Origin of the sequence: Tritonibacter aquimaris, from assembly GCF_009617595.1 — a bacterium.
In the GTDB taxonomy this organism is placed as follows: Bacteria; Pseudomonadota; Alphaproteobacteria; order Rhodobacterales; family Rhodobacteraceae; genus Epibacterium; species Epibacterium aquimaris.
This window is the reverse complement of the sequence record NZ_WIXK01000010.1, coordinates 57,672-105,360: the sequence shown is the minus strand read 5'-3', so window position 1 is coordinate 105,360 and position 47,689 is coordinate 57,672. Positions and strand designations below refer to the sequence as shown.

Below are 47,689 nucleotides of genomic sequence, written 5' to 3'. Positions count from 1 at the left end.
TTGCGATCCGCGAAGGCGGCCGCACCGTTGGCGCGGGCGTTGTGTCCAAAATCACTGAGTAATCACTCGTTGATATGACTACGGAAAGGGCGTCCCTCGGGACGCCCTTTTTGTATGTGCGAAAAGATGAAGGCAGAAGCTGCGGTTGCCTGAGCGGCGGGGGCTTTTGCCTGCACCAGAAGCCGAGGGGGATGGTGCAGGCTGAGGGCGCTTACGCTGCGGAGGCTGAGCGCTGTGCCGGGTCGGCGGTTTTGGTGATGTCAATGTGATCTGGCAGCAGCCCATGGCGCCACCGTGCGTGGATGAGATCAAACCCTGCCTCTAGGTCACGGGTGAACCCTCGCGTGTCAAACAAGGGGGCGACGGGGCGGTTTTGCTGAAGGCGGGATCTGAAACGCTCCAGCATGGCAGGGTTTTGCGCCAGTTCTAGCGCTAGTGTTTCGTATTCAGCCTCAGTCGTGCTGATCAGCTCAGGCAGTCCGACAGAGGACAGCAGGCTGGCACCAACACGGGCTGCGAACTGTTTTCCAGCCAGGGTCAGCATCGGAAGCCCTGCCCAGAGTGCGTCGCTCGCGGTTGTGTGGGCGTTTACAACAAATGTGTCGAGGAACAGATCAGCCAGTGTATGACGTGCCAGATGCTGCGGCTGGTCTATGCGAGGCGCGAAAACCAAGCGCGTGGCGTCAACTCCACGTGCCTGCGCTTCCCGGCGCAGGTTGGCCATAGAGGCCGAGCTGGTCTCCAGCAGCCAGAGGACGCTGCCCGGCACCTGTGTCAGCAACCGCATCCAGATATCAAATTCAGCGGGGGTAATCTTGTAGCTGTTATTGAAGCAGCAGAAGACAAAACCCTCTTCGGGAAGGCCGTTTTCCCGGCGACTTATGGCGTGCTCTGAGATCGGGCGTTTGTTGTCGTTGACCTGATAGGAATGTGGCATCCGGATCAGGTGTTCATCAAAATACCGTTCACTGCCCGCAGGGCAGACCTGCCAGTCGCCAATAAGATAGTCAAACACCTGGGAACCCATCGTGCCAGGGTAGCCTAAGTATGACACTTGCAGCGGGGCGAGTTGGGCTGAGAACAAACCACAGCGATTGCCACCGGTATAGCCCTTCAGGTCGATGGCGATATCAAGTTTGTCGCGATGGGCGCGCTGGATAAGTGCATCGTCACTCATCGCGGAGGCCTCGATGAAATGATCAACGTGGTTGCGAACCTGCGCGCGGCTGTCGTCCGCGATATTGGGGCCATAGGAGTAGGCAAACACCTCAAAGCGATGTTTGTCATGGGCTGCAAAAAGCCCTCCCATCAGGTGCATTGTCGCATGGCTGTGGAAATCCGAGGAGAAATACCCAATCCGCAACCGTTGGGGGCGTTTCGTCGGCGGGGTGCGTGTTGGCGCGGGGTGCGGTGTGAAAGTGTCTGTTGCGTTTGCTTGTGTGCGCACGCGCAGAAGGTCGGGGTTATCTTCCATAGATAAGAGCTGGAAGGGCTGGCAAGACGTGCCTTGCAAGCCGATCTGACGCTTGTTCTTCTGGTATTCCTCGATCCAGCTCCAGTCGTTCAGATGGGCCTGGGCATGTAGTTTTGCCGATAGGGACCGATCGCAGGCCTGACCGATTTTATTAGCGTTTTCAAAGCACTGGACCGCCGAGGTATTCTCGCCGTCAAGTACATATAGTTGGCCCAGGTTATAGTGCGCTGGCTTTAGGTCAGGCTGTTGCTCAATCGCGCGCTGATACATTTGTTTGGCTGTTGCGATCTGCCCGGTTTCGCGCAGCGCAGCCGCATAGTTGTAAAGGACAATGGCATTCTCTGGTGCGACCTCTGCCGCGCGTTGCAGATAGTCCAGCGCCTCTCCGGTTTGGCCATCGGCGAGGAGGCGATTGCCCAGATCATTCAGGCCACGAAGGTGTTTCGCATCCAGCTGGAGCGCTTTGCGAAGCAGGGCAATGGCATTGCTACGCTGATCCAATTTCGCAAACACATTGCCGAGCAAAACATAGGTGTCTGCATCCTGTGAATTGAGCTCAAGTGCCTTGTTCAGGCAGGTCGCGGCCTCGTTCAACGAGTCGCGTAAAAGGTGGCACTCGCCCAGTGTCTGCCACAGGAAATGGGATTTGCGATAGGAATTCAGCTGCGCCGCGCAGGTTGAAGCGGCGCGGGTCAGATTGCCGCTTTGAAGGTCCGCGCGAATCTTTTTGACCATGTCCGCAGGGGGTTCATCAATGTTTTTAAGCCGATTGCGCAAAGTCTGCAGCGCTTCGCGGGCTTTGACGTTTTGCGGGTAACGAGACAGGATATCGCTGTAGGCTTTGGCTGCTTCCTCCAGCTTTTCATCCTTCTCCAGGCGTTTGGCTTTGTTGATAAACGTTGCGACAGTCATGGAAATCCTATCTCACTGGCTTAGCGCGAAATGCGGTGGGTCGGCTTCTGCGCCCGTGGGTCCGCTTTCACATGAGGCTAGGCAGAGAAAATTAAGATAGAATTGCTTGGAGCTCGCTATTTGTGGTGATTTAAGGTCATCATTGTGGTCGCTGCCCCAATTGAATGGGTCATAGGGCTGCCCAAAGGGGGGCTGCATAGAGTTGAATACTCTGACGTGGCCCTATCCCCTCTTGAATTTCGCCACGGCTCCGGTTACATCCGCTCAGATCACAAATTAGGAAAGAGACGCAGCCACATGGCCAGCATCAATCCCGTACAGTTCATTCAGCAGGTTCGCGCCGAAGTCGCCAAAGTGGTTTGGCCAACACGCCGTGAGGTTTTGTTGACGACCGTCATGGTCTTTGTTATGGCCGCGCTGACAGCTGTGTTCTTTGCGCTGGTGGATCTGGCCATCCGTTCCGGTCTTTCCTGGGTGCTGAGCGCGTTTTAACACAGTGCTCTGGTGGGCAGTATTGCCTGCATCGCTTTCGCTTGATCTCGGGCCTAAGTCAGAGTAATTGAGCCTTTAATCCTGACATGGCGTGTGGCGATTCGGTTGCACGCCGATTTTTGTTGGGGCGTGTCGCCCATAGGTGGTGGCGCATTAGTAGATAAACGACAGCGTGGCCCAAGTGCCCGCTTGGCAGGACAAGGACGATCAGTTCATGGCGAAACGGTGGTATTCAGTCAGCGTTCTTTCGAACTTCGAAAAGAAAATCGCAGAACAGATCCGTGCCGAAGTGATCGAAAAGGGTCTCGAGGACGATATCGACGAAGTTCTGGTCCCGACCGAAGAGGTGATCGAGGTTCGTCGCGGCAAGAAAGTGACCACTGAGCGTCGTTTCATGCCCGGTTACGTTCTGGTCCATATGGAAATGTCAGATCAGGGCTATCACCTGATTTCCTCGATCAACCGCGTGACTGGTTTCTTGGGGCCGCAGGGCCGTCCGATGCCCATGCGTGATTCCGAAGTGAACGGTATCCTGAACCGCGTTTCGGAAAACGAAGAAGCGCCGCGCACGCTCATCACCTTTGAGGTTGGTGAGAAGGTCAAGGTCAACGACGGTCCGTTCGAAGATTTCGATGGCATGGTCGAAGAGGTCGACGACGACAACCAGAAGCTCAAGGTTACCGTGTCGATCTTTGGCCGGGAAACCCCGGTCGAATTGGATTTCACTCAGGTCACCAAACAGGCCTGATGAAAACAAGCCGCGCCCTGGTTGCGCGGCTTTGAGCGTGGGAGGCTAGGGCATCGCGATGTCTGGGTCGGACCACACAACATGAGTAGCCCAAAGGACGCGTCCTGCGGGTGTTGAAAAGGAGATAACCAGATGGCAAAGAAGCTTGCTGGTACAATGAAGCTGCAGATTCCTGCAGGTCAAGCAAACCCATCCCCGCCGGTTGGCCCGGCGCTGGGTCAGCGCGGCATCAACATCATGGAATTCTGCAAGGCGTTCAACGCCAAAACGCAGGAGATGGAAGCCGGTGCACCGTGCCCAACCGTGATCAGCTACTATCAGGACAAGTCCTTCACCATGGACATCAAGACGCCTCCAGCGTCTTATTACCTGAAAAAAGCTGCTGGCCTGAAGCCGGTTGGTAAGCGTAACCGTCCCCGTGGTGCCGAAGCGCCTGGTCGTGAGATTGTTGCGTCTGTGACTGCTGCTCAGGTTCGTGAAATCGCCGAAGCGAAGATGAAAGATCTCTCCGCAAATGACGTTGAAGCGGCAATGCAGATCATCCTGGGCTCCGCCCGTTCTATGGGTATCGAGGTGAAAGGCTAAATCATGGCAAAGCTCGGTAAACGTACCCGCGCAGCGCGCGAAGCCTTCGCAGGCAAAGAAAATGTCACCGTTGAAGAAGCAGTTGCACTGGTAAAAGCCAACGCAACTTCGAAATTCGACGAGACCGTTGAAATCGCTCTGAACCTCGGCGTTGACACCCGTCACGCAGACCAGATGGTACGCGGCGTAATCGGCCTGCCGAACGGCACCGGTAAAGCAATGCGTGTTGCAGTTTTTGCACGTGGCCCCAAGGCTGACGAAGCAAAAGAAGCAGGTGCAGACGTTGTTGGCGCAGAAGACCTGATGGAAGCCATTCAGGGCGGCAACCTGGACTTTGATCGTTGCATTGCAACCCCAGACATGATGCCCATCGTTGGCCGTCTGGGCAAAATCCTCGGCCCGCGCAACCTGATGCCGAACCCCAAAGTTGGCACCGTGACCATGGATGTGAAAGCAGCCGTGGAAGCAGCCAAAGGTGGTGAAGTTCAGTTTAAGGCGGAAAAAGGCGGCGTTGTACACGCTGGCGTTGGCAAAGCATCCTTTGATGAAGCCAAGCTGGTTGAAAACGTACGTGCCTTCATCTCTGCTGTTGCAAAGGCGAAGCCGTCGGGTGCCAAAGGCGCATACATGAAGAAGATTGCACTGTCTTCCACCATGGGCCCAGGCGTTACCGTTGACGTAGACAACGCGGTTTCCGAATAATATTTTCCCATTCGGGAAGTCTGGGGGCGGGTCCATTTGGATCCGCCCTTTTGCATGGGTGGGAATGTGGATTTACCACTTGGAAAATTCTCGATTTGGGATTAGTAACAACCTCGAAATGAAGCGTGCGATTCGTCGTGCGCTTCATTTCGTTTCGTCCAAGATGGTGGGTGGCCTTTCGATCGGGCCTTAATTTCCCTCCTGAGACGGGTAAAGACCAAAAAGATCGAGGGATTTCTAACCCTCGGGCAGATTTTGGCTCATCCCGTAAAACGGACCCGAACGCTGAATCCCTTGTGGGTTTGGCAAATTATGAGCCGGGGTGTTTTGCACCCCAAAACTTGGAGAGAACTGTGGATAGAGCCCAGAAAGAGAAAGTGGTCGAGGAACTCGGCCAGATCTTCGAAAGCTCTGGCGTTGTGGTCGTAGCCCACTATGCCGGTCTGACAGTTGCCGAGATGCAAGACCTTCGCGCACGTGCTCGTGACGCGGAGTGCTCTGTGCGTGTTGCCAAGAACAGGCTCGCCAAAATCGCCCTCGAGGGTAAGCCGTGTGAAAGCATGACTGACCTGCTGACAGGGATGACCGTACTCACCTATTCCGAGGATCCTGTGGCAGCTGCCAAGGTTGCCGAGGGCTTTGCCAAAGATAACGACAAGTTCGAAATTCTTGGCGGCGCAATGGGTGAAAACGCTCTGGATCGTGCTGGCGTTTCTGCCGTGTCCAAGATGCCTTCCCGCGAGGAGCTCATTGCTTCTATCGCTGGCTGCATCGGCGCACCGGCATCCAATATCGCTGGCGCAATTGGCGCACCTGCAAGCAACATCGCAAGCATCCTTTCGACCATCGAAGAGAAGGCGGAAGCTGCGTAAGCGGTTGGAACTGAATGGCTGGCGTAGGGTGAACCCTTACGTTGGAACACACATACTTTTATACGGAAAGAGCTAAGAAAATGGCTGATCTGAAAGCACTCGCGGAAAGCATCGTTGGTCTGACCCTGCTGGAAGCACAAGAACTGAAAACCATCCTCAAAGACGAGTATGGCATCGAGCCCGCAGCAGGCGGCGCAGTTGTAATGGCTGGCGGCGCAGACGCCGGTGGCGCAGCTGAAGAAGAAAAAACCGAGTTCGACGTTGTTCTGAAGAACGCCGGCGCCTCCAAAATCAACGTGATCAAAGAAGTTCGCGGCATCACCGGTCTTGGCCTGAAAGAAGCCAAAGAGCTGGTCGAAAAAGGCGGCAAGATCAAAGAAGGCGTAGACAAAGCGGAAGCAGAAGACGTCAAAGCGAAGCTGGAAGCAGCTGGCGCAGAAGTCGAGCTGGCCTAAGCGCCGCTTTGGGAGAGAAAAGAGTAGCAATTTCCCAGTGAAGTTGCTTTCAATACTCCCAAGTTTCAGGCTGGGTTCGGGGTTCCCCGAGCCCAGCCGTACCTGTCTTAGCAAGGGTCTCATCTCTGGGGCGTTTTCTAAGGCGAGGTTCAAGGGATCGGGAAGGCCGTCATACGGGACGACGGCCATGAATAGATCCGAACACGCTGTCTCGTATGGGCAAGGCGCCGGAGCCCGGCGGCGCTCTTGTTTCCGTGAGAATATCGAAAGGTGACATCTGACATGGCTCAAACGTTCCTTGGCCAGAAACGTCTTCGGAAATACTACGGCAAAATCCGCGAAGTGCTGGATATGCCGAACCTTATTGAGGTTCAGAAATCTTCTTATGACCTTTTCCTGCGCTCAGGTGATGCAGATCTGCCGTCTGACGGCGAAGGCATCATGGGTGTGTTTCAATCTGTTTTTCCCATCAAGGATTTCAACGAAACCTCCGTTCTGGAGTTTGTGAAATACGAGCTGGAACAGCCGAAGTACGACGTTGAAGAATGTATGCAGCGCGACATGACCTACAGCGCGCCGCTGAAGGTTACTCTGCGTCTGATCGTCTTTGATGTGGACGAAGACACCGGTGCAAAATCGGTGAAAGACATCAAAGAGCAGGACGTCTTCATGGGCGATATGCCTTTGATGACCCCGAACGGCACATTTGTTGTCAATGGCACCGAGCGTGTGATCGTATCGCAGATGCACCGCTCGCCGGGCGTGTTCTTTGACCACGACAAGGGTAAAACCCACTCTTCGGGTAAACTGCTTTTTGCATGCCGTATCATCCCGTACCGCGGTTCCTGGCTCGACTTTGAGTTCGACGCAAAAGACATCGTGTTTGCGCGTATCGACCGTCGCCGCAAATTGCCTGTGACCACCCTGCTGTATGCGCTGGGTCTGGACCAGGAAGGTATCTGTGACGCGTATTTCAATACCGTCAACTACAAGCTGGAAAAAACACGCGGCTGGGTAACCCCGTTCTTCCCTGAGCGCGTACGCGGCACCCGTCCGAGCTATGATCTGGTTGACGCGGCCACCGGCGAAATCATCTGCGAAGCAGGCAAGAAGGTTACCCCTCGTGCCGTGAAGAAGATGATCGACGAAGGCACCATCACCGAGCTGCTGGTTCCGTTTGATCACATCGTTGGTAAATTTGTCTCCAAAGACATCATCAACGAAGAAAACGGTGCAATCTACGTTGAAGCTGGTGATGAGCTGACCCTTGAGTATGACAAGGGTGGCGATCTGATTGGCGGCTCGCTGAAAGAACTGATGGATGCGGGTATCACCGACATTCCGGTTCTTGACATCGATAACGTCAACTATGGCCCCTATATCCGCAACACCATGGCGCAGGACAAGAACATGTCCCGTGAAACTGCGCTTATGGACATCTATCGCGTGATGCGCCCGGGTGAGCCGCCCACCGTTGAAGCAGCCTCGGCGCTGTTTGACACCCTGTTCTTCGACAGCGAGCGCTATGACCTTTCGGCCGTTGGTCGTGTGAAGATGAACATGCGTCTGGCATTGGATGCGGAAGACACCATGCGCACCCTGCGCAAGGAAGACATCATCGCATGTATCAAAGCGCTGGTTGACCTGCGCGATGGCCGTGGTGACATCGACGACATTGACCACCTTGGCAACCGTCGTGTGCGTTCCGTTGGCGAGCTGATGGAAAACCAGTACCGTGTTGGCCTGTTGCGCATGGAGCGCGCAATCAAGGAACGCATGTCGTCGGTTGAAATCGACACCATCATGCCGCAAGACCTGATCAACGCGAAACCAGCTGCCGCAGCTGTGCGTGAATTCTTCGGTTCTTCGCAGCTCAGCCAGTTCATGGACCAAACCAACCCGCTTTCTGAGGTGACGCACAAACGTCGTCTCTCGGCGCTTGGCCCTGGCGGTTTGACCCGTGAGCGTGCGGGCTTTGAGGTGCGCGACGTTCACCCGACCCACTATGGTCGGATGTGTCCGATTGAAACACCGGAAGGCCCGAACATTGGTCTGATCAACTCGCTGGCAACCTTTGCCCGCGTGAACAAATACGGCTTTATCGAAACGCCTTACCGCAAGGTTGTGGATTCTAAAGTTACCGACGAAGTACATTACATGTCGGCAACCGAAGAAATGCGCCACACCGTTGCGCAGGCAAACGCGAGCCTCGACGAAGACGGCAAGTTCGTTAACGACCTGGTCAACACCCGTCAGTCCGGCGACTACACTATGGCGCCAAGCGACGCGGTTGATCTGATCGACGTTTCACCAAAACAGTTGGTCTCGGTTGCGGCATCGCTGATCCCGTTCCTCGAAAACGACGATGCGAACCGGGCCCTGATGGGTTCGAACATGCAACGTCAGGCGGTTCCATTGCTGCGCGCAGAAGCGCCGCTGGTGGGCACCGGTATCGAAGAAAAAGTTGCGATCGACTCGGGCGCTGCGATCCAGGCACGCCGTGCCGGTATCATCGACCAGGTTGATGCTCAGCGTATCGTTATCCGCGCGACTTCGGATCTCGAACTGGGTGATGCGGGCGTTGATATCTACCGCATGCGCAAGTTCCAGCGTTCGAACCAGAACACCTGCATCAACCAGCGTCCGCTGGTGAAAGTAGGCGACACGGTTCAAAAAGGTGAAGTCATTGCCGACGGTCCATCCACTGATATGGGTGAGCTGGCTCTGGGTAAAAACGTGGTCGTCGCGTTTATGCCTTGGAACGGCTACAACTACGAAGACTCCATCCTGATCTCTGAGCGTATCGCGCGTGACGACGTCTTCACCTCGGTTCACATCGAGGAATTTGAAGTCGCCGCACGTGACACCAAGCTTGGCCCAGAAGAAATCACCCGCGACATTCCAAACGTTGGTGAAGAAGCGCTGCGCAACCTCGACGAGGCGGGCATCGTATACATTGGTGCCGACGTAGAGCCGGGCGACATTCTGGTTGGTAAGATCACCCCCAAAGGTGAATCGCCAATGACACCAGAAGAGAAACTGCTGCGTGCGATCTTTGGTGAAAAAGCCTCTGATGTGCGTGACACCTCGCTGCGTGTGAAACCAGGTGACTACGGTACTGTTGTCGAAGTGCGCGTCTTTAACCGCCATGGTGTGGAAAAAGACGAACGTGCGCTGCAGATCGAACGTGAGGAAGTTGAACGCCTCGCCCGTGACCGCGACGACGAACTGGTAATCCTGGATCGCAACATCTACGCGCGTCTGCGTGGCATGCTGAACGGTAAGGTTGCTGTTAAGGGGCCAAAAGGCATTCGCACCGGCACCGAAATCACCGAAGAGCTGCTGGATTCCATGCCGCGCGGCCAATGGTGGATGCTGGCGCTCGAAGATGAGCAGTCCGCACAGGTGGTTGAAGCTCTGAACGAGCAGTACGAAGCACAAAAACGTGCTCTGGACGCCCGTTTTGAAGATAAGGTCGAAAAAGTCCGCCGTGGCGACGATCTGCCGCCGGGTGTGATGAAGATGGTAAAAGTCTTCATCGCCGTTAAGCGTAAGCTGCAGCCGGGTGATAAAATGGCCGGTCGTCACGGGAACAAGGGTGTTATCTCCCGCGTTGTTCCCATGGAAGACATGCCGTTCCTTGCTGATGGTACCCCGGTTGACTTCTGTCTGAACCCACTTGGTGTTCCATCGCGTATGAACGTTGGTCAGATCCTTGAAACCCACATGGGTTGGGCCGCACGTGGCCTTGGTATCAAGGTTGACGACGCGATGCAGGAATACCGTCGTTCTGGCGACCTGACTCCGGTGCGCGAAGCTATGCGCCTGGCCTATGGTGAAGACGTCTATGACGAAGGCATCACCGGCATGGAAGAAGACCAACTGTTGGAAGCGGCAGGCAATGTTGCCCGCGGTGTTCCGATCGCAACCCCGGTCTTTGATGGTGCAAAAGAAGGCGATGTGAACGACGCGCTGGTGCGTGCAGGCTTTGACAGCTCCGGTCAGTCGGTTCTGTTTGATGGCCGCACCGGTGAACAGTTTGCCCGTCCGGTAACAGTGGGTGTCAAATACCTGCTGAAACTGCACCACCTGGTTGATGACAAGATCCACGCACGTTCCACTGGTCCATACTCCCTCGTTACCCAGCAGCCGCTGGGTGGTAAGGCGCAGTTCGGTGGTCAGCGTTTCGGGGAAATGGAAGTCTGGGCGCTGGAAGCTTATGGCGCTGCCTACACCCTGCAGGAAATGCTCACCGTTAAATCGGATGACGTGGCGGGCCGGACCAAGGTCTATGAAAGCATCGTCAAGGGCGAGGATAACTTTGAAGCGGGTATCCCAGAATCGTTCAACGTTCTGGTGAAAGAAGTCCGCGGCCTCGGCCTGAATATGGAACTCCTGGATGCGGAGGCAGAAGAGTAAGGGCTTCGGCCCTTACCCCGCTCCCCCCTTCCGCGAAATTTGAGGTATCAAAATGAACCAGGAAATCACCAACAACCCGTTCAACCCGCTGACGCCGCCCAAAGTCTTTGACGAAATCAAAGTCTCGCTGGCGTCGCCGGAACGGATCCTGTCTTGGTCCTATGGCGAGATCAAAAAGCCAGAAACCATCAACTACCGTACGTTCAAACCCGAACGCGACGGCCTGTTCTGCGCGCGTATCTTTGGCCCGATCAAAGACTATGAATGTCTCTGCGGCAAATATAAGCGCATGAAATATCGCGGCGTTGTCTGCGAAAAATGTGGTGTTGAAGTTACCCTTCAAAAAGTACGCCGTGAGCGTATGGGCCACATTGAACTGGCAGCTCCGGTTGCGCACATCTGGTTCCTGAAATCGCTGCCAAGCCGCATCGGTCTCATGCTGGATATGACCCTGCGTGATCTGGAACGTGTTCTGTACTTTGAAAACTACGTTGTCATCGAGCCGGGTCTGACCGACCTGCAATACGGCCAGATGATGACCGAAGAAGAGTACATGGACGCGCAAGACCAGTTCGGCATGGACGCGTTCACTGCCAACATCGGTGCGGAAGCAATCCGTGACATGCTGGCCCAGATCGATCTGGAGTCTGAGGCAGAGCAGCTGCGCGCTGAACTGGCCGAAGCCACCGGTGAGCTGAAGCCCAAGAAGATCATCAAACGCCTGAAAGTGGTTGAGAGCTTCCTGGAATCCGGCAACCGTCCGGAATGGATGATCATGACCGTTGTGCCGGTTATCCCGCCAGAGCTGCGCCCGCTGGTGCCGCTGGATGGGGGCCGTTTCGCAACCTCTGACCTCAACGATCTGTATCGTCGTGTGATCAACCGGAACAACCGTCTGAAGCGTCTGATTGAACTGCGCGCACCTGACATCATCGTGCGCAACGAAAAGCGGATGCTGCAGGAATCTGTGGATGCGCTGTTTGACAACGGCCGCCGCGGTCGTGTGATCACTGGCGCCAACAAGCGTCCGCTGAAATCGCTTTCGGACATGCTGAAAGGTAAGCAGGGTCGTTTCCGTCAAAACCTTTTGGGTAAGCGCGTCGACTTCTCTGGCCGTTCGGTGATTGTGACCGGTCCTGAGCTGAAGCTGCATCAATGTGGCCTGCCCAAGAAGATGGCGTTGGAACTCTTCAAGCCGTTCATCTATTCGCGTCTGGAAGCCAAAGGTCTGTCTTCCACCGTGAAACAGGCGAAAAAGCTTGTTGAAAAAGAGCGTCCCGAAGTGTGGGATATCCTCGATGAGGTGATCCGCGAACACCCGGTCATGCTGAACCGTGCGCCCACGCTGCACCGTTTGGGGATCCAGGCGTTTGAACCCACTCTGATCGAAGGTAAAGCGATCCAGCTGCACCCGCTCGTATGTTCGGCGTTTAACGCTGACTTTGACGGTGACCAGATGGCGGTTCACGTTCCGCTGAGCCTTGAGGCCCAGCTGGAAGCGCGTGTTCTGATGATGTCGACCAACAACGTTCTGTCACCTGCAAACGGTGCACCGATCATCGTTCCCTCGCAGGATATGATCTTGGGTCTCTACTATCTGACCCTGGAACGCGAAGGCATGATCGGCGAAGGCAAAGTGTTTGGTACACTGGAAGAAGTGCATCACGCGCTTGACGCCGGTGAAGTGCACCTGCACTCCAAAATCACTGCCCGCATTCTGCAGATCGACGAAGAAGGCAACGAGGTCTACCAGCGTTTTGAAACCACGCCGGGCCGCGTCCGTCTGGGCTCGCTCCTGCCGAAAAACGCCAAGGCGCCGTTTGAACTGGTGAACCGTCTTCTGCGGAAGAAAGAAGTTCAGCAGGTCATTGACACCGTCTATCGCTACTGCGGTCAGAAAGAGTCCGTCATCTTCTGTGACCAGATCATGACTATGGGCTTCCGCGAAGCGTTTAAGGCGGGCATCTCGTTCGGCAAAGACGACATGGTAATCCCTGAAAACAAATGGACCATCGTTGATGGCACCCGTGATCAGGTGAAAGACTTTGAACAGCAGTATATGGACGGCCTGATTACTCAGGGCGAAAAATACAACAAAGTTGTTGATGCCTGGTCGAAGTGTAACGACAAGCTCACCGACGCGATGATGTCCACCATCTCGGACGAAAAGCGTGACGAGAACGGCGCGGTTATGGAACCGAACTCGGTTTACATGATGGCCCACTCCGGTGCGCGTGGCTCGGTTACTCAGATGCGTCAGCTGGGCGGTATGCGCGGCCTGATGGCAAAGCCGAACGGCGACATCATCGAAACGCCGGTTATCTCGAACTTTAAAGAAGGTCTGACCGTTCTGGAGTACTTCAACTCCACCCACGGTGCCCGTAAGGGTCTGTCAGATACCGCTTTGAAGACCGCGAACTCCGGTTACCTGACCCGTCGTCTGGTGGACGTTGCACAGGATTGTATCGTTCGCGAACACGACTGTGGCACCGAAAACTCGATCACCGCCGAAGCGGCTGTGAACGACGGTGAGGTTGTTGCAACCCTTGGTGAACGTGTTCTGGGCCGTGTTGTTGCAGAAGACGTGAAACGTCCGGGTGGCGAAGAGATCCTTGCAGCCGCTGGTCAGATCATCGACGAGCGTATGGCTGACGCCATCGAAACTGCGGGTGTTCAATCCATGCGCATCCGCTCGCCGCTGACCTGTGAAAGCGAAGAGGGCGTCTGTGTTCAGTGTTACGGTCGTGACCTTGCACGTGGTACCAAGGTGAACATCGGCGAAGCGGTGGGTATCATCGCGGCACAGTCGATTGGTGAACCTGGTACACAGCTGACCATGCGTACCTTCCACATCGGCGGCGTTGCGCAGGGTGGTCAACAGTCCTTCCAGGAAGCAAGCCAGGAAGGTAAGATCGTATTCGAGAACCCGAACATCCTGGAAAACGCCAATGGCGAGATCCTGGTTGTTGGCCGCAACATGAAGCTGATCATCGAAGACGAGCACGGCGAAGAGCGTGCCAGCCACAAGCTGGGTTATGGCTCCAAACTGTTTGTCAAAGAAGGCCAGCAGATTGCCCGTGGCGACAAGCTGTTCGAATGGGATCCTTACACCCTGCCGATCATCGCGGAAAAAGGCGGTACTGCAAAATACGTCGACCTGGTTTCTGGTCTGGCGGTGCGCGAAGAGACCGACGAAGCCACAGGTATGACCCAGAAGATCGTGATCGACTGGCGTGCAGCACCTAAGGGTTCCGACATGAAGCCGGAGATCATCCTGATCGACAGCGACGGTGAGCCGATCCGCAACGATCTGGGCAATCCGGTGACCTACCCGATGTCTGTGGACGCGATCTTGTCGTGCGAAGATGGTCAAGCCATGAAAGCCGGTGACATCGTTGCGCGTATCCCGCGTGAAGGTGCCAAGACCAAGGACATCACCGGTGGTCTGCCGCGCGTTGCGGAACTGTTCGAAGCTCGTCGTCCAAAAGACCACGCGATCATCGCCGAAATCGATGGTTACGTGCGCTTTGGCCGCGACTACAAGAACAAGCGTCGCATCTCGATCGAGCCAGCAGATGAGACACTGGAAACCGTCGAATACATGGTTCCCAAGGGCAAGCACATTCCTGTTCAGGAAGGCGACTTTGTCCAGAAGGGTGACTACATCATGGATGGTAACCCAGCACCGCACGACATCCTGTCCATCATGGGTGTTGAAGCACTGGCGAACTACATGATCGACGAAGTTCAGGACGTTTATCGTCTGCAGGGCGTGAAGATCAACGACAAGCACATCGAGGTGATCGTTCGCCAGATGCTGCAAAAGTGGGAGATCTCCGACTCTGGTGAGACCACACTGCTCAAAGGTGAGCACGTGGACAAACAAGAGTTCGACCATGCCAATGAAAAGGCAATTGCCCGTGGCAAGCGCACTGCCAAAGGTGAGCCGATCCTCTTGGGTATCACCAAAGCGTCCTTGCAGACCCGCTCCTTTATCTCTGCGGCTTCCTTCCAGGAGACCACCCGTGTCCTGACAGAAGCATCCGTTCAGGGCAAAAGAGACAAGCTGGTTGGCCTCAAGGAAAACGTAATCGTGGGTCGTCTGATCCCGGCGGGTACTGGTGGGGCAACCCAGCGTATGCGTCAGGTCGCACAGGCACGCGACAGCGTTGTGCTCGAAGCGCGTCGCGAAGAAGCTGCTGCAGCTGCTGCTCTGGCCGCTCCGGTGGTCGAAGACGATCTTGGCGACAACCTGGACATCCTGGTGGAAACACCAGAAAGCCGCGAATAAGAGTGACCCCCAGTGCCTTTGGGCGCTGGGACACGCTAGAACAAGAAAAGGCCCGCAAATTTGCGGGCCTTTTCATTGGTAGCCAGCCTGTAACGGGGCGCAGGTTTCGCGCCAGGCTAGTGATGCAAGTGCGCCCAAAGGCGGATCTGTGCCCAGACAGGTCGAATGGCTGGTTGCTGCGCGTTATTTTCGCTACGTCGGTCCACAGGCTGCCTCCCTTTTGAAAAAAGGGCACGTATGTGTGTTCACCGGCAGGCAACAAAGTAATTTTATGTGTCATCTGTCGCTCGATCGCGGCATCCTGCAAAAGCCTTTTGATAGCGTTGCCAGATCATTGGAGAATTGACCCGTGGTGGATTTGAACCTCTCCCGCATTGTGGACATCCCGGATAGGCTGCGGGTAGCGCGCGCCAAAAGCTTTCCTAATCTTGGCCCGCGCATTTTGTTTTTCAGCGGCGGCAGCGCGCTCAACGATATCGCGCGCAGTCTCAAACATTACACTCATAATTCCATGCATCTGATCACGCCCTTCGACAGCGGCGGCAGCTCGCAGGTGTTGCGCGAGGCGTTCGATATGCCCGCTGTTGGGGATCTTCGCAGCCGATTGATGGCCTTGGCGGATGAAACAGTGCTGGGGCAGCCTGATATCTATCGGCTGTTTACCTACCGTTTCGCCGTCAAGGCAGAGCCTATGGCGCTGCAAGAAGAATTTTGCAGCCTGCTCTCTGGGCGGCACGCAATGATACGGGCGGTGTCGCAACCAATGCGCGGTCTGATCCTGTCGCAGCTGAAAGTCTTTGATCAGCATCGCGCCCCGGATTTCAGCTTTGCAGGGGCGAGCGTTGGCAATCTTATTCTGGCAGGCGGCTATCTCGCCAATGAGCGCGCGCTGGAGCCCGTGTTGTTTTTGATGTCAAAGATGGTGGCAGTCAAAGGCACGGTGCGCTCAATTGTGGATCGCAATCTGGACCTTGGCGCCCTGTTGATGGATGGCAGCACTGTGATTGGTCAACGCCAGATCTCCGGCAAAGAAGTGGCCCCCATCACCGCGCCGATCAAAGAGCTGTTTCTGGTTGAAAACGGCGCTGCGATAGAGGCTGAGCGGGTCAAACTGCCAGAACGAAACCGCGATGCCATCGCCGACGCCGATCTGATTTGTTATGCGCCCGGCAGTCTCTATAGCAGTGTGATCGCCAATTTGCTGCCAGCTGAGACTGGGCGTACCATTGCCGGGCGCGCGGTGCCGAAGGTCTATCTGCCAAGTCTCGGGAGTGACCCTGAATGTATTGGTATGACTTTGGTGGATCAGGTAGCGGCAATTTTGCAGGCGCTGCGTCAGGATGTGGGCGACAACTGTGCAAATAGCGCACTGATGGATGTGGTGCTTTGTGACAGCAAATCATTTGACCCGTCACAGGCCGAGCTGCTGCAGCATCGCTTTGGAATTGCCTGTGTCGCGGTCCCGCTTGCACAACAAGACCGCGCTGATCGTTATGATCCGGATCGCGTCTCAGAAGCACTGATTTCCATGACCTGACAAGGCGTTAACCTGAAACCTGACCCGGAGGCAATAATCTGCTATAGTGGCCCTATTGCGGAAGGGAGGGGAGGATGCGACATCATCGACGCCTGACACTCATCTGCCATGGCAAAACCGAATCGAATTGGCCCGGCGATGATTTTTCACGACCATTGCGCAGTTCAGGCAAACGCCTGGCGCAGAAGTTTGGCTCATATCTTGCGGAACATGGCATTGACGACCCGATGCTGGCTTCACCGGCCCATCGTACCCGGACCAGTGCGGAAAAAGCTGCCAAGGTTTGCGGCCGTCCCACCAGTAGGGTTCGCTATGAACGCTGGCTTTATCGACCAGCTTTGGCAGAGCAGCTCTCTATTCTCACGCCCTATCTCATGCGTAACAATCTGATCTATTTTGGCCATCCCGCGGCCATGCAGGAACTGATGCTGCATTTGTTGGGACCAGAGGCGATGCCTGCACAATTTGGGCTTGGTCATCTTGCGCAGCTTGAAGTCGAGCTGGATGGCAGCACCGGCCGCACGATTGAAGCAGAACTGTCTCAGCTTCTCAGTGATCTGAATCTTCCCAGGGGGTTTCCCGATCCCAATGGTTCTGCCCGGCGATCGCGGCCTGCGTATTACTATCGTCAATCCGGGGTGCTGCCGTACCGCTGGGTGTCGCAGGGGCCGCAGATTCTGTTGATTTCCACCCGCAGTGGCCGTCATTGGGGGGTGCCAAAAGGCATCTGCGAGCCGGGCTTGTCACCGCAGGTTTCTGCAGCCAAGGAAGCGCTGGAAGAAGCAGGCGTGTCCGGGCCAGTTTCAGATCATGCGTTTGGCGAATATACCGTAGGAAAATGGGGTGGGGTGTGTCACGTGCAGCTCCATGCGATGCGGGTTGAGGATGAACATTGCCCCGCCGCGCATTCAAATGGTCTGCGCGCGCGCAGCTGGCAATCCCCGCAACAGGCCGCGGAACGGGTGCGCAATCCCGAACTGGCGTCACTGATCCGCGGATTTTCTGAAACCCTGACGCGCAATCTTCATTAAGGCCTAGACTGCCTCGATCTCAATTGCAGCGGCCGCATGGCGGCTATACGGCTGCGGGCCTATCTCAGCCGAACAGTGGCACCTATATCGCGGTGCAAGGGGAGGATATCGAAACTCTAGGAGAGATATCCAATGGCACTTGCACAGACGGTCAAACCAAGCTTTGGCTGGAACATTATGACCCGCCCATTTGTGGCGCTAGGTAATTTTCTGGTTGCGATCGGAGAAGCCAACAGCCGGGTTCGCGCCACGCGCGTCCTGATGGCGATGAGCGATGAAGAACTGGCAGAACGTGGCCTGAAACGTGATCAGATCGTTCAGCACGTTTTTTCTGAAAGCTTCTATATCTGATCTTCAGATCAGCAATCACCCCAAAGGGACGGGCCGGGTCTGGCCCGTCCCTTTGTCTATGGCTCACATGGCTTGTAAAAAGACCGCGTCCTGCTGGGTTTCGGCGGGGTTTGCACTGACTTGAAACCGGTCAATGGCGGCCTGCATGGCGCGCGCTTCTTTTGAAAGCCCCGCGCTGGATTGGGTCACCCCCTGCAGCAGCTGGTCGTTCATCTTGGTGGTATTGTCGAGAGCGATCATCGCGTGATTGATCGATTGCAGATCCTGTGATTGTGCTCCGGCTGCATTGGATATTTCGCTCATTTGTTTGGCGGCATGGGCCACCGTGTTGGAAATCTCGCTCATGGCTTTGCCGGTGCGCCCAACCAGATCCGAGCCCAATTCAACTTGGGCGTTGCTTTCTTTCACCAGCTGGGTGATTTGGTCCGCGGCTGTTTTGGATTTACTGGCCAACTCGCGCACTTCCGAGGCCACAACAGCAAAGCCTTTGCCAACGCTGCCAGCGCGCGCGGCCTCGACGCCTGCATTCAGCGCCAGCAGGTTGGTTTGCTGGGCAATGCCGTCAATGGTGCCGATGATTTCTGCGATTTTTTGTGAACTCACCTGAAGGTCGCGCATGGCAGCGATGGTTTCATCTACCACTTCAATGCTGGCGGTTGCCGTGTTTTGCGCATCCTGAACTGACACGGACACCGCGTTTGATGCCTCTGCCGTGCCGGAAATCGATTTCGACAGGCGGCTGAGCGATGAAGTGGTCTCCGCCAGCGTATCCGCTGTTTCACCAGATTTCTGCGACAGATCCTGGGTAACGCCAGAGATTCCGCCGCTGTTATTCACAATCGAACGTCCGCTGCCTGAAACGGTTAGCACCGAAGCCTCCAGGCGTTCGACTGCGGTATTGAAATCATCGCGCAGCTTTTTGTAGCCACCTTCCAGCTCAACAGTGACGCGCGCAGTCAGATCGCCACCTGAAAGCCGTTCGAGCCCATTGCCAAGCGCGTTGACCGCCAGTTTCTGCTGGGCCTGGCGGGCCTCGCGTTCTTCTTTTGCGCACCGCTCCACCTGATCCTTTTCCACGAGCCCATTGCGGAACACGGTAAGCGCGCGGGCAATGCGGGCAATCTCAGTGCTGGAGCGATCAAACCCTTCAACCGGGCTCATATCACCTGCCGCCAGGTGCTCGGTTGTTTCGCTCAACCGGGCCAGCGGACGTAGGATAAAAAGATGCGTGAGCCAGATGCCCAAAACCACAACAATGGCAGAGCTGATCAAAATCGCGTTGAGCCGTTCCCGCGCAAGCGCCACATCACGTGCGATGGCTTCGGCGCTTTGGGCCATGCCATCGCGACTGCTATAGGCCAGATCTGTGGTCATCTGGGTGATTTTGCCCATCGCGGCAGCAGCCGTCAGCGAGGCGGCGCGCGCCGTGTCTCGGGCGTTGAGTGCGTTTAGTTTGGTGCCGCGAAGACCATCCGTGCCAACAAGCGCATCAAGCGAGAGTTGTGTTGCCTCATCCAGCGTGACGTTTGCGCTCGCCATTTCGCGCAGCAGGTCGTGATACAGTTCGGGCAGCCGCTCACCAATTGCAACGACACTGCGCTGATCATTGGCCACCACAAGCTCAAGCGCGGTGGCGCGAAACAGGGCCAGCCGATTGTTGATATCCAAGATCTGCAACAGATTGCGGACCTCATTGCCAAACAGATCATCGGTAGAGGCCAGGTTGCTCGCGCCGACATCCTCAGAGGCAAACTGGAGCATCATCATCATGGTTTCACTATGCCCGGCCAGCTCACTGTCGGCCTGAAGCTGCTGCATCTCGGCGCGACGCACCAGCGATGTATGCGGCGTTTGAGGTGCGTTGATGATCCGGTTCCAGCCCGAAAGGGCCTGTTTCGTCAGGGTAAGGTTGGCGCGAATGGCGGGATTGTCGAGCGCAGCGTTCAAGGAATTCTTAGCGGTCGTATGTGCGTTGCGTGCGGCTTCTGTGCGTTTTTGTCTTTCCTGCAGATCCGCCGCCGTGCTGATCATCAGCGCCTTTACCGCCAGCACAGCAACATCGGTGCGTAGCTGCATGATCTGGTTGATTGCCGGGAATTCCCGCCCAACAAGGTTTTTCAGCGCGCTGTCCATGATCGTAACAATTTTGGCGCTGCTCTTGCGCATGCGCGCTTCCGCCTCTTGTGCGGATTGGGCCAGTTGGCTTTGTGCGGTGATGGTAGCCTGTGACAGAGCCTGCACCTGGGCCGACATATCCTTGGCCGCAGAAAATTCAACGGTGCGGTTTGTGGTCAGCGTTCCAAGCGCGCGACGGGCAACTGTGAGCTCCGCTTCAAGCGCCGTTTTCTGCTCCGGTGCCAGATCGGGTAACTGCGCTAATATGCGGTTCAACGTGGCCTCTTCGCGATCATGGGCCGTGGCCAGTGCCGCGCTGTCAGAGGCCAGCAGTAGGGTGATCAGTTCGGTTTGCGCCTTGCTGACCGTCTCGCCCACATCGGCGGTTTGCGCCAATGTGGGCAGCCGATCTTGCGTCATGTCATCAACATTTGTGGTGATCCGCTCAAAGGATGTGTTGATCATCAAACTGCCCACCGCAGAGGTGACGGCCATTGCCAGAAGTATCAGGATAATCTTTGCACCCACACTGCCGAGACTGCGCCTGATCCAGCTTTCACGGGTCAAATGTTTGGATGCCATTAGATTGTGTCCATTCTACCGGATGCGCCAGTGTCCAGCCTGTCAGAATTAAAAATTCGGCGTCTGGAATTGGTCGCGGAAATTTGTAAATTTTCCCTCTAAAAAGCAGGCTTAGCGATTTTGTGATCGTACAAAAATAAAACCGGCAAGCCTGGGGCCTGCCGGTCGTACATAATCCGATGGATTTTCTATGGCGGGTTACGCTGCGCCCAAGGTGCTTGCATCCGCTGCGAGGGCGGTGATCTCATCCCATTGACCTGCCTGAACCATCGCTTTTGGCGCGACCCAGCTGCCGCCGGCGCAGACAACGTTTGGCAGGCTCAGATAGGTGTTTGCGTTTTCCGGGCTCACACCACCGGTGGGACAGAAGGTGATCTGCGGCAATGGGGCACCAATGGCTTTGAGCGCAGGCGCGCCGCCTGACGCTTCGGCAGGGAAGAACTTCAGCATATCATAGCCGCGCGACAACAGGCGCATCGCTTCGCTTGCGGTGGCGGCACCTGGTAGCAAGGGCAGGCCAAGCGCTTCGCAGGTTTCCAAAAGCTCATCTGTGGCACCGGGAGACACCCCAAACAGCGCACCCGCACGGGAGGCTGCAATGGCGTCTTCGGGCGTGACCAACGTGCCAGCACCAACAACGCCACCTTCGACCTGTGACATTTCACGGATCACATCCAGCGCGGCGGGCGTGCGCAGGGTCACTTCCAGCGCGGGCAGGCCACCATTGACCAGAGCCTGTGCCAAAGGTTTTGCGGTTGCCGCATCCTCTACCACCAGAACCGGGACAATTGGGGCCAGGCTACAGATGGATTTGGCCTTTTCGCTGGCCTGTTGCGGGGTCAGGGACATGTCTTACACTCCAAATACGCTGGCACCTTCATCGGCGGCAGCCACATTGCGCCGGAAGGCTTGAAACAGATCACGGCCAGTGCCGTGTTCATTGGCCGAAAGATCAGCCGTTACAACCGGGCGCTCGAGCACGCCTTCGGTCAGGATTTCCAGAACACCCGAGGGCGCGTCCAGGCGCACAATGTCACCATCGCGCAATTTTGCAATAGGGCCGCCATCCAGCGCCTCAGGCACCACATGGATTGCCGCGGGAACTTTGCCCGAAGCACCCGACATACGGCCGTCGGTCACCAGTGCCACCTGTTTGCCCTGTCCCTGCAGGATCGACAAGATCGGAGTCAATGAATGCAGTTCCGGCATGCCGTTGGCTTTGGGACCCTGAAAGCGCACCACCACGATCACATCGTCGGTCAGCTCACCTGCTTTAAACGCGGCTTTGGCCTCGTCTTGGTCATGAAACACCCGTACGGGGGCTTCCACCACGCGGTGCTCTTCGGCCACGGCAGAGATTTTGATCACCCCGGTGCCCAATTTACCAGACACGCGTTTCAGACCGCCGGTGGCTTGGAACGCATCTTTGGTCGGGCGCAGGATGGCTTCGTTCAGGCTTTTGCCCGCACCTTGGCGCCAGGTCAGACCATCTTCCGACAGGAAGGGCTCCATCATATAGTTTTCCAGACCTTCGCCCGCCACGGTTTTGGTATCCGGGTGCAAGAAGCCTGAATTCAGAAGCTCCCCGATCATAAAGCCCAATCCACCTGCGGCATGGAAATGATTCACATCCGCAAGCCCGTTCGGATAGACCCGTGCGAGCAGCGGCACATTGTCAGAAAGATCCGAGAAATCCTGCCAATCAAGAATGATGCCACCAGCGCGCGCCATCGCAATCAGGTGGATCAGCAGGTTGGTAGAGCCGCCCGTGGCCATCAGACCCACGATGCCGTTCACATAGGCTTTCTCATCCAGCACGTCACAGACCGGGGTGTAATTATTGCCCAAAGCCGAAAGCGACAGCGCCTTTCGCGCGCCTTCTTCGGTCAGCGCATCCCGCAGCTCGGTGCCCGGATTGACAAAGGATGAACCCGGCAAGTGCAGCCCCATGAATTCCATCAGCATCTGATTGGTATTGGCAGTGCCATAAAACGTGCAGGTGCCGGGGCTGTGATAAGAGGCCATCTCTGATTTCAGCAGCTCTTCACGGCCCACTTCCCCTTTGGCAAAGGCCTGTCGTGTCTTGGCTTTCTGGTCGTTGGAAATGCCCGAAACCATTGGGCCAGCGGGCAAAAACACCGCGGGCACATGGCCAAAGGACTGCGCCCCGATCACCAAACCTGGCACGATCTTGTCGCAAACCCCAAGATAGACAGAGGAATCAAACACATTGTGCGACATCGCCACACCGGTCGCCATCGCAATCACATCGCGTGAAAACAGCGAAAGCTCCATCCCGGCTTCGCCCTGGGTGACGCCGTCGCACATGGCCGGCACGCCGCCCGCGACCTGCGCGGTGCCCCCGATTGCACGCACCGCTTTGCGAATGCGTTCCGGGTAGATCTCAAACGGCTGATGCGCCGAAAGCATGTCATTATAGGCGGTGATAATGCCCAGATGGCCTGCGGATGTGGTGGCCAGTTGGCCCTGATCTTCACCAGCGGCCGCATAGGCATGCGCCTGTCCCGAACAGCTGAGATGCGCGCGTGCGGGGCCTTTTTTCTGCGCCGCCTCCATGCGTTTCATATAGGCGCTGCGGGTGGCTTCGCTGCGGGCGATGATCCGGTCTGTCACCGATTGGACGGTCTGGTTCAAGCTCATCTGGCTGCCTTTTCAAACGTTGGGGTGCCGAGGGGGGAATTCATTGCAGATCACGCACCAATCTCTCGCCAGCGGCGATCATCGCGATGCATCAACAGCAATGAATCATCCGGGCCAGAGCCCCCCTGATCATACAGCTGCGGTGCAACGGCGCCGTTCGAGAAGCTCTCGATGATTGGATCTGCCCAGGCCCAGGCTGCTTCGACTTCGTCGCCGCGCATAAACAGGGTCTGATTGCCGCGGATCACATCCATGATCAGCCGCTCATAGGCATCCTGCGGGCGGCCTGCTTCTGGCAGGCTTTCGGCAAAGGTCATATCCAATTTGGCGGTGGTCAGGCGCATGCCGCCGGGGCCGGGATCTTTGATGGTGGTATGGAGCGTGATGCCCTCATCCGGTTGCAGGCGGATCACCAGAACATTGCCTGCTGCCGGGTTGTCGCCTTCAAAGATGTTGTGAGGCGGGTCGCGGAAAAACACCGCGATCTCTGATTCACGTTCGCGCAGGCATTTGCCGGTACGCAGATAAAACGGGGTGCCTGCCCACCGCCAATTGGCCACTTCGACCTTCATCGCGATAAAGCTCTCGGTGGTGCTGTTGGGATTGCCCGCATGATCGCGGTAGCTGTCGCCGCCTTTGTTTTCGCGGTATTGGCCGCGCGAAATATCCTCAGCCGGAACCGGGTTCAGCGCCTCAATGACCTTGAGCTTTTCATTGCGCACCGCATTGGGGGTAAACCGCGCAGGCGGCTCCATCGCGGTCAGGCACAACAGCTGCATCAGGTGGTTTTGCACCATATCGCGCATGGCGCCGGACTTGTCGTAATATTCACCACGCCCGGCCACATCGATGCGTTCGGCCACGGTGATCTGCACGTGATCGATCTGCGACGAGTTCCACAGCGGTTCAAACAGCGAGTTGGCAAAGCGCAGCGCCATCAGGTTCTGCACGGTTTCTTTGCCCAGATAGTGATCGATGCGGTAGATCTGATGTTCTTCGAAATGGGCGCTGAGCGCCGCATTCAAAGCCTTGGCCGAGGCCAGATCATGGCCAAAGGGTTTTTCCACCACAACCCGGCTGTCTTTGGTGCCAATGCCGGTGGATTTCAGCCGCCCGGCAATATCTGCAAACAGGCTTGGCCCAACCGAGAGGTAGAAAGCACGCACAACGCCATCGCGCAGCACTTTGGCCAGATCGGCCCAGCCAGTGTCACTGCGCGCATCCACAGCAACATAGTCCATCTGCGCAATAAAGGCGGCAATGTTTTCTGCGCTGGTGTCTTCGGGATGGCCGAATTCCTGCAGCGCGCTTGTCACCATTGCGCCGAATTCTTCGCGGCTCATCTCGCTGCGCGAGGCTCCGATGATGCGGGCGTTGTTGTCAAACTGGCCAATGATAAAGCGGTGGAACAGGCTGGGTAGGATTTTACGGCGGGCCAGATCCCCGGTGGCGCCAAACAGCACCAGATCAAAAGGGTCTACTGGAATAACGCGGGAAACCATGAGTTCGCTCTTCGCCTCTCTCGAATGGCAACATGGATGTTGCATAGATCATTTTGCGAGCACCCCGATCGGGGCACCTAGGGGGTATAGCCAAGCGCAGTATATCATAGGCCGGGCCAGTACGATGGTTGGTTTCCGATAACCGCGAATCAGTTATCGTAAGGTTGACTGACAGTTAGCGCTAACGGATGCAAAAGTAACGCCCCTATCTCATATTTTTTCCGATGCTGCGCGACCTGGTGCAAACCGCGTGCAGTGGGTTTGGGTCAAAGGCGATGGTTGAGTAGACATAAGGGTGATTTTCCGCAGCGATATACACGCCTAGGTTTCGCTGCGAAACGTGTTGCGGGGGCACCGCGCGCTCCCCACGCAACAGTTTGGGCTTTGACATCTTAAGGTCAGTGTCTATCTAGAGAGCAGGCCAGATTTCATTGAGCCCCAGATCCATTATGCTTGATTTCCAATGTCCCAATTGCGGCGATACCGTTTCACCGGCTTTTAGATCGATCAAAATGATCACCTGCAATTCCTGTGGCACAACTCTGTTTCTGTCAGATCAGGCGGCGCGGGTCGCCGGTGAGCAGGGGGTGATGCATGATGTGCCCATGCTTTTTGGCCTTGGCGATCAGGTCGAATTGCGCAGCCTGCAGTTTTCAATCGTGGGCCATGCGCGATTTTCCTATGGTCGTGGCACCTGGGATGAATTCTGCGCCCTGGATCACGCGGGCGACCCCCATTGGATTTCCGTCGATGAGGGTGACATCATCCTGCAGGAAGAAATTCCAGCCTCAAAATGGCCCCGCTACGATGGCTATCTAAATCTCGGCAGCAGCTGCAGCTATGACGGCACCCGTTTTGATGTGGTGGAGCAGTCGGGGGCAGAATGCGTGGCGCTGCGTGGCAGTTTCGATGAACCACTGAACATTGGCCAGACCTATAGATACTGGAACCTTCAGGGCGAAGACGGACGCCTGCTGTCGATGGAAGAAGAGGGGCGTCAGCGGGATTGGTACATTGGTCACTGGTTCGACCCGTTTGATGTGCGGGTCATCAGATGACACTGAACAATGATGTAAAATCAATCAATTGCACCGCCTGTGGCGCGGGATTGGATGTTTTGGGCGGTGGCCGTGTCACCACCCATATCTGCCCCTATTGCGGTACTGAACTTGACGCGACGGATGATTACCGCGCGCTCAAACGCTTTAACGACAAACCCCGCCCCAAGACGCCCTTTCCCATTGGCACCATTGGCGAAATCAAGGGCGTGCAATATACGGTCATCGGGCTTTTGGAACATGTAGAGTATTGGAACGGGCGCAGCTGGGCCTGGCTCGATCACCAGCTTTACTCGCCTACGCATGGCTACGCTTGGATCACGCTGGAAGAGGGGCATTGCACCTTTAGTCGCCGCTTTCGCAGACCCATAACCTGGATGTCGCCAGATTGGGTCGAACGGGCCGAAACCCGTCCTGTGGTCTATGCGGGGGGCGGGCGCTATAACTACTATGAGACCACCGAGAGCGAAATCAATTATGCCGAAGGGGAGTTCTCCTGGCAGCCTCGGAAACACGATAAAACCTTGACCGTCTCAGCAATGAGCGACACGCAGATGCTCTCGTTTTCCCAAACGGGGTCTGAGCGCGAAGTGACGTTGACCACCTATCTGAGTGCAGATGACATTGCCCAAGGATTTGGTCCAGGTCTCAAGCTGAAACCGGGCAGGGTGCATCCGCTGCAGCCGTTCAAACAGGGCCCCAACAGCAAGTTTTTGCAAAGTGCCAGCGCGATCTATGCGGTGATCTGTGTCCTTGTGTTGTTTGTATTGAGCACGCAGACCGGGCGCGAGGTTTATGCGGATTACGCAATCAGCCGGGCGGAACTGCCCTATCAGGCTCCATTGCAGAACCTCAAAGCAGGCGAGCTGGTTGAACTGACGCTCAGCGGGAACGGGGTAAACACCTGGTCAGGGTTCGAGTTGGAAATCACATCGCCCGAGGATGAGGTTCTGTTTACAGCAGGCCGGGCGGTTGAACGCTACAGCGGACGTGATGCAGATGGAAACTGGAGCGAAGGCCGCAACAGCGCCCAGCTGAGTTTTCGCGCCCCGGTGAGTGGTGATTATGTGCTTTATCTTGACCTCGATAGCGAAGAAGTCTGGCGCGCTAGCGGCGCAAGCAAACCACGCGGGTGGACCGAATTGGGCCTGACAGTGCGTTCGGGAATTATGCATGTGGGTTGGTTGATGCTGGCGGCTTTGGGGTTTGGCGGCGTTGCGGCCTGGCCGTGGCTGCGGGCCAACCGCCATCACAAAGCCCGTTGGCGTCGCAGCGATTGGACGGATGAGGACTGAATATGAACCTGTTTCGCATCATCTTTCTGATCATGGCCACCACCACGGTGGCCGGGGCCAGCTATCTGTCATATCACGGCATCGGTGGCGAAAGCCGGGATGTCTCTAACTCGATCCGGGCCGCCAGCGGTGGCCGCGGGTTCAGTGGCAACGTCAAATAACGGAGAAGGTAATGGATCTTTTTTCCGCCATCGAGCTGACCGAGGTTGTCAGCACCATTTTTTACACCTTCATCGGCATTGTGCTGATGTTTGTGGTCTGGAAGGTGATTGATTGGATCACCCCTTTCCCGATCCTGAAAGAGATTGAACAGGATCAGAACATGGCGCTCGCCGTGTTGATCGGGATGCTTTACATCGCCATTGCCATCATCATTGCGGCCGTGATCCTATCATGACGCAAACGCCTGCGCGCGGGCGTGAGATCTGGCTGCTGCTTGCCACCTTTCTGGTGGCGGTGGCCGGGCTGATTTACGAACTTATTGCGGCAACACTGTCGAGCTACCTTCTGGGTGATAGTGTGCGCCAGTTTTCATTGGTGATTGGGGTATTCCTGTCGGCGATGGGCGTGGGCGCGTATCTGTCGCGTTTTGTCACCCACGCGCTGCGCGGCTTTATCTGGGCGCAGATCCTATTGGGGATTGCGGGCGGCTTTCTCGCGCCGATTGTGTTTTACGCCTATGCGTGGACGGGGGCGGTGGCGCTGCCGCTGTTTGGGCTTTTGATCCTGGTGGGGATCCTGTCGGGGATGGAAATCCCGCTGATTGCCCGCGCGCTGAAAGACATCGGCGTGCCGGAGTTCCGCTTTGAGAATGTGCTTAGCGTGGATTATGTGGGCGCGCTTGCAGCCTCTGTCGCCTTTCCGCTTTTGATCGTGCCGCAGCTTGGACTGATGTCGGCAAGCCTTGTGTTTGGGGCGCTGAACCTCTGTGTTGCTGGCTTGTCTTTGTGGCTGTTTCGCCCTGAAACCATGCGCAGCCAATGGGGGGTCTGGGGGCTTGCCTTGATGCTGACGGGCGCGGGGCTGTGGCAGTCTGAACGGCTGGTGAATGTGGCCGAGGCCGCGCTTTATGAAGACGATATTATCTTTAGCGAGACAACAGCTTATCAACAGGTAACCGTGACCCGATTTCGCGACCGCGTGCGCCTGTTTCTGGATCATTCGATCCAGTTCGACAGTTTCGATGAATACCGCTACCACGAGACGCTGGTGCATCCCGCCATGGCACAAGCCAGCCGTCGCGCGGATGTGCTAATCCTTGGCGGTGGTGATGGCATGGCCGCGCGCGAAGTGTTGCGCTGGGCTGACGTAGAGCGGGTCACGCTGGTGGATCTGGATCCCAAAGTGACCGAAATTTTCCACCGCAATGATGATATGGCAGCACTGAACAACGGTGCCTTGCGTGATTCACGTGTCACAGTGAAAAACGGGGATGCCTGGCAGTTTGTAGAACATGAGACGGCGCAGTTCGACGTGATCATTATTGATCTGCCAGACCCTAAGAACCTTGCACTGTCCAAACTATATAGCCGCGCCTTTTACAGCCTGCTGATGGAGCGGCTGAGCCCGCGTGGGGTGATGGTCACACAAGCGGGATCACCGTTTTATGCGCGCGAGGCGTTTTGGTCGGTGCGGGCAACCCTGGCTGCGGCGCGCAATCCGGTACGGCCGGGCGCGGGGCTTTGGACGTTGCCTTACCACGCCTATGTGCCAAGCTTTGGCGACTGGGGCTTTGTTATGGCTGCGCCTTATGCTGCAAAAGAGGTGGCAGTTCTGCCGGAAGGTCTGCGCTATCTGACGCCTGAAACCTGGCAGCAGGCGCAGGTGTTTGGGCCAGACACTGGTGCCCTGCCAGTTGAGATAAACCAGCTGCAATCTCATGCTTTGGTTGGATATTACCTAGAAGGCTGGGCCCGCTGGTTTGAATAGGGCCAAGGGCTGTTAGGACTGCATTGGACAGGATGACCCTTCTGTATCGGGTCACAAAGCAAGCGTCGGACATTCTGTCAAATCTGGCGTGCGGTGGTATTTTGTGTCTTTTTTCTGCGCAGCCCCTGTGGTTTGCATCAAAAGACAGTTTTTGACCGTTAACCATAAGCAGCCAGTTGAGGAGCAACAGCCGGAATGACGGAATTGTGGGATGGAATCGCGCAGGCCATCTGGCTGGTGCTGACGCTGGATGGTGATCTGGTTGAGATCACCCTGCGTTCATTGCGTGTAACACTTTCGGCATTGCTCATTGGGTCTTTGATTGCGCTGCCTTTGGCGGCTGTGTTGGCGGTGCGCCGGTTTCGCTGGCGGCGTCCAACCATTGCGGTGCTGAATGCGCTGATGGGGTTGCCACCAGTGGTGGTGGGGTTGATTGTCTATGTGATGCTGTCACGGGCCGGGCCGTTTGGTGTGTTTGGCCTGCTGTTTACCCCAACGGCGATGATCATTGCCCAGGTGGTGATTATTGTGCCGCTCATTGCCTCAATCGCGCATCAGTCCCTGCGTGAGTTGTGGAGCGACTACCACGATCTGCTGATTTCGCTGCATACAACCCAGCGCCAGCGGGTGATGACGCTGTTGTGGGATGGGCGGCGCGCGCTGTTAACGGCGGCTTTGGCGGGCTTTGGCCGTGCCATTGGTGAAGTTGGTGCCATTATGGTTGTCGGTGGCAACATCGACCATCACACCCGGGTCTTGACCACGGCGATTGCGCTTGAGACCGGTAAGGGGGAATTTGCCCTCGCGCTGGGGCTTGGGTTTGTGCTGATCGCCATGGCAGTGATTGTAAACCTCTGTATCCACTGGCTGGGGCAGACCGAACGCACGGGGCGCTGGTGATGAGTTTGTTGCCGATGATTGCCACTGCGGCCACGGTGCGCCGACGCGGAAAACGCCTGGTGGGCCCGGTTGATCTGCGCCTCGAAGGTGAGGGCGCGACGATTGTGATTGGCCCCAACGGCGCGGGCAAGACCTCGCTTTTGAAGATGCTGCATGGTCTGTCGCGGTTGAGCAGCGGTGAGCTGCGCTGGAACTGCGCAATGGAAGACGCCCACAAACATCAGGCGTTTGTGTTCCAGCAACCGGTGATGATGCGCCGAACTGTGGTGGAAAACGTGGCCTATCCGCTGCGTCTTGTGGGGATCTCGCGCAAAGACGCGCGCGCCCGAGCCTTTGACTGGGTTAAACGCATCGGGCTTGAGGCTGCGGCGGAACGTTCGGCCACGGTGCTTTCGGGGGGTGAACGACAGAAGCTTGCGCTGGCGCGCGCGCTCATTCGCAAGCCAGAAGTGCTGTTTCTGGATGAACCCTGCGCCTCGCTTGATGGGCGCGCCACCCGCGAGATTGAGGCGCTGCTGCAAGAGGCGGTGCAGGATGGCACCCGGCTGGTGATGTCGACCCATAATCTGGGTCAGGCGCAGCGACTGGCGACGGAGATCGTGCTGGTTGCCCGTGGTGAAATCCAGGAACATCAGTTGGCCAGTGATTTTTTTGCGGGGCCAAAAACCCCTGAGGGATGCGCGTTTTTAAGAGGAGACATCATCGAATGAAGAACCTGCTGTGGGGCGCGTTTGTGGCGCTGGCATTAAATGGTGCTGCAGTGGCGCAAGAGATGAAACTGGCGGTGACCACGTCGTTTCACAACTCTGGTCTGGCAGAAATCCTGCTGCCGGTGATCCAGCAAGACACCGGGATCGAGGTGCAGCTGTTGGTGGTTGGCACCGGTCAGGCAATCCGGCTGGGTGAAGCCGGTGATGTGGATGCGATCCTTGTGCATTCCAAGGCAGCCGAAGAGGCCTTCCTGGCGGCAGGCCACGGCACCCATCGTCGTGAGATCATGTATAATGATTTTGTGTTCATTGGCCCCAAGGGTGATGATGCAGCGCTTGGCGGTGCAACAACTGCGGCGGATGCGCTGCAGAAAATCGCCACAGCTGAGGCTGCGTTTGTCAGCCGCGGCGATGACAGCGGCACCCATAAAAAAGAGTTGGGTCTCTGGTCGTCTGCCGGTCTTGATGCGGGTGCGTTTGGCAGTTGGTATCGCGCCGTTGGTGCCGGTATGGGGGCTGCGCTGAACACCGCTTCGGGGATGGACGCCTATATCATGTCGGATCGGGCGAGCTGGTTGAACTTTGGCAACAAGGGCAATCTTGCGCTGCTTTATGCGGGGGATCCCGTGCTGTTTAACCAATATGCGTTCCTGCCGGTGAACCCGGAAAAACATGCGCATGTGAAAAATGATCTGGCAGCAAAGCTTGAAACCTGGCTGGTTTCAGACACGGCCAAAGAGCTGATCAATAGCTATAAAATCAATGGCGAGACACTGTTTGTGTTCAACGCCAAACAATAAGCGCCATGATGAACAAAAAGCCCCCGATATGTTTCGGGGGCTTTTTTTGTATGTTTAGCTGTCCGGGGTGGCGTGGATGGCAAATTGCTCCAGCCCTGCGGATTGTGCTTCAATCGCGCGGAAGCTTTCTTTGATGCCAGCCTCTGACATCTCGCGGGTCAGCGTCAGCAATGTGTTGGGCGCGTGGTCTTCGCAGAGCTCCGCCATTTGCTGCAGCTCTTCTTTGGCCACGGGGCGGGCGGCTTCGATGTTTGGGGCGCCGTAAAGCTGCACAAAATGCTGCGCCAGCAGATCCACCAGCGTGTCAAATTCCTGCGGCTCGATCTGGGTCACCGCAACAAAGGTCACGCGTCCCCCGGTTTCGAGCCCCATCCAGCCGTTGGCAAAGGCCTGACGCTGTTTGCCAACCAGATCGCCTTCGCTCCAGTTCGAAAATTCAAACCCGCCAGACAGGCACCATTCGCCAGTACGGGCCGGGGTGGCAAAGACATTGAGATCGCTTTCGTCAAAATGAATGGCACGGGCCAATTGCATTGCTCAGTCCTCCAACAGGCTGGTGAGGGGCAAAAGCCCGGTGGTGTCGCCCTTGCGCAGCAACATGCCAAAGTCTTCGTCGACGCCAAGGAAGGTTCCGGTCTGGCCGTTTTGGGTGATGTCTTCGCCGATGCCCTGGGCCAGACCACGCCATTCCCCATGCAGGGCTTTGGCGCCATCAGGCTCTGCCCAGCGGGAGATCCAGTGCAGGCAGTGGCGCGCCCAGGCTTCCAGCAGCTCTGGCGCTTTGACCTCGGCGCAGCCCTCGGCATAAAGCGCGGTGTCATCCGGGGTGAGCCCGGTGTCATCAGAGTTGGGCCAAAGCCGTAGCGAGAGGCCAATGACCAGCCAATCCGGCACCGCATCGGGGTTTGGATCACTGGCCGCGATCTGCAGGCTGCCGCAGCGCGCGCCATTGACACGGATGGTGCCGTCCCATTCCAGATGCACGGCGACCTCTGGCGGGGCCAGCGCGCCCAATGCGTTCTGAAAGCCAACACCACAGGCGGGCAGCATCGCCATGGCCTTGTGCAGCGCCACCTCGGGGGCGAGCACCAATGCTGCTGCCAGACGATCGGTGCCAAGGTTGTAGACAACCAGCCCTGCGTCACAGCCTAAAACCGCCTTCTGACAGGCGATATCAAACGGTGCGTCCTGACCATCAACCGCATGCCCTGACATCAAAGGTGGAAAGGTTGGTGCGCTCATACCTGCTCTTTCGCGATCAGATCTTCGGCGATCTGCTGGAACACGCGCGCCTGCGGGCTGTCAGGTTTTGACACCACGATGGGCGCGCCACCATCCGCGGCAACACGGACATCCAGATGCAGAGGCACTTCGGCCAGAAGCGGCACGCCGAGTTTGTCAGCCTCAGCCGCAACGCCGCCGTGGCCAAACAGATGCTCTTCATGGCCGCATTTGGAGCAGATATGGGTCGACATGTTTTCAATCATGCCAACGATTGGCACATTGAGTTTCTGGAACATGTCGATGCCTTTGCGCGCATCAATCAGCGCCACATCCTGCGGGGTAGAGACGACAATCGCGCCATCGACCTGTGCTTTTTGGCTCAGGGTCATTTGCACGTCGCCGGTGCCGGGCGGCAGATCCACGATCAACACATCCAGCGCGCCCCATTGTACCTGCATCAGCATCTGTTGCAGCGCGCCCATAAGCATCGGTCCACGCCAGACCACAGCCTGATCGTCATTGGTCATAAGCCCCATCGACATCATGGTCACACCGTGGTTGCGCAGCGGCAGGATGGTTTTGCCATCCGGGCTTGCAGGGCGGCCGGAAACTCCCAGCATGCGGGGCTGTGACGGGCCATAGACATCAGCATCCAGCAGACCCACCCGTTTGCCAGCCTGCGCCAACGCACAGGCGAGGTTGGCGGATACGGTTGATTTGCCAACGCCACCCTTGCCAGAGGCCACCGCGATGATGCGCGCAACGCCGGGGATTTTCTGCGGGCCTTTGGGTTCAGCCGGGCGCGAGGGCTTTAGATCTGGGGGCGGCGCTTTGGTGGTGTGCGCGGTCATCATGGCAGAGACGGCGCTGACCCCTGCAAGGGCTTTTACCTTGGTTTCGGCCTCGGCGCGGATCGGCTCATAGATCTCGGCTTTTGCGGGATCGATTTCCAACACAAAGCGCACGTTGTCAGCTTCAACGTTGAGGGCGCGTACGATCCCTGCGGCCACGATGTCCTGACCAGAACTGGGGTCAGACAGGGTTTTCAGGGTTTCGAGGATTGTTTCACGGGTAACGGACACGTGGTCTGCTCCTTTGGTCTTTTGCTCTGCGCGAAGGCACGCAGGTTTCGCTATTGCTACCGTAACACTGCAGGCCAGGCTTCGCCACTTGACGCAATGTCACCATCAAAGAACCGGTGATCAGCTTGGCGGGGCCTGCAGTGAAAGGGGTTAATGATCGCGGCGCTTGCTGAGATAGTCATCAGTTGTGCGCACTTTGGGGCGGGGGGCGCCGGCCATGGGCGCGGAGTGCTGGTGATACTGGGCGGCAACGCGGCAATTGTCACACATCTGGATCATGCGCGCGGCCGCGGGGTTGGCAAACATGGCGTGGTTGCCTGCCAGTTTCGCCATTACTTTTTCAATGGTGGATTTCACGCCAAATGGGGTGCCGCATTCAACACATTCAAACGGTTCTTCCTCGTTCAGGATCTCTTGCGACAGCGCTGCCGGGGCGAGGTTGAGGCGCGGCTCATAGGCGATCGCATCCTCGGGGCAGGCGGTGGCGCAGAGACCGCATTGCAGGCAGGCGTCTTCTTGGAAGCGCAGCTGGGGTTTGTCTTCGTTGTCGAGCAGCGCCCCAGATGGGCAAAGCGACACACAGGACAGACAAAGCGAGCAGGCGTCAGTATCAACAAGCACCGCGCCATAGGGGGCTTTTTCTGGCAGCGGCAGGCTCTGGGCATCGGGCTGTAGTGCTTTGGCGGCTTGCCGGGTGATCTGGCGGCGGGTGCCAATCGGGCGGATGGGCGTATCAAGCGCCGCCGGGAATTCAGCGTCAAACAGGGCGTCAGACAGCGCGTCGGGATCCGCTAGATCAAGGATCGCGGCTTTTGTTTCGCCCGCGATAGCCTGGGCCAGCTCCAGCTCATAGAGCTGCACGTCACGCTCCACCTTGGGAGAAAGCAGGATATCCACCTTGGCAAACCCCGCCGCCAATGCCGCAAGAATTTCTGCGTGCCCAAAGCTGTTGAGCGCTTCAACCTCCATTGGGATCACATCAACGGGCAGGCCCCGGCCAAACCGTGCGCTCATCTGGATCATTTCGGTGCCGTGGGTGTTGACCACCAAAAGGCGCGGGTTTTGGCCACCTGCGGCGAGATAGGATTTTGCGAGGGTCTGGATGCGCACAAACAGGCTTTCGGTGGGCGGCGCATCATAGGTCAGCGCGCCAGAGGGGCACAGGCTTGCGCAGGAGCCGCAGCCCGCGCAGACCATCGGATCAATGCTGACATGTTCGCCATCAGAAATGATTGCACCGGTGGGGCAGACATCCAGACAGCGGCTGCAGCCATCCTGGCTGGCACGGGAATGGGCGCACAGCAGCGGTTCATTGCGAATGTAGAGCGGCTTTTCAAAGGTGCCGATGAGCTGGCTTGCGGTCAGGATGGCATCTGCCACAGCCTGCGGGCTTTTGGGGGCGGGGCGCAGGTAGCCCTCGCGTTTTTCGGGGGCCGGAAATAGCGGGGTGCCACCGGTGAGATCGAGTATGATGTCGCATTCCGATTGGCCACCATCGCGCGGCGCTGTCCACTCCCAGCTGCGGCCGGTGATATCCAGTTGTGACAGGGCATCAATGCGCACGACAAATTGTCCAAGCGCGCCTTTGGCCTGATGCAGCTGGCCGCGGATCACATCAAAATCACGATGCAGCGGCGCGTCACCCATGTCGCTCAAAAGGACTGTTACCCCCAGCGTGTCTTTCAGGCGTTCGGCTGCGGGGAGCGCAGTTTCAGATGGGCCAATGATCAGGCAAAGACCATGAGAATGCACATCCAGCGTCTTCATTGCCGGGACAGTTAGGGCGCTTTCAGCAACAAGCGCGGACATTTTGGGTAGTGCATCACCGCTATCAGCGCTCCACCCGGCCCGGTCACGCAGGTCGAGAAACAGGGGCTCGGCGCTCTCAATCTCGGCGGCCAATTCGGTGAAAACCCGGCTTTCCTGGGTGCAACAAATTGTTGCCTCACCCTGTGCCAGATGCTGGGCAGCCAGTTCAATTTCATCGCCGCACAGCGCCGTGTGTACCTTGGAACATGTGCGGTTGGTTGTGGTTGATAGACGGTCGGCGTCTATCGACAGTGTTCCAGAACAATCACACAAAATCAAAGGTTTATCCATTTATTCCTCGCTGGATTTTGGGCTGGTTGAGTGGCGAATACACAGGCGTTTCTCATCCTTGCTACACCTGATTCTGGGACGGCGTAAACCGTTTTCAAGCGGCGAAATTGATCGAACAGTGGCTCTGGAAAGCCCAGTGATTCGGTTTCTGAGGGGTGTTTTTTTAAACCTAGAAAAACACTCGAATTAGACTTTTCGTCCGGCCTTGCATGCGGCGGTATTCCGAGCTGCCCAATTTGTCCAAAAATGTCGAAAAACCCCGCTGGCGCTGATTTGGTGGTTTTGGCGGCTTGTCCGGGTGCGGCAATATTGTCGGAACTTTTGGAGAGCCCGAAATTTGGCCCGAGATTTTGAGAAATGTGAAACCATGCTGCTTGGCGTTGTTGTCCGTCGCGTGCCGGGGGTAACACGGTGGGCGAAATGGGTGTGGAAAGTGGTTGCGGTTTTGCCCGGCGCTGGGCCTGCGCAATGGCAACTGATGCGCGAAGAAGGGGAGGCGCGGGAATATCACGCCGCCACCGTGCCGCTTGAACTGCACCGCGCCGAGGCTGAAGCCTATAAAACGGGTCTCACGGCTACCCCGCCAAGCGTTTATGTGGTGATGCGCGAAGATACATCCCAAGATCCGCCGCTTGAGGTGACATTGGTGACCGCATCTCCGTATGAGGCGCAGGATTACGCCGACAGCGGTGAGGATCTGGTCGAAAAGATCCCAATGCCGGATGGTTTGGTGGCTTGGGTGCGTGAATTTACCAACGCCCATTTTGTGCACGAAGAGTTCAAAAAACGCCGTCGCGACAAACGTACCGTTGGGGACGCTGAGGACGGTATTGGCGATGTGCGGATCAAGCAGGTTGCGGATGTGTACCGCGCCCCGGGTCAGCTGCGAAAGGAGCGTTTGCAATGAGCACGTTCTGGGCGCGTCGGAAAGAAGCCGTCGAAGCAGAGGCCAAGGCAGATGAGGTCGCAACGCAGCAGGTTGAAGAAGAGCTGCGCGAGCAGGAGCTTCATGAGCTGAGCGATGAAGAGATCCTGACCAAGCTGGACCTTCCCGATCCTGACACATTGGGAGAGGGCGATAATTTCAAAGTGTTTTTGAACAAAGCGGTGCCATCACGTATCCGCACCCGTGCTTTGCGCCGTTTGTGGCGGGTGAACCCGGTGCTGGCCAATATCGATGGCCTGGTGGATTACGGCGAGGATTTCACCGATGCGGCCCTGGTCGTTGAGGGGATGGAAACCGCCTACCAGGTTGGCAAAGGTATGCGCGCCCACGTCGAAGAGCTGGCGCGCAAGGCGTTGGAACAGCCTGCCAGCGAAGATCTCGCGACGGCTGAGGCTGCGCCAGAGGATCCGATCCTAGACGACACGTCAGACACGCCAGGAACGTCAGGCGCGGCGGGCGAAGACGTGATGGACGACAAAATCACCACGGCCGAGCCAGCCACACCAGCGCCTGCTGACCCCTTTGAGGAAGAGGCGCTTCCGGTGGTGATGGGGCGTATGCGTTTTCAATTTGACAATGCGCCGGTTGGCGACGCGCCCGTGAGCTGAGGAGGGAAACAGCGATGACTGCAGTGGCCGAAAGCCCAAAGATTGCCGAAGAAGACCGTTTGCGTGCGGATCTCTATAATTTTCTGGGCCTGTTGCTCTCGGGGCCGCCCGAACAGATGTTGCTGGATCAAACCGCGGGTCTGAGCGGCGATGACAGCCCGCTTGGCCAGGCTGTGAGCGCATTGGCAAAAGTTGCCCAAAAGACCCGTCCGGATGGGGTGGAACGTGAATTCAACAAGCTGTTCATCGGCCTCGGCCGTGGGGAGCTGTTGCCCTATGCCAGCTACTATCTGACCGGTTTTTTGAATGAAAAACCCTTGGCGGCACTGCGTCAGGATATGGTCGCGCGCGGCATGGAACGGGCGCAAAACGTTTATGAACCCGAAGACAATATCGCTTCTTTAATGGAGATGATGGGGGCGTTGATTGTGGGCCGGTTTGGCACTGCTGCGCCGCTTTCCGATCAGAAGGTGTTTTTTAACAAACACATCGCGCCCTGGGCTGGGCATTTTTTCAGTGATCTCGAAGGTGCCAAAGCTTCGGTCTTTTATGCCTCAGTTGCCCATGTGGGGCGGGTGTTCATGGAGATTGAAACAGAAGCCTTTCGGATGAGCGCGCAATGATGCGCAAAACCGGAGAGGCAGCAGCCTTTCCAAATGAAGCGTGAGCCGAAAACCAACAGGAGGAGGATCACAGATGAGCAAGAAGGCAGAGAACGGCAGCAGTCGTCGTGACTTTTTGAAACTGGCGGCAACAACCGCCCCAGTGGCAGCCGTTGCGGTGGCCACAAGCGGTTCGGACGCGGCGGCAGCGCCTGCGGAGCCTGATCTGGCGTCTGACAAGATGCAAGATACTGCACATACCCGTGCCTATTACGAAAGCATCCGGTTCTGATCTGAGAGCCGGGCGCTGAGCCTAACCCCAGCCGCTGGCATCTGGTTGCGAAACGCCCACCCGCCGCGCGGTTCAACATTCAAACCGAGCAATCCCGATCGGGACAGCTAGGGAGGTTTAAAATGCTTAGGAAAAAGACCAACGGGGTTGCGAAACGCCCCCAGCGGACAAGTATCCTGTCCAAGGTTGCGGAAACATCCGTTGACCGCCGTGCATTTCTGCGTGGATCCGGCCTCGCCATTGGTGGCTTGGCTGCTATCAGCGCTACAGGCGGCAGCGTAACACAGGCCAATGCGGCCGCGGCTGCAACCGGCGCGATGAATACAGTTAAATCCGTTTGTACCCACTGTTCCGTTGGCTGCACCGTTGTGGCCGAGGTGCAGGGTGGTGTCTGGGTTGGGCAAGAGCCCGGCTGGGACAGCCCGTTCAACCTGGGTGCGCATTGCGCCAAAGGTGCCTCTGTGCGCGAACATGCTCACGGTGAACGCCGCCTGAAGTACCCGATGAAAAAAGAGGGTGGCGAATGGAAGCGCATCTCCTGGGAGCAGGCCATCGATGAGGTGGGCGACCAGATGATGCAGATCCGCGAAGAAAGCGGATCCGACAGTGTGTATTGGCTGGGTTCGGCCAAACACAGCAACGAACAGGCCTATCTGTTCCGCAAATTTGCCGCCTATTGGGGCACCAATAACGTCGATCACCAGGCGCGGATCTGTCACTCAACCACGGTTGCGGGTGTTGCCAATACATGGGGCTACGGCGCCATGACCAACAGCTACAACGACATCCACAATTCGCGTGCGATCTTTATCATTGGTGGTAACCCTGCTGAAGCACACCCGGTATCGCTGCAGCACGTGCTGAAGGCCAAAGAGCAAAACAACGCGCCATTGATCGTATGTGATCCGCGCTTTACCCGCACTGCGGCCCATGCGGACGAATATGTGCGGTTCCGTCCCGGCACCGATGTGGCGCTGGTCTGGGGGCTGCTGTGGCACATCTTTGAAAACGGTTGGGAAGACAAAGAGTTCATCCGCACCCGTGTTTGGGGCATGGACCAGATCCGCACCGAGGTAAAGAAATGGAACCCCGAAGAGGTCGAGCGCGTCACTGGCGCACCGGGTGAGCAGCTGCGTCGCGTGGCTCATACGCTTGTGAACAACCGTCCCGGCACCGTGATCTGGTGTATGGGTGGCACACAGCACACCACCGGTAACAACAACACCCGTGCCTATTGTGTGCTGCAGCTGGCGCTGGGCAACATGGGCACCTCGGGTGGTGGCACCAATATCTTCCGTGGCCACGACAACGTGCAGGGCGCAACCGACCTTGGCGTTCTGTCCCACACTCTGCCGGGCTACTATGGCCTGACCGGAGGCGCATGGGCGCATTGGGGCCGTGTCTGGGGTGAAGATGGCGAGTGGCTGTCCAACCGCTTTGGCTCCATCAAGGGGGCTGACGGCAAAGAAAAGTCGATGCAGAACCTCAAGGGTATCCCGGTGAGCCGCTGGATCGACGGTGTCTTGGAAGATGGTGCAAACATCGACCAGCCCAACAATGTTCGGGCCATGGTTCTTTGGGGACACGCGCCGAACTCGCAGACGCGTATGACGGAAATGAAAACCGCCATGGAGAAACTGGACATGCTGGTCGTGATCGACCCGTATCCAACAGTTTCGGCGATTTTGCATGATCGCACCGATGGGGTTTATCTGCTGCCAGCTTCAACGCAGTTTGAAACCCGTGGCTCGGTCACCGCGTCCAACCGCTCGCTGCAGTGGCGTGAAAAGGTGGTGGATCCACTGTTTGAATCCAAGCCTGATCACATCATCATTGCGAAGTTTGCCAAGAAGTTCGGTTTTGCAGATCGTCTGTTCCGCAATATCGAGATGGAAGACGACGAGACCCCCAACATCGAAAGCATCACCCGCGAGTTCAATCGCGGCATGTGGACCGTTGGTTATACCGGTCAGTCTCCGGAGCGGATCAAACTGCATATGGAGAACCAGCACACCTTTGACAAAACCACGCTGCGCGCGGTTGGTGGTCCGGCACATGGGGATTACTACGGTTTGCCGTGGCCCTGCTGGGGCACGCCAGAGATGAACCACCCGGGCACGCCGAACCTCTATGACATGTCACAGCCTGTGTCTGAGGGTGGCCTGACATTCCGCGCGCGTTTTGGTGTGGAACGTGATGGTGAGAACCTGTTGGCCGAAGGGGTTTATTCCAAGAACTCCGAGATCAAGGACGGCTATCCCGAGTTTACCATGCAGATGCTGATGGATCTTGGCTGGGATGGTGATCTGACCGCAGAAGAACGCGCAAGCATTGATGCGGTTGCGGGACCCAAAACCAACTGGAAAACCGACCTTTCAGGCGGTATCCAGCGTGTTGCGATCAAGCATGAGTGTGCGCCTTTTGGCAACGCCAAGGCCCGTGCGGTTGTCTGGACCTTCCCGGATCCAATTCCGATCCACCGTGAGCCGCTTTATACCAATCGTCGTGATCTGGTTGCGGACTACCCCACGTATGAGGACCGCAAAGACTATCGTCTGCCGACCCTTTATGCCTCGATCCAGAAAAAGGATGTGTCCAAGGATTACCCGATTATCCTGACCTCCGGCCGTCTGGTTGAATATGAAGGTGGTGGTGAAGAGACCCGTTCCAACCCTTGGTTGGCGGAACTTCAGCAGGACATGTTTGTGGAGATCAACCCACGTGACGCCAATGATCTGGGTGTACGCGATGGTGCGCAGGTCTGGGTTGAAGGCCCTGAGGGTGGCAAGGTCAAAGTGATGGCCATGGTAACCCCCCGTGTTGGTGAAGGTGTGGCGTTCATGCCGTTCCACTTTGGTGGGCACTTCCAGGGCGAAGACCTGCGTCACAAGTATCCGGAAGGCGCTGACCCCTATGTCTTGGGTGAAAGCACCAACACCGCGCAGACCTACGGGTATGACTCAGTCACGCAGATGCAGGAGACGAAATGTACTCTCTGCAAGATCAGCGCAGCATAAGGAGAAACCAAGATGGCAAGAGCTAAGTTCCTGTGTGACGCTGAACGCTGCATCGAATGCAACGCCTGTGTCACCGCTTGTAAGAACGAGCATGAGGTGCCTTGGGGCATCAACCGCCGTCGTGTGGTAACCATCAATGATGGTTACCCCGGCGAACGGTCGATCTCTGTCGCCTGTATGCATTGTTCGGATGCGCCCTGTATGGCGGTCTGCCCGGTAGATTGTTTCTATCAGTCTGAAGAGGGTGTGGTTCTGCACTCCAAAGACCTCTGCATCGGTTGTGGTTACTGTTTCTACGCGTGCCCGTTTGGCGCGCCGCAGTATCCGCAGGCGGGTAATTTTGGCAGCCGTGGCAAGATGGACAAATGTACCTTCTGCGCGGGCGGTCCAGAGGAGAACAACTCTGCAGCGGAATTCCAGAAATACGGGCGCAACCGTATTGCGGAAGGCAAGCTGCCGATCTGTGCAGAGATGTGTTCCACCAAGGCGCTGCTTGCTGGTGACGGTGATACCGTTTCTGCGGTGTACCGCGAACGTGTGGTTGCCCGTGGCTTTGGCACTGGTGCCTGGGGCTGGGGAACCGCCTACGATCAAAAAGGCGGCTAAGGCCTTTTAAACGACAAGCGATGGCCCGGGTTCGCCGGGCCATTTCGCGTCACTAAAGTTACAACTCATATATATCTAAAGGAGTGTGCCGATGCTGCGCATTGCTTTTGCACTTCTCTGGGCGGCTTTGACCGCTTTGGTGTCGGTGCCTGCTTTGGCTCAATCCACGCCGGATCGTTCTGCCACTGGCGGGGCGCAGACGCTTGACGACATTCTCGCGCGTCAACAGCAGCTGCAGCTGGACGATGGTTTCCGGCGCAACAATGTGGGCAACCCGGATCAGGCGGCAGCGACGACGGATCAGCTTGGCACCCTTGGTGGCGTGTCAGATTCCGAAGTTTGGCGCGCGCTGCGCTATGATACGGCTGACGTGCGCGTATCCGCCGGTGGCGACGTGGCAAGCGTTCTTATCCAGGACGGCGGCATGCGCTGGCTAATGTTTCGCGACGGGCCACTGCGCAGCTATGGCGGCTGGTTGTTGATCGGCACATTGGGCGCGCTGGTTGTATTTTACCTGCTGCGTGGTCGTATTGGTGTCGACGGTGAAAGCACTGGCAAGACCGTCACACGGTTCAAGGCGATTGAACGCTTTGCCCATTGGATGTTGGCGGGCTCCTTTATCCTGCTTGGAGTTACTGGTCTTTTTACCCTGTTTGGTCGGGTGGGGATCATACCGCTTTTGGGACATGAGGCGAATTCGGTCCTGCTGATTGGCGGAAAATGGATCCACAACAATGTATCCTGGGCCTTTATGCTGGCGCTGCTGATGGTGTTTTTCATGTGGGTTGGTCACAATATTCCCAGCCGCGGTGATATTGTCTGGATCAAGCAGTTTGGCGGCATCATTGGTAAAAACCACCCGCCTGCAAAGAAATTCAATGCGGGCCAAAAGGTGATTTTCTGGTCGGTGATCCTGTTTGGTGGCTCTATCGCGATCTCGGGCGTGTCGCTGTTGTTCCCGTATGAGCTACCGCTTTTTGCCAAGACCTTTGCCTTCCTCAACACAACGGGTGTGCCTGAACTTGTTGGTCTTGGGACATTGCCAACCAGCCTTGCACCGCAGGAAGAAATGCAGCTTGCGCAGCTGTGGCACGCGATTGTGGCCTTTGTGCTGATGGCGATTGTGATTGCCCATATCTATATCGGCTCTGTTGGTATGGAAGGTGCATACGACGCCATGGGCAGCGGTGAGGTGGATGAAGCCTGGGCACATCAGCACCACTCTATCTGGCTGGAAGAAGAAAAATCTAAGGCTGCAGCACGCCATGCAGCTGAGTAAAAGCCTGTGCGAATTTGCAGCGCGCTGGCCTTTGTTTGGCGCGCTGCCTAGGCTAGTATGTCCAATTGCGCCATGTGTATTTCAGGCTGATGTATTTCGGTCAGATACAGGCATGGCATCCATTGAGGGATGGAACAGATGAAAGTGATGTTTACCGGGTTTGCTGCCATTTTCCTGATTGCTGTGGCTGCGGATTTTTTGCTCGATGAAATCGGTTTTTCGGCAGCTGACCGGTTGTCGGGCGATGCTGTGCGGTTGAGTGAAGAGCATTGATGCAAGCCCCAGCACCGCGTGACGAATATGGCGACAGTCTTGTAGGCGCATCGATTCTGATCATCGATGACGAACCGGGCATGCGCAATTTCATGTCCAAAATCCTTGAACCGCGGTGCAAGCGGGTAGAGCAGGCGGCCTCAGCTGCGGAGGCGACGGCGATTTTGGATCAGAGCCATTTTGATCTGGTGATCCTCGACAATATCATGCCTGGCAAAACCGGTCTCGAGTGGGTGCAAGAGCAGCATAAGGTTGGCCTGTTCGCCGACACGATACTGGTCACCGCCTATGCGGATCTGGAAACCGCCATTCAGGCATTGCGTTCTGGTGTTGCCGATTTTGTTCTGAAGCCCTTTCGGGCCAATCAGATCCTGAACTCAGTCGCGCGGGCGTTGGATCGTAAATATCTGCGCCGCGAAAACTACCTGCTGAAACATGAGCTCTCGGTTGAGGGAGGGGCGACGCGTGGGCGTCTGCTGGGCAAATCCGCCGTCATCAACAAGGCGCGTGGTATGCTGCGCCGACTGGCGCCACTGCCCACTCCGGTGCTGTTTACCGGGGCAAGCGGGACCGGCAAAGAGATTGCGGCACGCACGCTGCATTCGCTGTCTGATCGCGCGTCCAAACCATTTGTCGCGGTGAACTGCGCCGCCATTGCAGCCGATCGCATCGCGCATGAACTGTTTGGTCAGGCCGATGGGCAAAACAGTGCGCAGGGTGGCCTGTTTATGCACGCAGACGGCGGCACCTTGTTTCTTGATGAGGTCGCGCAGATGCCGGAGCAGGTCCAAGCCGCGCTGTTGCGCGTGCTAGAAGACCAGCGGGTACGCCCGGTTGGGGCAGAGCGTGATATCCCGCTCAATCTGCGTTTTCTTTTTGCCACAAATGCGGATCTCGAAGCGGCGGTGCGCGAGGGGCGTTTTCGCGCGGATCTTTATCACCGTATCAATGTGGTTCAGATAGAAATGCCGCCGCTCAAGGATCGGGTGGAGGATATTGTTGAACTTGCAGCCTTTTTTATGGAGCAGTTCTCAACCACGCTGGGCATGCCACCTATGGCGCTGAACGAAGAGACCTTGCTGAAGTTCAGCCGCTATGACTGGCCTGGCAATGTGCGTGAGCTGCGCAATCTGATTGAACGCTCGATGATCCTGGGCGAATTCCCGGAAGAGTTTTCGGGCCAGGGTGAGGTGACCGGGCAGGCGGCGATTGAATCGCTTGATCTTGTTACACAGCGCCACATTATGCATGTGTTGGACGCCTGTGAGGGCAACCGCGCTGAGGCCGCGCGCCGTCTTGGTGTTTCACGTAAAACCATCGATCGCAAATGTGCGTCCTGGGGATTGTGACCTTTTACTGAGCAGCGAGTTACTGAGCCGCGAGTTTTGTCGCTGGTGCAGCGGGCAGCCAAATTCTGAAGGCTGCCCCACCACTGCTGCGGTTTTCAGCCGTTATAAAACCACCTGCGCTTTGGATCAGGGTCTGGCTGATAGAAAGGCCAAGCCCGGTGCCTTTGCCGATCTTGGTGGTAAAAAACGGATCAAACAGTTTGTTGAGCTTGTCTGCTGCGATGCCCGGGCCCGTATCCGCAACCGTCAGTTCAACACCTGCCACATCGCTTCGTTCTTTTGCACGCAGGCCCAGCGTCAGCGTGCCGGTCCCTTCCATCGCCTGAGATGCATTGATGATCAGGTTGATGACGACTTGTTGCAATTCACCCGGATCAATACGCACGTCGGGCACCGCATCGAGTGAGGTTTCAACAGAGATGTTCTGTTGTGAAATCATATGGGCGACCAGCAGCAAGCAGTCTTCAATCAGGGGGGCGATATTGAGGCTTTCGGCGAAGTTGCCGTAATCAGACGGGCGGGAGAATTTCAGCAGTTTTCCAACAATGGCGCTGATACGCATGACCTGATTGTCGATAAGATCAAGCTCGGTTTTAATGGGGGCCGCCTCAGTGTCGAGCGTCATGCGGATCACATCCACATTGCCCTGAATAACCGCGACCGGATTGTTGATTTCATGGGCAACGCCTGCGGTGATTTCCCCGATGGAGGCGAGCTTTTCGGCAGTGACCAGTTGATGATACGTGTCTTCGAGCTTTGCATTGGTCGCCTTCAGCTCGGCGGTGCGTTCCTCGACCCGTGTGTTCAGCTCTTCTGCCCAGTCGCGCAGTTTCTGATCCCGCTCCTGAACCTGATCGAGCAGCATATCAAGATCCTGTGCAACCTGACCGATTTCATCGCCAGTGGACACCAGGCCAATGCGTGCGGCGAGGTTGCCTTGTTTTACTCGGTGCATTGTCTTGGTCATGCGTTCAAGCGGTGCAAAGACGCCTTTTGCCAGCGACAAAAACAGTGGCGCAGAAATGGCCATCACCGCGATGAATGCAAAAAGGATGCTCCAGTAGGCGGCGCGTTTTGCAGCCGAGAAGGGCGCTTCAACAAAGCCAACATAGAGCATGCCGATGCGTTGGCCAAAACTGTCACTCAAGGGGAGGTAGCCTGAGATGTACCAATCATTCACCACAAAGGCACGATCAAGCCAGGTTTCACCTTTCACCAGCACCGCGTTGCTGACAACGGCTGAAACACGTGTGCCAAGCGCGCGCACGTCTTCAAACAGGCGCACATTGGTGGATATGCGTGTGTCATCCAGAAACAGCGTGGCTGTGCCCTTGCGGCCGCGCTCTTGCGCGCTGTCCTGGTAGACGAGGCTGTTTATGGTGTCGATGAAGGTGAGGTTGCGGTTTAAGAGTATCCCACCAACCAGGATGCCACGATGCCCTTTGAGCTGCACAGGTGCGGCGGCGTGGATGATCATACCGCGGTCTTCAACGGTCCGTTTGGTTGGGACCGCGGCCTCAGTTTTAAGTAAGGGCATCCGGGCACGATCTGCCAGTGTTTTAGAGTATTGCGCCAAATTCTCTGACGTGAATACATCGATGTATGAGCGGGTTTTCCCCCGTGAGGCAGCCTCAACCACGGGCCATCTAAGATGCTCTGGAGCCAGCTGCGCCAGCGGTATGTAAACAAGGAAATCGAGATCCAGGTTGCGTTGGCGTTGGGTTAGAAAACGTCTCCGTTCGCGGGCAGGCGCGTCCAGCACCTCGCGGAGCAATTCAGATTCAGCAAGGCTTTGTAGTGCGCCACCTGTGCCAGCTTTAAGTTGTTCAAGATACTGCCGCGCGATTTTCAGATCGCTTTCGACTTTTGAAATCAAAACATCATCGTAATCCGCATTCCAACGCGCCATCGCCAAGGTCAGCAGTAGCGGGATCAAAACGCTGATGGGAAGCAGGGCCAGCAACAGCAGTCGAAGTCGTACGGAGCGCAAGGCACCACCTGTTTGTGAAGATGTGTTCAATTGGTGCCGGACTGTTGCATATTCCGCCCATCAGGTACAGCGTGCGCTATTCTCCGCGCAGGCGGCGCGACAGCTTTGGAGCCCTGCTTTTGGGCGACAGCCAGATGCCCAAGAAACGCTCGCGCGCGCCCGGATGGTTGACTGAGCAGGTGCGCCGCCCGTTCAGGGACAAGTTGACCCGGTTTTTCGCCGGAGAGACCGCGACATAGCGATCGCCCGTTTTGACATCTCGAAAACAGCTGCGCAGTTTCGCCATGAACTCCTGGTGATCTGCGGGCTTGCCCTCGAGGCGGCTGATTTCGATTACAGCTGAGCCTGCAAGTTTCTTGCCGCTGACACCGGTTTTATAGATCAATTCCAGTGCAAGAGGGTTGTTCCAGCTGAAACCACGCGCCGATTGGGTATAAAGCGTTGCATCGTAGATATTAACGCCAAGCCATCGAAAGGACGCACTGCCAAGGCGCACCGCATTGGATAGCCCTACATCCGCGATAGCCATATTTGCAGTCAGGCCAAACAGCAAAATGAATGCAAGCCTCATCGTTTTCTCCCCGCTTTGTGTGTTTAAGCCAAATTTTCGAATTGGTTCTTTCACTTGAACTAGGAGGCTTGGTTTGGCTTTCCAGTTAGGTGGCAGGGTCGCCCAGGCAACAGATGTGCGGAGATATCTAAAAATTTTAGGATAATTCTGATCACGCACCGCGGGCGTAAAGGTTTGCTCCAGACATTTTTCTTAAAACAGCTGCGTGAATGATACGGATTGATGCAACGTGGTTCCCAGAAGGGGCAGGCATCATCTGTTGGCTATGACAAGAGAGCAGCAGGACCTTAGAATGAGCGATTGGACAGCCGGATATACCGCGGAACTGG

At 56.7% G+C, this 47,689-nt stretch carries 40 protein-coding genes (1 of these 40 running past the window's edge); 29 read left to right on the top strand and 11 right to left on the bottom strand.

From position 1 onward, the window contains the following. Positions 1-211: 211 nt before the first annotated feature. Complete coding sequence (locus GG681_RS15770; RefSeq protein ID WP_153548993.1) at positions 212-2,386, bottom strand: O-linked N-acetylglucosamine transferase, SPINDLY family protein; 2,175 nt, start codon at positions 2,384-2,386, stop codon at positions 212-214. 297 nt (positions 2,387-2,683) lie between these two features. Between GG681_RS15770 and secE the strand changes: the two genes are divergently transcribed. The 11 genes from secE (at position 2,684) to GG681_RS15715 (ending at position 17,869) form a co-directional block, all read left to right on the top strand. Beyond that, complete coding sequence (gene secE, locus GG681_RS15765; RefSeq protein WP_153548992.1) at positions 2,684-2,878, top strand: preprotein translocase subunit SecE; 195 nt, start codon at positions 2,684-2,686, stop codon at positions 2,876-2,878. 214 nt (positions 2,879-3,092) lie between these two features. After that, positions 3,093-3,626, top strand: a complete 534-nt coding sequence (nusG, locus tag GG681_RS15760) for a transcription termination/antitermination protein NusG (protein WP_153548991.1) — start codon at positions 3,093-3,095, stop codon at positions 3,624-3,626. A gap of 132 nt (positions 3,627-3,758) precedes the next feature. Continuing rightward, positions 3,759-4,211: a 50S ribosomal protein L11 gene (gene rplK, locus GG681_RS15755; protein WP_153548990.1), complete on the top strand. Its 453-nt coding sequence runs from the start codon at positions 3,759-3,761 to the stop codon at positions 4,209-4,211. A 3-nt stretch (positions 4,212-4,214) separates the two neighbouring features. Further along, complete coding sequence (rplA, locus tag GG681_RS15750; RefSeq protein ID WP_153548989.1) at positions 4,215-4,913, top strand: 50S ribosomal protein L1; 699 nt, start codon at positions 4,215-4,217, stop codon at positions 4,911-4,913. A gap of 353 nt (positions 4,914-5,266) precedes the next feature. Then, positions 5,267-5,785 (top strand): 50S ribosomal protein L10, encoded by a 519-nt coding sequence (gene rplJ, locus GG681_RS15745; RefSeq protein WP_328593419.1) that lies wholly within the window; start codon positions 5,267-5,269, stop codon positions 5,783-5,785. Between the two features lie 80 nt (positions 5,786-5,865). Beyond that, a complete protein-coding gene (gene rplL, locus GG681_RS15740; protein ID WP_153548987.1) occupies positions 5,866-6,240 on the top strand; it encodes a 50S ribosomal protein L7/L12 in 375 nt (124 codons plus the stop codon). A 282-nt stretch (positions 6,241-6,522) separates the two neighbouring features. Beyond that, positions 6,523-10,659 (top strand): DNA-directed RNA polymerase subunit beta, encoded by a 4,137-nt coding sequence (rpoB, locus tag GG681_RS15735; protein WP_153548986.1) that lies wholly within the window; start codon positions 6,523-6,525, stop codon positions 10,657-10,659. A gap of 52 nt (positions 10,660-10,711) precedes the next feature. Beyond that, positions 10,712-14,950, top strand: coding sequence for a DNA-directed RNA polymerase subunit beta' (rpoC, locus tag GG681_RS15730; RefSeq protein WP_153548985.1), 4,239 nt, complete (start codon positions 10,712-10,714; stop codon positions 14,948-14,950). Positions 14,951-15,299: 349 nt separating this feature from the next. Further along, positions 15,300-16,487 (top strand): GAK system CofD-like protein, encoded by a 1,188-nt coding sequence (locus tag GG681_RS15725; RefSeq protein ID WP_328593418.1) that lies wholly within the window; start codon positions 15,300-15,302, stop codon positions 16,485-16,487. Positions 16,488-16,561: 74 nt separating this feature from the next. After that, entirely contained in the window at positions 16,562-17,518 is a 957-nt protein-coding gene (locus GG681_RS15720; protein ID WP_153548984.1) for an NUDIX domain-containing protein, read from the top strand. Positions 17,519-17,650: 132 nt separating this feature from the next. Further along, positions 17,651-17,869: a DUF1127 domain-containing protein gene (locus GG681_RS15715; protein ID WP_153548983.1), complete on the top strand. Its 219-nt coding sequence runs from the start codon at positions 17,651-17,653 to the stop codon at positions 17,867-17,869. 63 nt (positions 17,870-17,932) lie between these two features. Here GG681_RS15715 and GG681_RS15710 read toward each other — a convergent pair whose 3' ends face one another. The 4 genes from GG681_RS15710 to zwf all read right to left on the bottom strand — a co-directional run bounded on the left by GG681_RS15710 (position 17,933) and on the right by zwf (position 24,729). Further along, the gene (locus GG681_RS15710; protein WP_153548982.1) at positions 17,933-20,566 is read right to left on the bottom strand and encodes a methyl-accepting chemotaxis protein; all 2,634 of its coding nucleotides are present in this window, start codon (positions 20,564-20,566) and stop codon (positions 17,933-17,935) included. A 198-nt stretch (positions 20,567-20,764) separates the two neighbouring features. Further along, on the bottom strand, positions 20,765-21,415 hold the full coding sequence (eda, locus tag GG681_RS15705) for a bifunctional 4-hydroxy-2-oxoglutarate aldolase/2-dehydro-3-deoxy-phosphogluconate aldolase (protein ID WP_153548981.1): 651 nt from the start codon (positions 21,413-21,415) through the stop codon (positions 20,765-20,767). Positions 21,416-21,418: 3 nt separating this feature from the next. Continuing rightward, on the bottom strand, positions 21,419-23,227 hold the full coding sequence (edd, locus tag GG681_RS15700; protein ID WP_153548980.1) for a phosphogluconate dehydratase: 1,809 nt from the start codon (positions 23,225-23,227) through the stop codon (positions 21,419-21,421). A 50-nt stretch (positions 23,228-23,277) separates the two neighbouring features. Further along, positions 23,278-24,729, bottom strand: a complete 1,452-nt coding sequence (gene zwf, locus GG681_RS15695; protein ID WP_153548979.1) for a glucose-6-phosphate dehydrogenase — start codon at positions 24,727-24,729, stop codon at positions 23,278-23,280. Between the two features lie 512 nt (positions 24,730-25,241). On the opposite strand from zwf, the gene GG681_RS15690 reads away from it, so the two are divergent. From GG681_RS15690 to GG681_RS15660, 8 genes are all read left to right on the top strand, one after another. Next, positions 25,242-25,787: a DUF4178 domain-containing protein gene (locus GG681_RS15690; RefSeq protein ID WP_235900009.1), complete on the top strand. Its 546-nt coding sequence runs from the start codon at positions 25,242-25,244 to the stop codon at positions 25,785-25,787. Continuing rightward, the gene (locus GG681_RS15685; RefSeq protein WP_153548978.1) at positions 25,784-27,082 is read left to right on the top strand and encodes a DUF4178 domain-containing protein; all 1,299 of its coding nucleotides are present in this window, start codon (positions 25,784-25,786) and stop codon (positions 27,080-27,082) included. Before GG681_RS15690 ends, GG681_RS15685 begins: the two co-directional genes overlap by 4 nt. Before the next feature lie 2 nt (positions 27,083-27,084). Further along, positions 27,085-27,243 (top strand): hypothetical protein, encoded by a 159-nt coding sequence (locus tag GG681_RS17725; RefSeq protein WP_194287203.1) that lies wholly within the window; start codon positions 27,085-27,087, stop codon positions 27,241-27,243. A gap of 11 nt (positions 27,244-27,254) precedes the next feature. After that, positions 27,255-27,479 (top strand): DUF350 domain-containing protein, encoded by a 225-nt coding sequence (locus GG681_RS15680; protein ID WP_153548977.1) that lies wholly within the window; start codon positions 27,255-27,257, stop codon positions 27,477-27,479. After that, positions 27,476-29,011: a polyamine aminopropyltransferase gene (locus GG681_RS15675; protein WP_153548976.1), complete on the top strand. Its 1,536-nt coding sequence runs from the start codon at positions 27,476-27,478 to the stop codon at positions 29,009-29,011. Before GG681_RS15680 ends, GG681_RS15675 begins: the two co-directional genes overlap by 4 nt. A gap of 195 nt (positions 29,012-29,206) precedes the next feature. Beyond that, a complete protein-coding gene (locus GG681_RS15670; RefSeq protein WP_153548975.1) occupies positions 29,207-29,911 on the top strand; it encodes an ABC transporter permease in 705 nt (234 codons plus the stop codon). Beyond that, positions 29,911-30,621 (top strand): ATP-binding cassette domain-containing protein, encoded by a 711-nt coding sequence (locus GG681_RS15665; RefSeq protein ID WP_153548974.1) that lies wholly within the window; start codon positions 29,911-29,913, stop codon positions 30,619-30,621. The genes GG681_RS15670 and GG681_RS15665 overlap by 1 nt, the downstream gene beginning before the upstream one ends. After that, positions 30,618-31,421 (top strand): substrate-binding domain-containing protein, encoded by an 804-nt coding sequence (locus GG681_RS15660; RefSeq protein WP_153548973.1) that lies wholly within the window; start codon positions 30,618-30,620, stop codon positions 31,419-31,421. Before GG681_RS15665 ends, GG681_RS15660 begins: the two co-directional genes overlap by 4 nt. A gap of 54 nt (positions 31,422-31,475) precedes the next feature. On the opposite strand, the gene GG681_RS15655 is transcribed toward GG681_RS15660, so the two are convergent. From GG681_RS15655 to GG681_RS15640, 4 genes are all read right to left on the bottom strand, one after another. Then, positions 31,476-31,955, bottom strand: coding sequence for a DUF6505 family protein (locus GG681_RS15655; RefSeq protein WP_153548972.1), 480 nt, complete (start codon positions 31,953-31,955; stop codon positions 31,476-31,478). Positions 31,956-31,958: 3 nt separating this feature from the next. Next, positions 31,959-32,663 (bottom strand): biotin/lipoate--protein ligase family protein, encoded by a 705-nt coding sequence (locus tag GG681_RS15650; protein WP_153548971.1) that lies wholly within the window; start codon positions 32,661-32,663, stop codon positions 31,959-31,961. Next, positions 32,660-33,727 carry an iron-sulfur cluster carrier protein ApbC gene (gene apbC / locus GG681_RS15645; protein WP_328593417.1) on the bottom strand — a complete coding sequence of 356 codons (1,068 nt, stop codon included), beginning with the start codon at positions 33,725-33,727 and terminating at the stop codon, positions 32,660-32,662. Before apbC ends, GG681_RS15650 begins: the two co-directional genes overlap by 4 nt. Before the next feature lie 150 nt (positions 33,728-33,877). Continuing rightward, positions 33,878-35,827, bottom strand: coding sequence for a 4Fe-4S binding protein (locus GG681_RS15640; protein ID WP_153548969.1), 1,950 nt, complete (start codon positions 35,825-35,827; stop codon positions 33,878-33,880). Between the two features lie 367 nt (positions 35,828-36,194). Between GG681_RS15640 and GG681_RS15635 the strand changes: the two genes are divergently transcribed. The 9 genes from GG681_RS15635 to GG681_RS15600 all read left to right on the top strand — a co-directional run bounded on the left by GG681_RS15635 (position 36,195) and on the right by GG681_RS15600 (position 44,799). Next, positions 36,195-36,734 (top strand): DUF3305 domain-containing protein, encoded by a 540-nt coding sequence (locus tag GG681_RS15635; protein ID WP_153548999.1) that lies wholly within the window; start codon positions 36,195-36,197, stop codon positions 36,732-36,734. After that, complete coding sequence (locus GG681_RS15630) at positions 36,731-37,381, top strand: DUF3306 domain-containing protein (RefSeq protein WP_153548968.1); 651 nt, start codon at positions 36,731-36,733, stop codon at positions 37,379-37,381. Before GG681_RS15635 ends, GG681_RS15630 begins: the two co-directional genes overlap by 4 nt. A gap of 14 nt (positions 37,382-37,395) precedes the next feature. Then, positions 37,396-38,004, top strand: a complete 609-nt coding sequence (locus GG681_RS15625; RefSeq protein ID WP_153548967.1) for a TorD/DmsD family molecular chaperone — start codon at positions 37,396-37,398, stop codon at positions 38,002-38,004. A gap of 73 nt (positions 38,005-38,077) precedes the next feature. Continuing rightward, entirely contained in the window at positions 38,078-38,275 is a 198-nt protein-coding gene (locus GG681_RS15620) for a twin-arginine translocation signal domain-containing protein (protein ID WP_153548966.1), read from the top strand. Positions 38,276-38,397: 122 nt separating this feature from the next. Then, the gene (locus GG681_RS15615; RefSeq protein WP_153548965.1) at positions 38,398-41,292 is read left to right on the top strand and encodes a formate dehydrogenase subunit alpha; all 2,895 of its coding nucleotides are present in this window, start codon (positions 38,398-38,400) and stop codon (positions 41,290-41,292) included. Positions 41,293-41,304: 12 nt separating this feature from the next. Beyond that, positions 41,305-41,898, top strand: coding sequence for a formate dehydrogenase FDH3 subunit beta (gene fdh3B, locus GG681_RS15610; protein WP_153548964.1), 594 nt, complete (start codon positions 41,305-41,307; stop codon positions 41,896-41,898). 91 nt (positions 41,899-41,989) lie between these two features. Next, positions 41,990-43,177, top strand: coding sequence for a formate dehydrogenase subunit gamma (locus GG681_RS15605; protein WP_153548963.1), 1,188 nt, complete (start codon positions 41,990-41,992; stop codon positions 43,175-43,177). A gap of 138 nt (positions 43,178-43,315) precedes the next feature. Further along, on the top strand, positions 43,316-43,450 hold the full coding sequence (locus GG681_RS18035) for a hypothetical protein (RefSeq protein ID WP_268969012.1): 135 nt from the start codon (positions 43,316-43,318) through the stop codon (positions 43,448-43,450). Then, the gene (locus GG681_RS15600; RefSeq protein WP_153548962.1) at positions 43,450-44,799 is read left to right on the top strand and encodes a sigma-54-dependent transcriptional regulator; all 1,350 of its coding nucleotides are present in this window, start codon (positions 43,450-43,452) and stop codon (positions 44,797-44,799) included. The genes GG681_RS18035 and GG681_RS15600 overlap by 1 nt, the downstream gene beginning before the upstream one ends. A gap of 19 nt (positions 44,800-44,818) precedes the next feature. Here GG681_RS15600 and GG681_RS15595 read toward each other — a convergent pair whose 3' ends face one another. Both GG681_RS15595 and GG681_RS15590 read right to left on the bottom strand, forming a co-directional pair. Continuing rightward, complete coding sequence (locus tag GG681_RS15595; protein WP_153548961.1) at positions 44,819-46,789, bottom strand: sensor histidine kinase; 1,971 nt, start codon at positions 46,787-46,789, stop codon at positions 44,819-44,821. A gap of 76 nt (positions 46,790-46,865) precedes the next feature. Then, entirely contained in the window at positions 46,866-47,360 is a 495-nt protein-coding gene (locus tag GG681_RS15590; RefSeq protein WP_153548960.1) for a hypothetical protein, read from the bottom strand. A 292-nt stretch (positions 47,361-47,652) separates the two neighbouring features. Between GG681_RS15590 and GG681_RS15585 the strand changes: the two genes are divergently transcribed. After that, positions 47,653-47,689, top strand: the 5' portion of a protein-coding gene (locus tag GG681_RS15585) for a class I SAM-dependent methyltransferase (RefSeq protein ID WP_153548959.1). 1,508 nt of this gene lie beyond the right edge of the window; only the first 37 of its 1,545 coding nucleotides appear in the window; its start codon is at positions 47,653-47,655; the stop codon falls past the right edge of the window.

Excerpts from the sequence above, each read along its gene's own strand:
- GG681_RS15770 (WP_153548993.1), bottom strand. The coding sequence starts at position 2,386 with ATGACTGTCGCAACGTTTATCAACAAAGCCAAACGCCTGGAGAAGGAT.
- secE (WP_153548992.1), top strand. The coding sequence starts at position 2,684 with ATGGCCAGCATCAATCCCGTACAGTTCATTCAGCAGGTTCGCGCCGAA.
- nusG (WP_153548991.1), top strand. The coding sequence starts at position 3,093 with ATGGCGAAACGGTGGTATTCAGTCAGCGTTCTTTCGAACTTCGAAAAG.
- rplK (WP_153548990.1), top strand. The coding sequence starts at position 3,759 with ATGGCAAAGAAGCTTGCTGGTACAATGAAGCTGCAGATTCCTGCAGGT.
- rplA (WP_153548989.1), top strand. The coding sequence starts at position 4,215 with ATGGCAAAGCTCGGTAAACGTACCCGCGCAGCGCGCGAAGCCTTCGCA.
- rplL (WP_153548987.1), top strand. The coding sequence starts at position 5,866 with ATGGCTGATCTGAAAGCACTCGCGGAAAGCATCGTTGGTCTGACCCTG.
- rpoB (WP_153548986.1), top strand. The coding sequence starts at position 6,523 with ATGGCTCAAACGTTCCTTGGCCAGAAACGTCTTCGGAAATACTACGGC.
- rpoC (WP_153548985.1), top strand. The coding sequence starts at position 10,712 with ATGAACCAGGAAATCACCAACAACCCGTTCAACCCGCTGACGCCGCCC.
- GG681_RS15720 (WP_153548984.1), top strand. The coding sequence starts at position 16,562 with ATGCGACATCATCGACGCCTGACACTCATCTGCCATGGCAAAACCGAA.
- GG681_RS15715 (WP_153548983.1), top strand. The coding sequence starts at position 17,651 with ATGGCACTTGCACAGACGGTCAAACCAAGCTTTGGCTGGAACATTATG.
- GG681_RS15710 (WP_153548982.1), bottom strand. The coding sequence starts at position 20,566 with ATGGCATCCAAACATTTGACCCGTGAAAGCTGGATCAGGCGCAGTCTC.
- eda (WP_153548981.1), bottom strand. The coding sequence starts at position 21,415 with ATGTCCCTGACCCCGCAACAGGCCAGCGAAAAGGCCAAATCCATCTGT.
- edd (WP_153548980.1), bottom strand. The coding sequence starts at position 23,227 with ATGAGCTTGAACCAGACCGTCCAATCGGTGACAGACCGGATCATCGCC.
- zwf (WP_153548979.1), bottom strand. The coding sequence starts at position 24,729 with ATGGTTTCCCGCGTTATTCCAGTAGACCCTTTTGATCTGGTGCTGTTT.
- GG681_RS15690 (WP_235900009.1), top strand. The coding sequence starts at position 25,242 with ATGATCACCTGCAATTCCTGTGGCACAACTCTGTTTCTGTCAGATCAG.
- GG681_RS15685 (WP_153548978.1), top strand. The coding sequence starts at position 25,784 with ATGACACTGAACAATGATGTAAAATCAATCAATTGCACCGCCTGTGGC.
- GG681_RS17725 (WP_194287203.1), top strand. The coding sequence starts at position 27,085 with ATGAACCTGTTTCGCATCATCTTTCTGATCATGGCCACCACCACGGTG.
- GG681_RS15680 (WP_153548977.1), top strand. The coding sequence starts at position 27,255 with ATGGATCTTTTTTCCGCCATCGAGCTGACCGAGGTTGTCAGCACCATT.
- GG681_RS15675 (WP_153548976.1), top strand. The coding sequence starts at position 27,476 with ATGACGCAAACGCCTGCGCGCGGGCGTGAGATCTGGCTGCTGCTTGCC.
- GG681_RS15670 (WP_153548975.1), top strand. The coding sequence starts at position 29,207 with ATGACGGAATTGTGGGATGGAATCGCGCAGGCCATCTGGCTGGTGCTG.
- GG681_RS15665 (WP_153548974.1), top strand. The coding sequence starts at position 29,911 with ATGAGTTTGTTGCCGATGATTGCCACTGCGGCCACGGTGCGCCGACGC.
- GG681_RS15660 (WP_153548973.1), top strand. The coding sequence starts at position 30,618 with ATGAAGAACCTGCTGTGGGGCGCGTTTGTGGCGCTGGCATTAAATGGT.
- GG681_RS15655 (WP_153548972.1), bottom strand. The coding sequence starts at position 31,955 with ATGCAATTGGCCCGTGCCATTCATTTTGACGAAAGCGATCTCAATGTC.
- GG681_RS15650 (WP_153548971.1), bottom strand. The coding sequence starts at position 32,663 with ATGAGCGCACCAACCTTTCCACCTTTGATGTCAGGGCATGCGGTTGAT.
- GG681_RS15640 (WP_153548969.1), bottom strand. The coding sequence starts at position 35,827 with ATGGATAAACCTTTGATTTTGTGTGATTGTTCTGGAACACTGTCGATA.
- GG681_RS15635 (WP_153548999.1), top strand. The coding sequence starts at position 36,195 with ATGCTGCTTGGCGTTGTTGTCCGTCGCGTGCCGGGGGTAACACGGTGG.
- GG681_RS15630 (WP_153548968.1), top strand. The coding sequence starts at position 36,731 with ATGAGCACGTTCTGGGCGCGTCGGAAAGAAGCCGTCGAAGCAGAGGCC.
- GG681_RS15625 (WP_153548967.1), top strand. The coding sequence starts at position 37,396 with ATGACTGCAGTGGCCGAAAGCCCAAAGATTGCCGAAGAAGACCGTTTG.
- GG681_RS15620 (WP_153548966.1), top strand. The coding sequence starts at position 38,078 with ATGAGCAAGAAGGCAGAGAACGGCAGCAGTCGTCGTGACTTTTTGAAA.
- GG681_RS15615 (WP_153548965.1), top strand. The coding sequence starts at position 38,398 with ATGCTTAGGAAAAAGACCAACGGGGTTGCGAAACGCCCCCAGCGGACA.
- fdh3B (WP_153548964.1), top strand. The coding sequence starts at position 41,305 with ATGGCAAGAGCTAAGTTCCTGTGTGACGCTGAACGCTGCATCGAATGC.
- GG681_RS15605 (WP_153548963.1), top strand. The coding sequence starts at position 41,990 with ATGCTGCGCATTGCTTTTGCACTTCTCTGGGCGGCTTTGACCGCTTTG.
- GG681_RS18035 (WP_268969012.1), top strand. The coding sequence starts at position 43,316 with ATGAAAGTGATGTTTACCGGGTTTGCTGCCATTTTCCTGATTGCTGTG.
- GG681_RS15600 (WP_153548962.1), top strand. The coding sequence starts at position 43,450 with ATGCAAGCCCCAGCACCGCGTGACGAATATGGCGACAGTCTTGTAGGC.
- GG681_RS15590 (WP_153548960.1), bottom strand. The coding sequence starts at position 47,360 with ATGAGGCTTGCATTCATTTTGCTGTTTGGCCTGACTGCAAATATGGCT.